The following is a 56,396-nucleotide window of genomic DNA, read 5'->3' on the forward strand; positions in this document are numbered from 1 at the left end:
TGTTTCGAGGACTCCCGTCCCACCACCCACGCGTATCCCACCTATCCGGTCCACGACACGATGTTCTACTGTGTGGCCAACATGCCCGGGGCGGTGCCGCGCACCTCTACCTACGCGCTGACCAATGCCACCCTGCCCTATGTGAAAGCGATAACGCAGGACGGGTTGGACGCGGCCGCCCGCAGATTGCCGGAGCTGTTGCCCGGCATCAACACCCGGGACGGCCGCATTGTCTCCGAGCCGGTACGGCTGGCCCACCCGCAGCTGGCCTGACCCCGGCTACGCCACGGCGTATTTGGCCGGCAACCGTCCGGACTCCACCAGCCACCGGACAGTGTCCCGGATCGTTTCGTCAAAGGGCCGGGCGTGCACATCGAACTCGTCGCTGGCTGCCGACGTATCGAACTCCGTGCCGCGGCGGAGGATGTCGATACTCTCCGCATAGGCCGGCAGCGTCCACCGTCCGGGCAGCCGGCGCTGGAGCAGTCCCATGGGCTGCAGCATCGCCAACATCATCGAGGCCGGTACCGTCACGAACGGATACCTGCGCCCCGTCACCCGCTCGAGCGCGCCGAAGATCATCTTGCCGTCCACGAAGTGGCCGGGAACCACATAGCGCCGCGGTTCGCGGCTCTTGTTGACGACGGCGGCAACCAGCGCCGCGACGTCGCGCACGTCTGTGTAGTGGGTACGGCCGGAGGGCCAGGTTGGCAGCCGTCCGGCCGTCACCCAGCGGAAGCGATGGATCGGTGCCGCCCTTCCGGACCAGAACGGCATAGGTGGAAATGTGCACCACCGGTGAAAGCTGGGCCCGGACAGCCTCGCCCAGGACGTTCTCCGCCGCCTCTACATTGGTCCGCTGGATCTCGGCGGACCGCCGCGGATCCAGCGAATAGATGGCTGCCGCATGAACGACGGCGTCACATCCGTTAACGGCGTCCCTCACCGCCTGTGGATCCAACACATCGCCCACGACGACGTCCTGCTGGGCGGCAGCAACGACGTCGGCGCCAAAGGGTGCCAGCGAGGCCTGCGTTTTGTCCTGGTCACGCACCAGCAGCCGCACAGTATGCCCCGTCTGAACCAACGCCGACACAATATGGCAGCCGACGAAACCCGTGCCACCGGTCACCAGGACTCTCATGCCCCAAGCATGGACCCCTTGCACACGCCTGCATAGACGCCGTCGGACTTGGAAATTCCCCGCGCGCCCAAAGACGTATCTGGAAACCGCCTGGAAAGCACGAAGCGGGCCCGGAAATGTCCGGGCCCGCCGTGTTGCCGTATGGCTGTATCTGCCGTACAGCAGTGCTGCCGTCCGGCTAGTGGTCGACTGCCTTTTCGGCGCCGACGCCGGTCAGTGAACGGACTTCCATTTCCGCCTGCTTGGCCGGATCCTCGACGCGCTTGTCGAGGACCGTGCCCAGCCAGCCGAGGAAGAACGCCAGCGGGATCGAGATGATGCCCGGGTTCTTCAGCGGGAACCAGGCGAAGTCCGCACCCGGGATCATCGAGGTCTCCGTGCCGGAAACCACCGGGGAGAACGCGATCAGGAACAGCGCAGCGGCCAGACCGCCGTACATGGACCAGATGGCGCCTTGGGTGGAGAACTTCTTCCAGAACAGCGAGTAGATGATGGTCGGCAGGTTCGCCGAAGCCGCCACCGCGAAGGCCAGCGCCACCAGGAAGGCGATGTTCTGGCCCTGGGCGCCGATGCCACCCAGAATGGAGAGGACACCGATGACCACCACGGTGCGGCGGGCAACCTTCACCTCGCCGTCGGCGTCCACCTGGCCCTTGCGGACCACGTTGGCGTAGATATCGTGCGCAAAGGAGGCCGCGGCTGTGATGGTCAGGCCGGCCACCACGGCCAGGATGGTCGCGAACGCCACGGCGGAGATCAGTCCCAGCAGCAGCGGGCCGCCGAGCTCGAACGCCAGCAGCGGTGCAGCGGAGTTTACGCCGCCGGGAGCGGCCTCGATGACATCCGGTCCGATCAGCGCGCCGGCACCGTAGCCGAGCACCAGGGTGAACAGGTAGAAGGCGCCGATCAGCCAGATTGCCCAGACCACGGACTTGCGGGCCTCCTTGGCGGTCGGAACGGTGTAGAAGCGCATCAGCACGTGCGGCAGCCCAGCGGTGCCGAGGACCAGTGCCAGGGCCAGCGAGATGAAGTCGAACTTGGAGGTTTCGCTGGCACCGTACTGCATTCCCGGATTCAGGATGTCAGTGGTTCCGGCCGTCGCGGCGGCATCGCCGAGCAGAGCCGAGAGGTTGAAGCCGTACATCGCCAGCACCCAGATAGTCATCACGAACGCACCGGCGATCAGCAGGCAGGCCTTGATGATCTGCACCCAGGTGGTGCCCTTCATGCCGCCCACCAGTACGTACAGGATCATCAGCGCACCGACCACCACGATGACGATGGACTGGCCGAGCCTGTCGTCGATGCCCAGCAGCAGCGAGACGAGTCCGCCCGCGCCGGCCATCTGTGCCAGCAGGTAGAAGAAGCAGACCGCCAGCGTCGTCGTTGCCGCGGCGATGCGGACCGGACGCTGCTTCAGCCGGAAGGAGAGCACGTCCGCCATGGTGAACTTGCCCGTGTTGCGCAGCAGTTCCGCTACCAGGAGCAGGGCTACCAGCCAGGCGACCAGGAAACCGATGGAGTACATGAAGCCGTCATAGCCGTTGATGGCGATCGCCCCGCAGATCCCTAGGAAGGAGGCAGCGGAGAGGTAGTCGCCGGCAATCGCGGTGCCGTTCTGTCCGCCGGTGAAGGAGCGGCCGGCCGCGTAGTAGTCGGCGGCGGTCTTGTTGTTGCGGCTGGCCCGCAGCACGATCACCATGGTGATCGCCACGAAGAGGCCGAAAATGGTGATGTTCAGCCAGGGCTCGCCGACCTGCGTCTCGGCCTGCGTGGTGGTGGTCAAGGGAAGCATCAGTTCTTTTCTCCTGCCTGGGGCTTGACGGCCGCGGACTCAAGCTCGCTGCGCATCTCGGCCGCGATCGGATCCAGCTTCTTGTTGGCGAAGCTGACGTACCACATGGTGATCGCGAAGGTGCTGACGAACTGCAGCAGTCCCAGGATCAAGCCGATGTTGATGTTGCCGATCACCTTGGTGGACATGAAGTCGTGCGCGTAATCCGCCAACAGGACGTAGGCGAAGTACCACAGCAGGAATGCAATGGCCATGGGGAACACGAAGCTGCGGTGCCGGCGCCGCAGCTCCTGGAACTTGGGTTCCTGCTGGACTTTCTCGAAGTCCACGGCTGCCGTGAAATCGGCCTCCGGGGTGGGATTTTGTCCCATGTCTCCTCCTCTTGGGAATTTTTGTGACTGCAATCACTCTCTTATGTGATTCAGTACATGTCTTCATGCCGGGCGGGAGCGATCGGTGAACGGCAACCGGCCTGCGGTGAACGGCGGCCCGCTGCGACGAACAGCATGCGACGAGGGAACTTCCCTGCGCCGGCGCGGCAGCGGCCGCGCGCTTTCCGGCGTCCTACGGTTCAACCAACGACGGCGGCGCCCGGGTGACGCCATCACGAGAGTTATCGTTGAGGAATGTTCAGCACGGCCGTCGACATCGCGCTCATTGTGGCCATCGCGGCCGTCACGGTGGCGGTCATCGCACTGATCGGCTTCAAGCTCGCCCGCTCCAGCCGGGATCTGGGGTCCGAGGCCGAGCTGGCCACGTACACCACCTTGCACACCGCCGGCCTGGCGGCGCCGTTCCTGCGCACCGGGCTCTCCCCCGCCGGCGCCGGCAAGGCCGCCCGCTACCTGCGCGAAATGCTCGGCAGCAACGATCTGGTCATCACGGACGAGTCCTCGATGCTGGCGTGGGACGGCGCCCACGGACCGCGGGAAGAAGAGGCCATGGCGCTGGCGCGCAAGGTGCTGGACAGCGGCCGGACCCAAGTCTTCCGTAAGCCCAGGCTCGCCGTTCCAGGCGCGGATCTGCGCGAAAACCCCGTGACGGAGGCCGTCTTCTCCCCCATACAGGTGCAGGACCGGGTGGTGGGGACGGTCGGTGCCTACACGGAGCATGTCGGGGCATCGCTGGTCCGGGCCGCGAATGAGGTAGCCGGCTGGGTAGCCACGCAGATCGAGCTGGCGGAACTGGACGCCTCGCGCACCTTGCTGATGGAGGCCGAAGTCCGGGCCTTGCGCGCGCAGATCAGCCCACACTTCATCTACAACTCGCTCAACGCCATTGCGTCGTACATCCTCACCGACCCGGTGCGCGCCCGCGAACTGGTCATCGAGTTCGCCGACTTCACCCGCTACTCGTTCCGGCGCCACGGCGACTTCACCACCGTGGCTGAGGAACTGACATCCATCGACCGCTATCTGCTGCTGGAACGGGCGCGTTTCGGCGACCGTCTCAAGGTCAGCCTGCAGATCGGCCCCGAAGTGCTCAGCACGGTAATTCCTTTCCTGTCCCTCCAGCCGCTGGTGGAGAACGCGGTCCGGCACGGCCTGGAGGCGAAGGAGGGCACCGGCCACATCACCATTACCGCCCACGACGCCGGCGCCTACGCCGTCGTCACTATCGAGGACGACGGCGTGGGGATGGATCCTGAGCATCTGCGGCAGGTGCTCGCCGGGCATACCGAGGGCGATCACGTGGGCCTGCGCAACGTGGACTCCCGGCTGCGGCAGGTGTACGGGGACGAACATGGCCTGGTGGTGGAAACCGCTCCCGGCCAAGGCACCCTGATCACTATGCGCGTGCCCAAGTTCCAGCCGGACAACGTCGTCTAGTCGGAAGACAATCCCTTCCAGGCGGTGACAGTCCGGTCCAGGCGGCGCCGTGCAAGCGGGGCATGAGTGCGTGACGCAATAGACTGTCATGCATGGTCAACGTTGTCATCGCGGATGATGAATTCCCTGCCGTCGAGGCCCTTGCCTACCTGCTGTCCCGGGATCCGAGGATAGAAAACATCTACAAGGCCATGAGCGGTGCCGAGGCATTGCGGGCACTGGAAAACCACGATGTTGACGCGCTGTTCCTGGACATCCACATGCCAGCACTTTCCGGGCTGGACATTGCCCGTGTCATCTCGCGCTTCAGCCGGCCGCCCGCCGTCGTATTTGTGACCGCCGACGAGGACCAGGCGCTGCAGGCGTTCGAACTGGCCGCGGTGGACTACCTGCTCAAGCCGGTCCGGCCGGAGCGGCTGGCCGAGTCCGTACGCCGGATCTGCGAGCTGATCGAAGATGGCGACACCAAACCCGAGGTCATTACGGTGGACCAGGGCGGCATTACCAAGATGATCAGGCGCGACGAGATCAAGTATGTACAGGCCCAGGGTGACTACGCCCGGCTGCACACGGCCGAAGCCAGCTACCTGATCCGGGTTCCGCTGAACGATCTCGAGCAGCAATGGGAGGACGCCGGCTACTTGCGCATCCACCGCTCGTATCTGGTGGCCATGAACCAGGTACAGCAGGTGCGCCTCACGGCCGGCAAAGCATCCGTGCTGATCAACGGCGCCGAACTGCCGGTAAGCCGGCGGCATCTGCCGGCCGTGCGGGACAAGCTCGAAGCCAACCGGGTCAGGCCGCGCGGATGACCGGACAGCCCGAACGGCCCAAGGATCAACCGGACCGGTCCGCACCGCTGGAAGGCGTCCGTGAACCGCGCGCGGACCGTCCCGAGCGTGTGCGGGTGACGGCGCCGCGGTCCAAAGCACCGCTGGCGCCGGGCCGCTACAGCGTTTCGCGTGAGCTGGCTGAGCAGTCCGAGGTCGGCGAAATCTTCATCCGGTCGCTGATCCGCTCCCAGCTGCGGCTGGCGCTGGTGGTCGCCGGCGGATTCGGCGTGATCCTGGCCGGAGTGCCGGTGCTGATGGTCCTCTTTCCGCGCATCAACGACATCACGCTGTTCACCGTCCCGCTGCCCTGGCTGCTGCTGGGCGTGGGCATCTACCCGGTCATCCTGGTCAGCGCAGCGCTCTACAACCGCGCCGCGGCCAGGAACGAGCGCCGCTTCCGCCAACTGGTGGACGATGACCGCCTTGCCCGCCCGGTTTGGCCGGGCTCGCCGGGAGGGGCTGAATGAGCCCGGCGGTCGGTCTTGCCGCGCTGGCCGCGGTCTGCGCGGCAACCGTGCTCATCGGCGTCTATGGGCTGCGGATCTCGCGCACCACCGGGGACTTCTACGTTGCCTCGCGCACGGTGCGGCCGTGGTGGAACGCCTCGGCGATCGGCGGCGAATACCTCTCGGCTGCCAGTTTCCTGGGCGTGGCCGGGCTGATCCTGGTCTCGGGCATCGATGCCCTGTGGTTCCCCATCGGCTACACCGCCGGCTACCTGATGCTGCTGCTCTTTGTCGCGGCCCCGCTGCGCCGGTCCGGGGCCTACACCATTCCGGATTTTGCCGCCGCCCGGCTGGATTCGCGCCCGGCCCGCACCGTCACCAGCCTGCTGGTGGTTATCGTCGGCTGGCTCTACATCGTCCCGCAGCTCCACGGCGCCGCGCTGACCGTACGGATCACTACCGGCCTGCCCGGCTGGGTGGGCGCCGCCGCCGTCGTTGTTGTGGTGGTGCTTTCGGTGGTGACCGGCGGGATGCGCTCGATCACCTTTGTGCAGGCCTTCCAGTACTGGTTGAAACTAACCGCGCTGGCCGTGCCGGTGATCTTTGTGCTGCTGGCCCTCGGGAGCGCTTCGCAACCGATTACCGACGGCGGCGCGGTCTTCCACAGCGACCTCGATGTCTCCGACGAGGCGTCGCTGTACCGCAACATCTCGCTGATCACCGCGCTGCTGTTCGGCACGCTGGGCCTGCCGCACGTGCTGGTGCGTTTCTATACCAACCCGGACGGCCCCAGCGCCCGGCGCACCACGGTCATTGTGCTGGGGCTGCTCTCGCTGTTCTACATTTTCCCCACGCTGTACGGCGTGCTTGGCCGGATCTACACGCCGGATCTGGCCACCGGCAGCCAGGCGGATGCGACGGTCCTGCTGCTGCCGGCCCGGATTTTCGACGGCGCCGCCGGGGACCTGCTCTCGGCCCTGGTCATTGCCGGCGCATTTGCCGCGTTCCTGTCCACCACGTCGGGCCTGGTGGTGTCGCTGGCCGGCGTGGTCAGCCAGGACCTGTTCCGGGGCAGCGTCCGCGGTTTCCGCTGGGCCGCCGCACTCTCCGCCGTCGTGCCGTTGGGGGTAGCGCTGGCCACGGACTCGCTGGCGCTGGCCGGGAGTGTGGGCACGGTGTTCGCCTTCACCGCTTCCACTATCTGTCCGTTGCTGCTGCTGGGCATCTGGTGGCGCGGGCTGACCGATGCCGGAGCCATCGCCGGCATGGTCACCGGGGCGGTGCTGTGCGGGGCGGCGGTCATGCTCGCCGCGTTCGCCGGGAGTGCGTTGGGCCGGTTCGAGGAACTGCTCGCCCAGCCGGCGGCCTGGAGCGTGCCGGTGGCGTTCATGGTCACCATTGCAGTGTCGAAGCTGACGGCGTCGCGCCGACCCCTGACCGTGGCGCGGGTGATGGCGCGGCTGCACTCGCCCGAACACCATCACCCGGCGCCGCGCACGGTGGGGCGTTGATGCACGTGGGACATTAACGCACGCGCTTTACGTTAGTCAGTCGATAGCGGCCATGAGTTCGACAACGCGGTCCAGGAACGCATCCACCTGGGTTTCCTCGTAGCCGTCCGGGCCCTTGGCCTCGCGGAACACCGAACGGCGGACAATGTCGACGCTCAGCGGCTGGTCGTTTTCAAAGTAGGCCAGCAGTTCGGAGCACAGCGCGTCCACGTCCTGCACGTTGTAGCTGGTGGCATTGCGCTTGGCGGGACGGCGGAACCGGTCCCCGGGCTCGCGGTGGAGCCGGGCGCGGAGCACCGCCGAAACGCGGCCGATCTGGGCCAGCCAGGCCTGCTCTCCCTCGGCGGCGATCAACGCGTCGCGCTCACGCTGGGCGAAGACATCCTCCAGACGGTCCAACGCGGAGTCGACCGCACGCGGGTCATAACCGCCGCGGGCAGGTTCAAAAGTCATCGCGCGCACGTCGCGGCTGGTGATCTGCCCGCTGTCCGGGTCGTTGGCGTTGTAGTACTCCCGGGCGCGGGCCAGGAACTGGTCCACCTGGCGGACGTTGTAGCCTTGCTCGCGGCGCCCCACGCGCTCGAAGGGTGCGCTGCCCCGGCCAGCCTCATTCTTTTGTCGCACCATCGTCGTCGATGCTTCCCTCTTCAGTAGTGACATCTGCTGTGCCAAACTCCCCAATACCTGTGCCCGGCGTGCCCGCCGGAACGCGTTCTTGAATTATTTATGCGGATGCCCGCTTAGATCGCCCCAGGCGCCAGCAGCACGGCGAGCACATAGGCCACCGGCGCGGCGAAAACGATCGAGTCGAGCCGGTCCATGACGCCGCCGTGGCCGGGCAAGATGTTGCTCATGTCCTTGATGCCGAGCTCGCGTTTGACCATGGATTCGGCCAGATCTCCTGCGCTGGAAGCGGCGACGGTGGCAATAGCCAGCACCAGCCCGAACCACCACTGCAGGTCAAGGATGAACACCGAGCAGAGAATCCCAACAACGACGGCGCCGCCCACCGATCCGGCGAAACCCTCCCAGGATTTCTTCGGGCTGATCTTCGGAGCCATCGGATGCTTGCCGAACAGTACTCCCACCAGATAACCAAAGGTGTCGTTGGAGACAACCAGCAAGAGCATGGTCATCACTTTCAACGCGCCGTTGTCCTCGTCCAGCAGCAGCACAGCAAAACTGATGAACAGCGGTACCCAGCAGAGGACGAACACTCCGCTCATGATGCTGCGCACGGCATCCTGCGCCCGGTCCAGGCATTTGTAGACCATGACCGCAACCGCCGTCGCCACCAGCGCGAATGCCAGCGCTTCCGGGCCCCCGTAGTAGGCGGCGAGCGGCATGGCGAAGGCGCCGGCATACAGCGGCACCTGCGGCACGAAGATGCTCTTGACCGTCAGTGCACGGGAAACTTCCCAGACCCCGATCAGCGCGAAAACCGATACCAGCACCACAAACGCGTCGGGCAGGAAGAAGAGTCCCACCAGGACCGCCACGAGGAGCGCCAGGCCGACGATGATGGCGGCGGGAAGGTTGCGCCCTGCCCGTGAAGGCGTGGCCGCGGCCCGCAGCGCCCGTCGTCCTGGTCCGGCCTTCTGAGACCCGGAACCAGCCTCAGGTGCCGGCGAACCGCCAGCCTGGGTGGAAGGCTGGTCGGTACCCATCAGACTTCGAGCAGCTCAGCTTCTTTGCGCTTGAGCAGCTCATCCACGTTGTCCGTGTGGGCCTTGGTCCGGGCGTCCAGTTCCTTTTCGGCGCGCGCTCCCTCATCTTCACCGATGTCGCCGTCCTTGACCTGCTTGGCGATGTTGTCCATCGCCTTGCGGCGGATATTGCGGATGGAGACCTTCGCGTCCTCGGCCTTGCCCCGGACAATCTTGACGTATTCCTTGCGGCGTTCCTGGGTCAGCTCCGGCAGCACCACGCGGATGACGTTGCCGTCATTGGCCGGGTTGGCTCCGACGTCCGAATCGCGCAGGGCCTTCTCAATGTCGTTCAGCGCCGACTTGTCGAACGGCGTGATGAGCAGGGTGCGTGCTTCCGGGTTCTGGAACGAAGCCAGCTGCTGCAGCGGGGTCGGAGAACCGTAGTAGTTGACGGTGACCTTCGAAAACAATGCCGGGTTCGCGCGGCCGGTACGGATCGTAGCGAAGTCTTCCTTCGCCACTTCCACCGCCTTATCCATCTTCTCGGCAGCCTCTAGCATTGTTTCTTCGATCACGGCGTCTCCTTAGACAATTATGTCCGCCTTCATGGCGGCAAGGACTCTGTTATCCATCCTAGGCTATCCGGAACCGCTGACGGGCAGGCGCTCCGGGTTGTGCGCGGGTGCGCCTAGGCCGACACGAAGGTCCCGATCTTCTCGCCCAGGATGGCGCGGCTGACATTGCCCTCGCCTTCCATCCCGAAGACCACCATGGCCAGCTTGTTGTCCTTGCACAGGCTGAAGGCCGTCTGGTCCATGACACGGATATTGCGGCGCATTGCGTCGTCGTAAGTCAGGCTGTCCAGCTTTTCGGCCGCCGGATCCTTCTTCGGGTCCGCCGTGTAAACCCCGTCTACCCCGTTCTTGGCCATGAGTACGACGTCGGCATGGACTTCCAGCGCACGCTGGGCAGCAACGGTGTCAGTGGAGAAATACGGCAGGCCGGCGCCGGCGCCAAAGATGACCACGCGGCCCTTTTCCATGTGGCGGATGGCGCGGCGGGGAATATACGCCTCGGCAACCTGGCCCATGGTGATGGCACTCTGGACACGCGTGTCCACGCCGGCCTGTTCGAGGAAGTCTTGCAGCGCGAGGCAGTTCATGACGGTGCCCAGCATTCCCATGTAATCGGCGCGGGAGCGGTCCATTCCGGACTGCGAGAGCTCCGCGCCCCGGAAGAAGTTACCGCCGCCGACCACGATCGCAACCTCGACCTGTCCCACAGTTGCCGCGATCTGCTTGGCAATTCCGCGGACGGTGTCCGGATCGACGCCGAGTTTACCCCCGCCGAAAACTTCGCCGGAGAGCTTGAGCAGAACGCGGCGCCGCTTGGGCTCCACCTCGGCGGAATGGGTTTCGGTTGCGTGCTGGGGTTCCATCGTGCCTCCCGGGCGTGCTGTCGGTCCTGGGAAAAAGGACCTGTAGGGCTGAACTGGACTAAAGTCTATGATTCTGGGCAGGAAAAAGGGGCGGCCACCTGTGGGTGACCACCCCCTCCTTGCTACACGGTGCTGCGCCGCGGACGGCGCATGCCATTATTTGCTAAGCGCGATGCTATCAGGCGCCTACGCGGAACCGGGCGAAACCGGATGCGTTTGCACCGGCCTGCTCGAGGACCTTGCCAACGTTGACCTTCGGGTCCTTGGCGAACGGCTGGTCAAGCAGCACGATCTCCTTGAAGAAGCCGTTAAGGCGGCCTTCAACGATCTTCGGCAGCGCAGCCTCAGGCTTGTTCTCGGCGCGAGCGGTCTCGTCGGCGATCCGGCGCTCGTTCTCGACCGTCTCAGCCGGAACTTCTTCGCGGACCAGGTAGGTCGGCGAGAAGGCAGCAATGTGCACGGCCACGTCGTGCGCGGCCTCGACAGCAGCCTCACCCACGGCGTCAACAGCGAACAGCACGCCGACCTGGGCGGGCAGGTCCTTGGACGTCTTGTGGAGGTAGGCGTCAACGGTCTTGCCTTCGAGGCGTGCCAGACGGCGGACAACAATCTTCTCGCCGAGGATTGCGCCCTCTTCGACGACAACCTCGCTCAGCGGCTTGCCCTCGACGTCGGTGGCCAGCAGTGCGTCCAGTTCGGCAGCGCCGGACTCGACGGCAACCGAGAGAACCTTGTCGGCCAGTTCGATGAACTTGGCGGACTTGGCAACGAAGTCGGTTTCGCAGTTGACCTCGACCATGACACCGACGGTTCCGTCGATGACCTTGGCGGCAACCAGGCCCTCGGCGGTGGAGCGGCCTTCACGCTTGGTAGCGCCCTTCAGGCCCTTGATGCGGATGAGCTCCATGGCCTTGTCGGCGTCGCCGTTGGCCTCGTCGAGAGCCTTCTTGACATCCATCATGCCAGCGCCGGTGCGCTCGCGCAGAGCCTTAATATCAGCAGCGGTGTAATTCGCCATTTGGACTCCAGTCCCTCCGTAATAAGTAGTTGTGTATTCCGCCAGTGCGGCCGGCCGAAACTCGGCCGGCCGCACCAGCAGACATCCTCCGCAGGTGGCTAGGTCACCTGCGGCTGAAGATCAGATTTACTTGTCGGTCTCTGCAGCCGGAGCTTCAGCAGCCTCGGCCGGAGCAGCTTCCGCGGCAGGAGCCTCTTCGGCCGGGGCCTCGGCGGCGGGTGCCTCTTCGGTCTTGGCTTCAGCGGCCGGAGCCTCGGAGTTACCTTCGAGCAGCTCGCGCTCCCACTCGGCCATCGGCTCGACGGGTGCCTCGGTGTTGCCGGCAGCCTTGTTCTGGCGGGCGATCAGGCCCTCGGCAACGGCGTCGGCGACAACGCGGGTCAGCAGGTTGACGGAGCGGATGGCGTCGTCGTTGCCCGGAATCGGGAAGTCGACCTCGTCCGGATCGCAGTTGGTGTCGAGGATGGCAACAACCGGGATGTTCAGCTTCTGCGCCTCGTCAACAGCGAGGTGCTCCTTCTTGGTGTCCACGATCCAGACCACGGACGGAGCCTTGGTCAGGTTGCGGATACCGCCGAGGGTGGTTTCCAGCTTGTTCTTCTCGCGCTGCAGCAGCAGGAGTTCCTTCTTGGTGCGGCCGGAGCTGGCAACATCCTCGAAGTTGATCTCTTCGAGTTCCTTCAGACGCTGGATCCGGCGGGAAACGGTCTGGAAGTTGGTCAGCATACCGCCGAGCCAGCGCTGGTTCACGTACGGCTGGCCAACACGGGTGGCCTGCTCGGCGATTGCTTCCTGAGCCTGCTTCTTGGTACCGACGAAGAGCACGGTGCCGCCGTGGGCGACAGTGGCCTTGACGAACTCGTAGGCGCGGTCGATGTAGGACAGCGACTGCTGCAAGTCAATGATGTAGATGCCGTTGCGCTCGGTGAAGATGAAGCGCTTCATCTTCGGGTTCCAACGACGGGTCTGGTGACCAAAGTGAACGCCGCTGTCGAGCAGCTGGCGCATGGTAACGACTGGCATGTCGTCACTCCTTCCGGCAGGATTCCCGGCTTAAGCGCGGGTAGATTCTGCCAATAGACGGTTATTAGCTCGGCGCCCGGGTTCGGGCGAAGCTCCTGGCTTCCGTCAGTCCTGTTCGCGAACGGGACGTAAGTCCGGACCGGCTTTACCGGACCGCCTGGACATACCCCTGCCGTAGAAGACTCTGCGGCGGGAAACGGAAACGCGTAGTCAGTTCCCCCACCATGTGTCCCGGTCGTAAATTCCAAATGGATAAACGGGACCAAGACATGACTCATGGAGGCAGAAAACTGCTTTGCCTAGTGTACTACACGTCGGGGGCCGCACTTCGCCGCTCTTCCTCCCCCGAAACCTGTACTTCGGCCGGCCGTTCCACCCTTCCTGCACAACTGCCGCACCCGGCGGCTGGGCGCACATCCGGCGCCGGGACCCTCGCGCCGCTGCATCACAACGCGCAGCATCGACCCTATGGAAATGCCCGGCACCCATGAACAGTCCCCCCGAAGGACCCAGCTGCCCTTCTCGCACATTCTTCGGCTGGCGTGGGCAGCCGCCGTCGTTCTCCTGCTGACTGCAGCCAACGTCCCATCGCCCGGCACACCGCCCTCCACGGGCGCGGCCGGAAGCTACGCCCCGATATGGAACTGGCCGGCGGATCCGAAGCCTGCCGTACTGGCGGGATTTGATCCCCCGCCGGAGCCCTGGTCGCGCGGGCACCGAGGGGTTGACCTGAAGACCCACGACGGCGCTTCGGTACTCGCTCCGCAGGACGGTACTGTCAGCTTCGTCGGCTGGGTTGTGGACCGCCCCGTCATCACCATCGACCACGGCAACGGACTGCGCAGCAGCTTTGAACCTGTCTCCAGCGAATTGAAGAAGGGCGATCCGGTGGACAAGGGCGCCGAGCTGGGGACCGTGGACGGGGCATCGCACTGCCCGCCCGGCTGCCTGCACTGGGGTGTGCGGCAGGGGGAGGAATACATCAACCCGCTGCAGTTCGTTATGGACATGCGGCCCTCGGTCCTGCTCCCCCGGCCCATGGACTGAAGCCATGCGCCTACGGAGAGGGCGACTATACGAAGGCGGCGATGCCCGTGATGGCCCGACCGGTAACCAGCGAGTTGATCTCCTGGGTTCCCTCGTAGGAGTAGATAGCCTCGGCATCGGCGAAGATCTTGGCCATTTCGTAGTCGGTGACAATGCCGTTGCCGCCGAGGATGCCGCGGCCGAGCGCCACAGATTCACGCATGCGGGCCGTAGTGAACGCCTTCGCAAGTGCAGACTGTTCGTCCTTCGCGGCCCCCGCATCCTCCAACTGGGCCAGGCGCACCATCATGCCCATGGACGCCACCGTGTTGCCCAGAATCTGGACGAGCTGTTCCTGCACCAATTGGAAGGAGGCCAGCGGTTTGCCGAACTGGTGCCGCTCGACCGCATAGCGGCGTGCAACGTCGAAGGCGGCCATTTGCTGCCCAACCGCCTGCCACGCCACAGCCAGCCGGGTCACCTTCAGCACCTTGTTGGTGTCCTTGAAGCTGTTGGCGCCCTTCAGGTGGAATTCATCGGGCACCACCACGTTGTCGAGAATAATGTCCGCGTTCTGCACCGTGCGCAAGCTGATCTTGTTCTCGATCTTCGTGGCTTGGTAGCCCTTCAGCGTGGTGTCCACCAGGAATCCCTTGACCTGGTTGTCCGCCACATCCCGGGCATAGATCACCACCCAGTCGGCGAACGTGGCATTGCCGATCCAGCGCTTGGCGCCGTTGAGGATCCAGCTTCCCCCGTCCCGGATGGCGGTGGTGCGCGTGCCGCCGGCAACGTCCGAACCACCGAGCGGTTCGGTCAGCCCGAAAGCCCCGATCTTCTTCAAGGAATAGATGTCGGGAAGCCACGCATCCTGCTGTTCCTGCGAGGCCAGAGCCTCGACGGACCCGGTGAACAGCCCGTCATGGACTCCCATGAAGGTGGCGATGGAGGTATCCGCACGAGTGAATTCCGCATGCAGCAGCCCCGCCAGCAGGTTCGAATATCCTTGCCTGCGGACAGGGCTGACGACGTCGAGCTCGGCCAGCTTCGGGATGATTTCCATGGGGAACTCTCCCCGGTTCCAATAGTCCACTGCGATCGGCCGGACTTCCTTTGCCAGCCAGTCCCGGACTTCATGCAGCCGGGCGCGCTCCGGGGCGGAGAGAACCTCCTCGAAGGCATAGAAGTCCCCATTGGCATAAGGGAGATTGTTCGGATCAACGGCAGTCTGGCCCATGGGTGCGTCCTTTGCTGACGGATTCAGGATGCGACAACACATCCCGGTCATTATGTTACTCGCCAGTAACATAACCTATTCGTCAGACGCGGGGCAACCTTGGCCCGGTGGAACCCGTTCAGCAACAAGGGGCATCCCCGACAACTGGGGAACAGGGATAACGTCGGGCACGACAAAGGCCCCGGCCGGATCCCGACTCGGATCCGGCCGGAGCCTCTTGCCCAGCACCGCTGGGTCTTGCTGTAGGGCGACTGGGACTTGAACCCAGGACCAAAGGATTATGAGTCCTCTGCTCTGACCTGCTGAGCTACCGCCCCGTGACTGCCTCGCGATCAGCTGCGAGCAGTTTCGACGTAGCCATCCTAATGGCTATGCGCGGCCCCGCGCACCTTGAGACGCGCGGCACCGTCAGCTCGGCAAGAAGTCGTCCACCGATCCGCCGCGGTACAGCTTCTCGAAGGTGTCCATGGTCTCGTCGATGGCGTGTTTGGCCGCCTTGTCGTGGCTGGCCTCGCCCATGGCCTGGATGTCTTCCGGTGACTGCTTCAGCACCTGGTCCAGTTTGGCGGCCAGGTCGACCGGATCCCGCGGGGTGAAGAGGTAACCATTTACGCCGTCGTCGACCAAGTGCGGCAGGGCCATGGCATTGGCCAGGACCACCGGCTTGCTCGCGGACATGGCCTCCAGCGAGACCAGCGACTGCAGCTCGGCCGTACCCGGCTGGCAGAAGACGGTCGCCCGAAGGTACGCCAGCCGCAGTTCGTCGTCGTCGACGTGGCCCAGGAACTTCACCCGCCCAACCATACCGAGCTCGGCCACCTTAGCGTCAAGCATGGGCCGCACTTCGCCCTCGCCGACAATTTCCAGGTGGACGTTAAGATCAGGGTCCGTCAGTGAGATCGCTTCGATCAGCACGTCCACGTGCTTCTCCTGGGCCAGCCGCCCCGCAAAAAGCACCGTGGGATGGTCAGGTTTCTCAACGACTTCGCCCGGCGCCAGTTCGTAATGAGCCGAGTCAATGCCATTGGAGAGCGGAAGCACTTTGTGCAGGAAGGCGTGCTCCTTCATCGCCTTCGCGGCCAACGGCGTTGGAGTAGTAACAACAGCTGCCTTACCCATGATCTTGCCCATGTCGCGCCAGGAATTCTTGGCCACGATGTCAAGGAACCACTGCGGGAACGGCAGGAACGGCTCGAGGTTTTCTGGCATGAAATGGTTCGTAGCGATGGCCCGGATTCCGCGGCGTACCGCTTCGGCCATCGTGGCCTGGCCGATCATGTAGTGGCACTGGATGTGGACCACATCGGGCTGGACCTCGTCGAAGATCCGCTTCATGTCCCGTTTGATCTCCCAGGGGAAGCAGATGCGCCATAACTCGTGCGTGGGTACCGAATGCGAGCGAAGCCGGTGCACGGCCGCCTCAGGGCGCTTCTCCACATAGCTGATTCCCTGCTCCGGGCGCGCCGCGATCACATGCACGTCATGCCCTCGCTTGGACATGGCCTGGGCCAGCCGCAAGCCGAAGACAGCCGCTCCGTTAACGTCCGGCAGATAGGTGTCGGCGGCGATCAAGATCTTGAGCGGCCTCGGTCCCTTGTTCTCACTCACCTGGCGCAGAACTCCCTGGTCGGTTGTGACGATGCTGTTCATATGATCTGTTCGTACCTAAGGCTTCCTGGTTGCGGCGGTCTGGGCCCGCCGTCGTGCTTCTTCTCGTTTTTGCAGTACGTCCGGATGATGTCTTGAAAGGGCAATGACCCCCACAATAGCAACCAAACCCGCACCAATCATGGCAATCGCGATGACGGGTTCGACGTCGGGTTTCAGCTCCCCCAGCAGGAAAATGCCGATGGCTATACCCACAAGTGGGTCGATGACGGTTAGTCCGGCGATCACCAGGTCCGGAGGTCCGCTGGAGTACGCGCTCTGGACAAACCACGCTCCCAGGCCCGCAGTGGCAATGATCGCGATGATGCTGTAGACCGGCACGTTGGCCAGGAAGCGCCCGTTGGGATCGAACAGGTGCAAGCCGATGATGCGTACCAGGACCGCGACAAACCCGAAGAGCATCCCGGCGCCAACGATATATGCGAAGGCGTTGAGCCGGTGCCGCAACATCAGTTCCAGCGAGAGGAAAACCGCAACAACGACGGCGAGCAGCAGCACCGTCGAGAGCTCTTCCGCCGCCGTGACCCGGTGGCTTTCGCCGGTGACATTAACCGCCAGCAGCACGAAACCGGCGCTGCCCGTCACGCAGGCGGTGATCGCCACGATGGTCATCCGGTTCAGCCGGATCCCCTGGTCCTTCGAATTCACGATAGTTGTGATGACCAGGGCTATGGCACCGATTGGCTGGACGACGGTGAGCGGAGCGCTGACCAGAGCGAAGACATTCAGGCCCATGCCAACTGCCAGCAGCAGCAGCCCAACAACCCAGCGCGGATTCCGCAGCAGGCGCAGCAGTCCGCTGGCACTCAGCGAAAGCCCGCCGGTGTTCGCCTGCACCGCACTTGCCTGGCGCTGCGTTCCGAAGGCCAGGAAGAATGCGCCTACCAGCGCGCAAAGGATCGCTAGCCAGACCATGCGGTCCTGACTGCCGTTGTCCCGGGTGCACTAGGTTTCCCGCCTGCCGGCGGACCGTCAACCATTCGTGTGCCCGTTGACCGCGGAGCCGGCGGGATTGTCCGGCTGTTGCCCCCGTCTGGCGAGGTGTTTCCGCCAAACCCCGCGCATATATCCCCACCACGCCAGCAGATGTCCCACGCAGCCGAGGACGAGGATTGTGTAGGCGACTGCCGCCAGCCAGTCCTCGCCGGGTTCGAGGGCCTTATGCAGTAGCAGCAGCGGAGTTCCGACCAACAGCAGGGCCGTCCGGATCTTGCCGATGTTGGTCACCGGCAGGTTTGGATTGCCGTGGAAAAGAGTGAGCGAGAACGCCAGCAGGATCCCGTCCGGGATGACGATGGCCAGCAGCAGCCAGAGGGGCGCGATGCCGGCGACAACGAACGTGATGGCTACGATAATCAGCGCCAGGCGGTCCGCGACCGGATCCAGCCATTTTCCTATCGAGGACACCTGGTTCAAGCGGCGGGCCAGGTAGCCGTCAATCCAGTCCGTTGAGCCGAGGATCACCAGCACGATGGTGGCCGCTGCGTAATCCTCCAGCATGATGTACCGGATAAAGAGCGGGACGGCGAGGAAGCGAAGGACAGTGATGATGTTCGGTACCGTCCAGAAGGTTTGCAGTTCCCGGTATTCGTAGTTGTCCCGGGCACCGGCACCAATCAGCTTCATTACCCCTCCCCTCTTCGCTGATGCGCCTCCGGCCGGAACGGCGGGGGCGCTGATATGCAGTTATGCAGCCTGCGATGTACGGTCCAACCGCAGGCCGTCGGTTACTGACGCAGCAGTTTGCGCAGCAACACGAAGAACGCGGTCAGAGACGCAGCCAGTGCAGCCAGCGGCTTCCAGCGGTCCTGCAGGTCATCCTGAAGACCTGACGCGGAACCGGCTCCCGTAGCGGATGTGCGGGTATGCGAGCCCGAAGCCGATCCCCTGACCGCCGCCATGCGGGTCTCGGCCGCTTCACGGGCCTTGGCGGCGGCCTCGCTGGCATTGGCCTTGATCCTTTCGCTCTGCGGCTTGGGATCAAGCTTCTCGCCCAGTCCATCGCGGATCCGCGCGAGGTGTTCGCGGCGCTCCCCGGAGCGGTTACGCAGTTCCTCGATGGAAGGAGCGGGCTCCTTGGGTGTCTTATCTTCCTCAGCCTGCTCCGGCTTTTCCTGCTTCACCGGCTTCTGATCCAGCGTGGCAGGATCGAAGCTGCGGCCCTCCTTCAGCACGCCAATGTCGTACTTGATGCCACGCAGGGCATGCTCGGGCAGCAGCGGCATGGTCTTCTTCAGCCGCAGGGCACCGATCAGGCCCACGATGGCGGCCAGGACGAGGAACAGCAGGGCCACGAGCAGAGCCGCCAGCCAAGGTTCCATAACTTCGCCGAGCCCCATAATCCCGGCCACGAGCAAGGCAATAACCATGAAGGCAACGAACACGAGAGCGACAGCAAGAAGGGCTGCGGCTACACCAACCTTGACGCCTTTGCCCTTAAGCTCGGCAGCAGCCAGGGAAAGCTCATCGCTGATCTGGCGAGGTACCAATCTCCCGGCCATTTTGACCAGTGACACCAGGGAGGATCTGCTTCCAGCAGTAGTGGTCCTGGTGTTGTCAACGCGAGTCATGGGCTCTGCCTCCATTGCTAGTTTGGTAGTGCTCGAGTGTCCACAGTCTAAAATTATCATTCTGCCTGAATTCAACCCCTCAACCATGAGGACGACATTCAAACGCGAAGATCTTCGGCAATTGCAATGCTTCCGAGACAGTAAACGCTTACGCTCCGGTACTTCCAACACTATGCTGACAGCCAGCCATTGACACCATCAGCACAGGTCGGAGCCCGATATGAGCGAAGTGTTGCATTTCCCCAAGGGCTTTCTCTGGGGAGCCGCCACCGCGGCCTACCAGGTGGAGGGCGCCGCTCGCGAAGACGGCCGGGGCGATTCGATCTGGGACACGTTCTGCCGGCTTCCCGGCGCCGTCGTCGACGGACACACCGGAGACGAAGCCTGCGACCACTACCATCGCTACCGGGAGGATGTCGCACTGATGCGGTCGCTGAATCTGGGCTCCTACCGGTTCTCGACCTCTTGGTCCCGCATCCAGCCCGATGGCCGGAAGTCCAATACCGCCGGCCTGGACTTCTACTCCCGCCTCGTCGATGAACTGCATGCTGCGCAGATCAAACCATGGCTGACGCTCTATCACTGGGATCTGCCGCAGGCGCTCGAAGACGACGGCGGTTGGGCCAACCGGGATACCGCCTACCGCTTCGCCGAGTATGCGCTGGCCGTCCACGAGGTGCTCGGCGACCGCGTGGATGTGTGGACCACGCTGAACGAGCCGTGGTGCTCGGCGTTCCTCGGCTATGGTTCCGGGGTGCACGCACCGGGACGCCAGTCCCGTCCGGACGCCCTTGCTGCCATGCACCATTTGCTGCTGGGACACGGCCTTGCCGTGACGGAGTTGCGGCAACGGGCGCCCAAGGCCAAGCTCGGCCTCACACTCAACTTCACGGTGGTCGATCCTGTCGATCCCCGTGACCCAACGGATCTGGATGCGGCGCGGCGCATCGACGGCCAGTTCAATCGGGCCTTCCTGGACCCGGTGTTCCACGGCGCCTATCCGGCGGACTTCCTCACGGACGTCGCCAAATACGGACTCGAAGAACACATCTTGCCCGGAGACATGAACACAATCAGTTCGCCCATAGACACGCTAGGAGTGAATTACTATCACGGTGAAGCAGTAACCGGCCATCCCCGGGCGGACGCAGGGAATGCACATGCCGCGCCAGTGGAACGTCCTCTTGCGCCGCCCTACCCTGCAGCTGACCAGGTTTCCGTGGTTCCGCGGGGGCTGCCGACGACGGCGATGGGCTGGGAGGTACAGCCGGAGGGTCTGTACCGTCTGCTGACACGGTTGCAGGAGGACTACAGCGGTCCAGCAGGTACGGCGCTCTACATCACGGAAAACGGAGCAGCCTATGACGATGCAGTCGGCCCCGACGGTGCCGTGGAGGATCCGGACCGGCTCGAATTCATCCGTGCGCATCTGGTCCAGTGCCACAAGGCGATCAGCGCGGGAGTAGACCTACGCGGCTACTTCGGCTGGTCATTCATGGACAACTTCGAGTGGGCCTGGGGATATCACAAGCGTTTCGGCCTCGTGCGGGTGGACTACGCAACCTTCGAGCGGACGGTCAAAGCCAGCGGCTCCTGGTTTGCCAATGTGGCCGGCACCAACAGCGTGCGCGCGGGCGCTTAGGAGAACCAATCGGCTGATAGTCCCCGAACCGGCGGCCGCCGGAAACGGGCAATAAAAAATCCCCGTCCTGGTAACAGGACGGGGATTCTTTATGGTGGCTCCCCCGACTGGACTCGAACCAGTAACCCTTCGATTAACAGTCGAATGCTCTGCCAATTGAGCTACGGGGGAAAGCGGCAGATACAACCTTACAAGGCTTTTTCCCGGAAGTGAAATCCTGAACTTTTCGAGTTCCTGACGTAAAAAACGTCGGTTCAGAACACCATTTTCGGAAGCTTTGCGGCTCCATCAAGGCCTCAATGAGTTTACGTAAACCTGACCGGAAATGCCAAATCGGCGTTCGCTATTCCGAGCGCAGCGCCCGGCGCTGCATTTCGAGCTCCATCAATTCCCGGTTCAGCTGCTGGAACAGCTCCGGATCCGCCGACGGGTCCATCCGCTGGAGCTGGCCCATTTTTTCGGCTTTAAGCTGGGTGATCTGCAGGTCGAACAGCCGGTTCAGGATGCCTTTGCAGTACGACTTCAGCGCATCATCGTTGTGCGCCGGCAAGGGCGTGACCGCCAACTCGGACACAAGCGAGCGAAGTTCCTCGGGAACTTCCTGTCTGACGCTTTCCACCCATTGCGACGGCGTAGCCCCGGCAAACCCGGCAGCCCGCACCGCATCATGCACCAAAGCATGGGCGGGAGTGCGGAACCTCACTTCGGTGAAGCTCTGCCATTGTCCGGCGTCCAGCAGACCAGGCTGTTGGAGCGCGACTTCGAGCGCCTCCCGCTCCATGCGCGCCACAGGATCCCTAGGGTCGGGACGAGTGAAGGCAGGAGCGGGCACAGGATTATCGGAACCTGCCCCTTGTTGCCTGGATTCGTAGGGATCTGCCGGATACTGCCGCCCTTCCGGCTGACGCTGGGAAAACTGCCCCGAGCGTCCACGCTGGCCCGGGTACCGGTCCTGGCCCGCTTTCCCCTGCTGGCCCGATCCGCCCTGCTCGGTCTGCTGCGCCGCGCCCGGTCTTGCCTGGCCGTTGCCGGCGTCGGTGGGTTCCTGTTGCTGCTCCCGTAGGCGCTTGGCTGCGCCCGAGACAGCACGCAGCACCTCGTCCACTTCCATACCGAGCCAACCCGCCAGTTCACGGGAGTAGGCAGGCCGCATCGCGGAGTCGCGGATCTGTGCCACCACCGGTGCCGACGACCGCAGCGCCTGGACGCGGCCTTCAACCGTGTTCAGGTCGAACTTCTTCAGGGTCGCCTTGATGGCGAATTCGAACAGCGGTCGCCGGGATCCGATCAGATCCCTGACCGCCGCCTCACCCCTGTTAAGCCTCAAGTCGCAGGGATCGGCCCCGTTCGGTTCCACCGCCACAAAGGTCTGGGCGATAAATCGCTGGTCCTCGTCGAAGGCCCGCAGAGCAGCTTTCTGGCCGGCGGCATCACCATCGAAGGTGAAGATCACCTCACCGCCCGTGCCGTCGTCGGAAAGCAGCCGCCGGGCGATCTTGATGTGGTCCGTGCCGAAGGCGGTACCGCAGGTGGCAACCGCGGTACCGATGCCGGCCAGGTGGCAGGCCATGACATCCGTGTACCCTTCCACGACGACAAGCTGGCGGTTCCTTGCAATGTCCCGCTTGGCGAGGTCGATCCCGTACAGCACCTGGGATTTCTTGTAGAGGGTGGTTTCCGGCGTATTCAGGTACTTCGGTCCCTGGTCGTCCTCGAAGAGTTTGCGTGCACCGAACCCGACGGTATCCCCTGCAATATCCCGGATAGGCCAGATCAGGCGGCCGCGGAAACGATCGTAGATGCCCCTGTTGCCCTCGGAGAACATACCGGTCAGCTTCAGCTCATCCTGGGTGAAGCCCCGACCGGTGAGATGTTTGAGCAGCGAATCCCAGCCCTGCGGGGCGTACCCGACGCCGAAGTGGTCTGCGGCCGCCTGGTCGAAGCCTCGTCCGGACAGGAACTGCCGTCCGGTGGCACCGCCAGGTGTCAGCAGCTGCTCCCGGAAGAACTCCGCCGCGATCTTGTGGGCATCCAGCAGCCGCTGCCGCTTGCCGACGTCTTCACGGCGCGGCCCGGTGCCGCCATCTTCATAACGCAGGGTGAAGTTGATCCGGTGGGCCAGTTTCTCCACCGTCTCGCTGAACGTGCTGTGGTCCATCTTCTGGACGAAGGAAATTACGTCGCCACCCTCTCCGCAACCGAAGCAGTGGTAGCTGCCTACCTGCGGGCGGACATGGAACGAGGGTGAGCGCTCGTCGTGGAACGGGCAGAGGCCCTTGAACGAACCGATGCCAGCGGATTTGAGCGTGACGTATCCGTCAACAATTTCCTTGATGTCTGTACGCTGGCGGACCTCATCGATGTCTTCACGTTTTATCAGTCCGGCCATGCAACCAGTTTAGGCAATCGCTCCAAATCGTCCGGCGCCCCCGCTGCCGCATGTGCACAGCCACACCGCCGCCGCCGGGTGTGCAGGGATGGCGCACACCCGGGCAGGACGAGTTCACGAGGAGATGGGAAAGTGCGCAGCTGCGCGACCCTCCCGAGGAGTATCAGAGCAGGGTCCGGTGCGAGCCCATCAGGCGTTCATGCAGTGCGATTGCCGATACATCCGTCAACGACGCAATCTGGTCGATGACCACCCGAAGCCGGGCGCCGTCGTCGTTAGCTGCGTGCCAGTCGGCGACGAAGGGCTGCTCGAGATGCTGCGCGCCGGTTGCGTGGAGTTCGTGCACCAGGTCCGTGAGGATTTCCTGCTGGCGCTCGTAGATGGGCTGGCGCAGGTCCGTGGTCATGACGAACGTGGTGGCCAGGCCCTTCATGACGGCGATCTCCATGACCGTTTCCTGCGGGACGACCAGTTCCGCAGCATATCTGGTCAGCGAGTCCGGACCGTAGATGGAGCGGGTGGCTTCCAGCGCGCTGGAGCAGAAGCGGCCGATCAGCTGGCTGGTCATGTCCTTCAGCGCGGCCATCGCCCTGCGGCTGCCGTCCGCTTCCGGCACCCACACGCCGGAGGCCTGCAGGCGCGAAAGTGCGGCGTCGACCTCCGCCGGGTCGCTGTGCGGCAGATACCACTGCTGGGTGTAGCCGATGACGCGGCTGCGATGGTCCGGATTTTCCATCCACTTCAGCTGCACGCGCCCTGCCACGATGGCGTCCTCGACGTCGTGCACGGAGTAGGAAATATCGTCGGCCAGATCCATGACCTGCGCCTCGATGCAGGAGCGCCGCTCCGGCGCACCCTCCCGCAGCCAGTTGAAGACCGGCAGGTCGTCCTCGTACGCACCGAACTTGCTGGTGCGCTTGCCGTGGATGACCGGCGCGTCCGCCACCGACCACGGGTACTTGCAGGCCGCATCGAGGCTGGCGCGGGTCAGGTTCAGCCCCGCGGGGGAACCGTCCGCATGCAGAACCTTCGGCTCCAGCCGGGTCAGCAGGCGCAGCGTCTGGGCGTTGCCCTCGAACCCGCCGATGGCGTGGGCCGCGGCGTTGAGCGCGGTCTCCCCGTTGTGTCCGAAGGGCGGGTGCCCGAGGTCGTGCGCCAGGCAGGCGGCATCCACCACGTCAGGGTCGCAACCCAGGGTGCGGCCGAGTTCGCGGCCGACCTGCGCGACCTCCAGGCTGTGCGTCAGCCGGGTGCGGACGAAGTCATCCGTGTCCGGGGAGACCACCTGGGTTTTCGCCCCCAGCCGGCGCAGTGCCGAAGAGTGCAGCACGCGGGCACGGTCGCGCTCGAAATGGGTGCGGTAGGTGCTCTTGGCGGGTTCGGCGACCCAGCGTTCCTGGTCCGTTTCCGTGTAGCCGGGCATCAGCGGCGCCGGAGTAATGACGGTGTTCTCAGCCACCGGAAACATCCAATTCGGCAGCCGAGATATCCGCCTGCTGGGCGTCGTTGAGCAGCCGTGATTCCAGCCACTTCTCCGGCAGGGCGGTGCGCTTAGGCGAGCCTGCGCGGCCGCGCGGCCCCTCGGCGTCGGCACCCGGATACGGGGCGCTGATGTCCAGAGTGTCCAGCAGCTCGCGCAGTACCTCAAGCGTGGGAACGGTGGCCAGTTTGGCGCGCAGTTCGCCGCCAACCATGTAGCCCTTGAAGTACCAAGCCATGTGCTTGCGGATGTCCCGCAGGGCCTTGCCCTCATCGCCGAAGGTTTCGATCAGCAGCTGCGCGTGGCGGTAGACGCTTTCAGCAACCTCTTTCAGGCCCGGACGGTAACGCCGGTCGCTGCCCTCAAATGCGGCCTGCAGATCGCCGAAGAGCCATGGCCTGCCCTGGCAACCGCGGCCGACGACGATGCCGTCCACCCCGGTTTCGCGGACCATGCGGATGGCGTCCTCGGCGCTCCAGATATCGCCGTTGCCCAGCACCGGAATGTCAGGCAGTGCTTCGCGGAGGTTGGCAATGGCGGACCAGTCCGCCTTGCCCGAGTAGAACTGGGAGGCGGTACGGCCATGGAGCGCGACGGCGGCCACCCCAGCGTCGCGCGCAATCCGGCCGGCGTCCAGGTATGTCAGATGGTCGTCGTCGATCCCCTTGCGCATTTTGATTGTCAGCGGGATGTTGCCCTTGGACGCTTCCTTCACCGCAGTCTGCACAATCCCGGTGAACAGGTCCAGCTTCCACGGCAGGGCCGAGCCGCCGCCCTTGCGGGTTACCTTAGGCACTGGGCAGCCGAAATTGAGGTCGATGTGGTCCGCGCGGTCCTCTTCGACCAGCAGCCGCACAGCGGCGCCAACGGTCTGGGGGTCCACGCCGTACAGCTGAACGGAGCGGACCTTCTCGTCCTCGTCGTGCGAAATAATGCGCATCGACTCCGGACTGCGCTCGACTAGCGCGCGGGAGGTCACCATTTCCGATACGTAGAGTCCGCCGCCGTACTCGCGGCAGAGCCGGCGGAATGCCTTATTGGTGATCCCGGCCATGGGCGCCAGGATCACGGGAGCATCAACGGTCAGGGGCCCGAGCTTGAGCGGAGGCAGCTCCAAGCGGGTGTCCGACGTGGGTACAGCGGTAACAGTCACTCACCTATTCTCTCAAAACCACGCAAATCTGCCGAACCACTGTGGATAATGCCCAGCGCCAGCGGAAACCTGGTGATTGCGCGGCGCGATGGCAGGCAGGAGCAACACTCTTCCCGGCGCGCTGCTCAGCCCTCTTCCGCGCGCCGCCGTCCGCGCCGGGTGGGCAGCTCAGGTTGAGTAGGAAGTTCGTGCTGACTGGGCAGCTCAGGCTGAGTAGGCAGCCCGTGCTGAGGGTGTGGCACATGCCCAGGTGAGCTGCCGCCGTCGTTGGTTAGATGAGCGCGCTCGGCGGCCTGTCCACGGTCTATACCCGCGACGGCGAGGGCCTCTCCCCCGGCTACTCCCACAGTGACCTCCTCGGTACGGCGGATGCCGGTGGCCTTGACCACCAGCACGGCGATCAGGGTGGTCACCGGGATCGCCAGCACCAACCCGATGGAACCGACCAGGGTGCGGACGATTTCCTCCGCAAGCTCGCCGCTGGTCAGCGTGTCGAACAGCGGACGCTCATAGAGCGAGACCAGGATCAGCACCGGCAGCGCGGCTCCGGCATAGGCAAACGCGATGGTGTAGACGGTGGAGGCAATGTGGTCGCGGCCAACGCGCATGGCACCTGTAAACAGCCGCTTTGCCGATGCTCCCGGCGCCAGCTCGTACATCTCCCAGACGGCGGAGGACTGCGTGATGGTGACGTCATTCAGCACGCCGAGCCCGGAGATGATCAGTCCGCACATGATGATGCCCGAGAGCGACATCTGTCCGCCCATGTTGACCAGCTGATAAGTGTCCTCGTCCCCCACGCCGGTCAGATAGGCAGCGTCCGTGGCCCAGGCCGACATCACCGCCGTAATGCCCAGCCCGAACAGCGTGCCCAGCAGCGCGGTGGAAGTCCGGGCGGAGAAACCATGCGCGAAATACAGCACGCCCACCATGATCACAATCGAGCCGATCAGTCCCAGCAGGAGCGGCGGTTTGCCCTCCACCAGCCCGGGCAGGATGAACTGAGCCATCACGATGAACCCGCCGACCAGCCCGAGCATCGCCCGGAAGCCGCGCCAGCGGGCAACCGAAACAACGACGACGGCGTACAGCACGGCCAGCAGCACAATCGGAATGCTGCGGACAAAGTCCACGAAAATGAAGGTGCCGGGCTGGTCCGGCATGATCTCGCTCAGGTTCAGGTAGCGGATCTTGTCCCCCGCCTCTACCCCGCGGGACTGGGCGATCTCCGGCGTCACCTCTACCTGCAGCGGCGAGCCGCCCGCCTCGGGCTGGGTGTAGGCGACCATGCATTCCTGCGCTTCCGCCCCCGCCTCAACGGCTGCAGCCGAGGACGGGCAGGTTTCGATCGCCACGCGCTGCACGGTTCCGACGTCGAAAGTCACGCCTGGCGCAGTGGCGTACGGATCAGTGACGGCAACGCCGGTACTGTCACCTGACGGCCAGAGCGCGATCATGCCGATCAACGTCAAGACGGTAATCGGCAGCAGGATCGCGGCGAGCAGGAGGTTGGCCTTGCGCCGGGCAGCCAGTGTTTCGGCACTCGGCGGCCCTTGATCCTCGGTTGCATGGGAGTGGGAGTGGCCCAAGGAAATCCTTCGCGCGGGAGGGTGGATACTGCTGGATGGCGCGGCGCTCCAGTGGTGGCGCGACCGTGCAGCTGTGGAGGGTCAGTCGCTGACGATGGATGTTACCGGGCCGAGTTGCTGTGCCGTGCCGGCCGCGAGCAGCGGTTCCAGCACGGCCACCACGGCCGTCATGGACTCATCCACTTCCAACTGCACCGGGTACTGGTGCACCAGCATCGCAAGCAGTTGACGGACGGCCTGCTGGGCCGTCTCCGGTTCCAGCGCCGTGTCGTAGCCGAGCAGCACGTCTGCCGGAGCGTCCGTCCGCTCCTGCGTGTAGCTGACGGCGAAAGCACTGATGGTTCCGCCCTTATCCCGGGGCGCGCTGCGCAGCACCACGGCACCGGAGGCACCGGTCGCGTCGCTGAGCAGCATCTGCTGGGCGCGCCCGAGCGTCATATCCGCCCGGTCCCAGACATGCACGGAGTTGTAGAAGTCCGTCACCGCCGTCGTCAATTCCACAGATCCAGTGGCTGCTTCTTCCAGCTGCGGACCGTCCGCTTCGGTCAGGTCCGGAAGCGGCAACGCACCCGGCTGCACGACGATCACCCGCGAGGTCTGGATAGGCGTCAGCCCGGAAGCCTGTGCGAAACCGGCACCGCTGCTCTCCGGCTCAACCTTGGCGCGCAACCGCGTAATGCCCGACGGCGATTGCTCGGCTTCCTTGCGCAGCATGCCCAGGAGGGTGCTCGCCAAACCGGCACGGCGGTGGTCCCGCGCCACCTCGACGTAAGTCCACAACCGCTCCGGATGCAGGCTCGTTTCATAGACCACACCGGCAGCGACGGCGATACCTTGGTCCTCGGCAACTATGCAGCGGGACCACGGCTGATCCGACGACGGACGCAGCACCCCGCGGAAGTGCTGGACCTGCGTGGTTTCCGGGTCGCCCCAGATTTCCAGCAGGGCCAGATCATCCCCGTCGCGCCATTCACGGTAGTTCAGCTCTGCCATGGTTACTCCTAGCGAAATTGCTTGAGGTAGGTGCCGGTTCGCCGGCACCTACCGGGTGAAGCTCAGCGCGGGTAGGTTACGCGCCGATAAGTCGTGCGGCCAGGTAACCTTCGACCTTGTCCAGGCTTACCCGCTCCTGCGCCATCGAGTCGCGTTCGCGGATGGTCACCGCGTGGTCCTCAAGGGTGTCGAAATCAACCGTGATGCAGAACGGCGTACCGATTTCGTCCTGGCGGCGGTAGCGGCGGCCGATTGCGCCGGCGTCGTCGAAATCGATGTTCCAGGTGCGGCGCAACTGGGCCCCGAGATCCTTGGCCTTCGGCGACAGGTCCTCGTTGCGGCTCAGCGGCAGCACAGCGGCCTTGATCGGGGCCAGCCGCGGATCCAGCTTGAGTACTGTGCGCTTGTCCACGCCGCCCTTGGCGTTGGGAGCCTCGTCTTCGGCGAACGCGTCCACAAGGAATGCCATGAATGAACGAGTGAGTCCGGCAGCCGGTTCGATGACGTACGGGGTGTAGCGCTCGTTGGTCGCCTGGTTGAAGTAGCTGAGGTCAGTACCGGAGTGCTTCGTGTGGGTGGAGAGGTCGAAGTCCGTCCGGTTGGCAATGCCTTCGAGCTCGCCCCACTCCGATCCCTGGAAGCCGAAGCGGTACTCGACATCAGTGGTGCCCTTGGAGTAGTGGCTCAGCTTGTCCAACGGGTGCTCGAACAGACGCAGGTTGTCCGGGTCGATACCCAGGTCCACGTACCACTGCAGACGGTTTTCGATCCAGTACTTATGCCATTCTTCATCCGTGCCCGGCTCGACGAAGAACTCCATCTCCATCTGCTCGAACTCACGCGTGCGGAAAATGAAGTTACCCGGAGTGATCTCGTTACGGAAGCTCTTGCCGATCTGGCCGATGCCGAACGGCGGCTTCTTCCGCGAAGTGGTCAGCACATTGTTGAAGTTCACGAAGATGCCCTGCGCGGTTTCCGGGCGCAGGTAATGCAGCCCCTCTTCGCTGGCGACCGGGCCGAGGAAGGTCTTGAGCAGACCGGAGAATTCTTGAGGTTCGGTCCATTCACCCTTCGTGCCGCAGTTGGCGCAGGCGATATCCTTCAAACTATTTTCGGGCGCGCGGCCCTTCTTCTCTTCGAATTCTTCTTCAAGGTGGTCCGCGCGGTAACGCTTGTGGCAGCTCAGGCACTCAACCAGCGGGTCGCTGAAGACGTCCACGTGGCCGGACGCTTCCCATACCTGGCGGGGCAGGATTACCGAGGAATCCAAGCCGACGACATCGTCGCGGCCGCGGACAACGGACTGCCACCACTGGCGCTTGATGTTTTCCTTGAGCTCGACGCCGAGAGGCCCGTAGTCCCATGCCGAGCGGGATCCACCGTAGATCTCACCGGCCTGGAACACGAAGCCGCGGCGCTTGGCCAGCGAGATGATCGGATCAAGCTTGGATTTGGCTGCTGCCATCAGGTGGTTCTCCAGTCTCTACAGGGCCGCTGGGTGCGGTCCGGCTTGGTTCGGGCGCAGATCGAAATGAGCCTGCATTTGCAGGTAGTCAGGACGGTCTTTGCGCACAGGTCAGTGCGTAGCGAAGCTACAAGGTTAGCCTACCCAAGTCCTGCCGACTCCCCCGACACCGTCTCCGTGACATGACGTGGTTGTGATGAAAAACGGCTTGCTGAAACCGGATGCTCGTTCAACAGGCACCGTGAATAGAGTATTCAGCACAAACGCACGCCAGCCGCTGCACCATTGGTCAGAATGGTGGTTCTTTTTCTTCGTCGGGTGGTTCCGGTGGTGGTGGTTTTTTGCGTTTGAGGCGGCGGCGGAAGTCGTCGGGCAGCGCGTCCAGGACCCGGTCGGTGAAGGACGGCGGTCCGGCGCCGGTATCGCCGGGTCTAGTGGTGTAGGTCTGGTTCCCCGGCGTGGTGGTAATGAATTCGCCGGGCCTGGTCTGGGTGACTTTCCAGCCGGCGAGCGATTTAAGCCGGTGGTCCGACCCGCAGCGCGGACCAAGGTTGCCGAAATCCGTCCGGCCGTGCCCGCCGTTCGCATGGTAATCGATGGTGTGGTCCAGGTCGCAGTCCTTCGCCGGGACATGGCAGCCCGGCGCCGTGCACGTCGTGTCGCGGTGCCGGACCGCGCGGGCCAGATCCGCCGGCGGCCGGTACACCGTTTTGCCGTAGGACAGGGTGGTCCCGGTCTCGGGATGCGTCAGGATCCGGTAGAACGACGCGGCGCCCTCGCAGAGTTTCCGGGCGGCGTCGGCGGGGATCGGCCCGTACCCGTCGAGGGTGGCCGGTTCCTCGTCCAGGCCCATCAGCGTGAACACCGGCACGGTCAGCGCGACCTCGGGCCGGATCCCGGCCGCCGGCCCGGCCTCCATCCCCGCGTGCAGCAGCAAATCGATGAACACGTCCGCGCGCAGCTGCCCCACCGTGCGGGTCTCCGCCCCGGTTTGCAGGCCCCGCGCCGCTTGGGTGAGCCGGTCGTACGCGGCGCATGCTTCCTCGGCGGGCAGGTACGCGCCCAGGAACGCCATCCCGTCATCCGCCGGCTCCAGGTGCACGCTCCGGCACTTTTCCTGCCGTTCGCGGCGGACGGTGATGGTTTCCGGATTCAGTTTCTCGCGCTGCTTCCGCGCCGCGTACTGCAGCTCGCCCGGCGTTTTGTCCGGCGCCTCGCCCAGCAGGGCCTGCTCGAAGCCGGGTTTCGCGCCGTCGGGGAGGGTGTCGCCCTGCCGGGTGATCACCCCGGCGTGTTCCAGGTCCAGGTCCCCGGCGGTGAGCGCGGCCAGCGTGCCCGGGTAGTGTTCGCACAGCTCCTGCGCGGTCTCGTACCGGCCGCGGGCCTGCTTCTCCGTGATCCGGTACAGGCAGGCCAGTTCCCTGACCACGGACTGCTCGGCCAGCTCTTCCAGCCCGGCCCGGCCCGGCGACGGTGTGCCCGGTTCCGGCGGCGGCAGCTCCTCGATGGCGGTCTGCCCGATCCGGTGGGTCAGGCGCACCAGGCCCGCGTCCAGCCACGCCGCCAGCCGCCGCCCCGCGGCCAGCTGCTCCACCGCCGACCGGTAATCCAGTCCCTCATACCCCGGCACTCCGGCATCGGCATCGGCATCGGCATCGGCAACCAGAACGGTACCCGCAGTGTCGGCCGCGCCAGCGGCGGCAGTACCGGCAGTGTTCACGGCGTTGCTGCTGCCGTTGCCGGCGGTGGCGGCCTTAGCCTCGGCCGCATCACCGGTGTTGCTGGCGCTGGTGGTGTTGGCGGTGTTGTTGGCGGTGGCGTGGAAGAGTTTGAACCAGTCGGCCGGGGTGCCGGCGGTGATCCGGCGGAGGCGTTCGTCGTAATACTCCCCGTGCGTTTCGGTGAACAGGTCCCCGGGCAGCCCCTCAAGGTCTTCGGCGGGACCCCAGCTGGCGGGGAACGGGCCGGACGGCGGCCAACTGGCCCAGGCTTCCTCGCGCTCCCACGCGGCGAAGTCATCGAGGCCGGCGCTGGCACCCAGATGCTCCGGCTCCCCGATCCGGGCGGGGATCTCCTGCCCGGCCAGCGGGTCCTCGCCGTAGGACTCCAGCGTCGGCGGGTCCAGGACCGGGCCGCGGGCCTCGGCGTAAATCTCCTCCATGTAACCGGCCATCGTCGCGTGCTTGGGCGGTTTGCCGGCCGCAATGTATTCGCGGGCGTGGGCCAGGCCGCGTTTGCGGTCCTGCGCAGCATGCAGGTCCAGGCGCTCCAACGCCTTCCGCAGCGCTTCCTGCCGCTGCGCGGCGGTCGTGGGCCGGCCCTGCTGAATGCAGCGCAGCGAAAACCCGTGCTCCGCAAGCCCCTGCGCCCCGGACTCCTGCCCGGGGGCCGGGGAACCGGAAACCGGTGCCGAACGCTCTTCCGGTGCCATGACTTCAGTCCATCATCCGGCTGTGACAAACAAGAGGGAAAAACACCACGTCTTCCGGCTTCCACAAAAGTTCTTCAAAAATCTTTTCCGCAGCAGTTTTACCGAGCCCCGAAGGAAGCACACCGGGGCGCAACACACGGGGGCGGACCACGCCGGCGCGGACCAAGCGGCGAGGCTGAAGCTCGGCCGCGCGTATCCTGCGCAGTGCGGACGAAAACTCTTGTGTTGCCATGACTCCAGTCCATCATCCGGCTGTGACAGTTCAGAGGCTTATTCACAGCGTCTGACGGGTTCCACCGATATTCTTCAAAATTCTTTCCGCCGCCGAAAACAGCACCGTCGAGGTGGCCGGCGGGATTAGGGCCGGATGCCGGGGAAGCTTTCGATATTCTCTTGGCCGGTAATGCGCCGGGCAACGCTCTCCATGGTCACGGGTTCGCTGTCGATGCCAGCATGTTCCCTGGCATCCGAACGGCTGTCTAAGGGGCCGGCCAACTGCCGCGACCAGATCGCCTGGACCCGAGCATCCGCCCCGCCGAACATTTCACGCAGCACGGGATCCGCTTCCACGTTTTCCTGCAGCCCGAGCAGCGGTGCGTCCTCTTCGTCCTCCAGTGCGTGGTGGACCAGATACAGAAGGGACTTGTTATAGAAGGTGATGTTCAGCAACTTGCACTCGTCATCCAGCGCCCTCTGTTTACCCAGGGCGAAAGTAGACAAGGCATGGATGCCGTTGCCGATGCGCGGCACAATGTCCCGTTTGAACTCCTCGATCAGGATGGCCGGGTCGAGGAAAATAAAGGACTCAAACGCCGGCACGCCTTCCTCAAACGCCGCACGCAGGAAATACGAGTGGAAGATGGCCCCGGCGCTATGACCGACGGCGTGCAACGTGACCGCGCCAGGGTTCTGCCGGAGGAACTCCGCCAGCTTCCGCGCCACATATCGCGCTCCGCCCTCATCGACGCCGATGCCGACTTCGACGACATCAGGACCGGCACCGCTGGCGGCAGCATCGGCGGCGTCGGTGCCAGAACCGGCATCGCCTGCCGCAGCATCGCCGTCGTAAGCAATAGGACTTGGGCCATCGGCGCGATCGACGGACCGGGCTGCGCTGGCTTTGAGGTCGGCCCAGACTGATTGGCCTCCGGCATGCCTGGCGATCCACTCGACGAACTTGTCGGCGGCCTCTTCGATGGGCACGGCCGGCCGCAGCCGATCGATGCCATTCCGGATCCTGGTGCCGAGGGCTTCAAGCAGACCGGTTTCCCAGACGAAATAGAGCGGGTAGACGCAGTTGGCCAGCCACCAGGGAACATGATGTGCCGCGGCTGCGAGGCCGGTCCGCTCTGGCACCAGACCGCCATGGGCCCAGAACATCAACGGCACCGGGCTGCCGGGATGCTCGGCGATGAACCGGGGCAGGTGGACCTCGAAAATCCGGTCCACCTCCTCAGCCGTGGTCGAGGCCAGGCCGCCGGCAGTCAACCGCCCGTTCCGCAGGTTCACCAGATGGGGGCCCAAGGACATGAAACCGTCGTCCGACGTCGTCATCGGTTCCTCTCTCCTGCTCCAACGAGGGCTTTGCGGCGCAACGGATTAAACGCCGTCCGCGGCCACGGCAGCGTGGCGAGCACCATCGCCACGAGAGTCAGCAGCGTACCCAGCACCGTCGCCGTCGTAATAATGGTGCCGGGCGCGGGATACACCACATCCAGCAACAGGGAGCCGAGCACCTGTCCGGCAATCATGCCCAGGCCGGTCAGCAGCACGCCCAGGGAGCGGACTAGCACGGCAGCGAGGGCAAGGAAGAGGCAGCCGATCGGGCCGCCAAGGTAGTACCACCATTCGTCCGGCAGGGGATTTCCGACGCCGGCGACCGCCACTTTCACGAACCAGGCGGCGACCAGCAGCACCATGCCGACGGTGAGGTTGACCAGCGTGGCGGGCAGCGGCGAGCCGAAATGCAGCGTCTGGGTGCCGTTGAAAGCCTGTTGGAAACTCTGCATGAATCCGGCTGCCAAGGGCAGCAGCACCGGGATCAGCCATTCGCTGAGGTCGGAACCGGCTGAAAACTTCGGCGAAACGGCCCAGGCCACCGCGGCCACGGTCAGCAGCGCGCTGAGCACCCGCATGATCGTGACCGGTTTCTTGCCGGCAGGGCCCAGACCAAGCCGGTCCACCAGCAGTCCGCTCAGGGACTGCCCGGTCACGGCGGCAACGGTGAAGAGGGCGACGCCGATCAACGAGATGGTTATCCCCTGGCTCACCACCAGAAAGGCGCCGCTGAGGCCTGCCAGCAGGTACCAGCGGGGAAACTTTTTCTGCTGTATTGCCGGTGCGATGCGCCGCACTCCGGCGCGGCCGCTTGGCACCAGCAAACAGATCAGGATCATCAGGATCAACCCGGTGCCGAAGCTCACGGCCGCGGTTGCGAGTCCGTCGTTAAGCACTTCCCCGAGCGCCCCGTTGATTCGGCCCTGCACAGGCATGCAGAGGCCCGTCACCACGGCCAGCGGCAGGCCTAGCGCAAGCGGCATTCTGGGAACGTGGGACACGGTTTCACCCTATGTCAGGGGCACCGCCGCGACGGGCACAACGCACCCGCCCCACCGCAATGTGGCGAGCACCATGGCCGCTGCGTCAGGCAGAATGTACCTATGGCCTCTGATGACATCAATGACATTTCCATCCGCGACGACATGATCCGACTGGGACAGCTGCTCAAGCTGGCGAACCTCGCCGAGGACGGGAACGAGGCCAAGGAGTTCGTCGAGCACGGCATGGTGCAGGTCAACGGGGAGATCGAAACCCGCCGCGGCCGCCAGCTGCACGCCGGGGACACGGTCACCGTCAACGGCGAGACCGTCCGCGTGGTTCACGAGTAGGCCGGCCGGGCCTGTGCCGGCGTCGCTGTTAAGCCAAGCGCCGCCGTCGTTCTTCGGCAGCAGCGCAGGAGCGCTGGATAACCAATAACGACGACGGCGGCACGGGCTTGCGTGCGAGGTTTTACTTCGCGTTGAGCACCTTGTAGGTCAGGAATTCCTTCACGTGGGCGAGTTCCTGCGCGTTGATGCCGTGGCCGATATTGGCATAGAGCACCTTGGTCAGGTCGACGTGCTCGTTGAGCCACGCATGGCTGTACTCGATCTTGTCCGGCGTGATGACCTGGTCCTCCTGGTCGCGGCCCCAGAACACTGCGGGCCTAAGCGACTTGACCGCCTTGTCGTTGAAGAACGGGTCGCCGTCGGCGGGGACCACGAAGCCGGAGAGGCCGATGACTGCGGCGATTTCCTCGGGGCGGTGGCGCATGATGGACGTCGCAACGGCCATGCCCATGGAGAACCCGAGGACGGAGACGCTGCTGTGCTGGTCCTTGACGGTGTCCAGCCAGGACCATACATCAGCGGCGGCCTTGGTGACCTTGTCCACAGAGAAATCCGGCTCGTGCATCAGCGGGAACCAGGAAAAACCCGGGCCCAGGGCGACGGGGGCGCGGACGGCGGCAACGGTGAAGTCTTCGGGCAGCCCCGAAACCAAGCCCATCAGGTCCTCTTCGTTGGAGAGGTAGCCATGGAAGAGCACCAGCAAGGGAGTGCCGGCCCGCTCGGCTTCAGGCTTGGACCAGACGACGACGGGCTTATAAGTAGTTTCGGTCATACTGCCATTCTGACACACCGATAGTTGAAGCTTCAAGTTGCGCGCTTGGGTCTTTGCCATTGAACGGCCGCTGGAGCAGGATGAACTTGTGAGTAACTTGCCTGAGGCAGCTTCGCAATCGCTCGACAGCGCCCGCCATCCTTGGAGCCGCTTTGTTGCCATCGGAGACTCGTTCACGGAGGGAATCGGCGATCCGGATCAGGACAGCCCCGGCGGTAACCGCGGCTGGGCCGACCGCGTCGCCGAGGAGTTGGCACGGAACCACCCGGATTTTGCCTACGCCAATCTCGCCATCCGCGGGCGGCTGCTGCAGCAGATCATCGACGAACAGGTCGGCCCGGCCGTTGAGCTCGCACCGGACCTGATCAGTTTCTGCGCGGGCGGAAACGACGTGATCCGACCCGGTTCGGATCCCGACGCCCTCGCCGAAAAGATCGACGTTGCCATCGGAACGCTGGCGGCAACGGGGGCAACCATTGTCCTGTTCACTGCACCGGATTTCGGCGATACACGCCTAATCGGCGGCGTCCGCGCCAGGGCGGCCATCTACAACGAGAACCTCCGCACCGTGGCCACCCGGCATGATGCGGTCATCGCCGACATGTGGGCGCTGCGGGAGCTGAAGGATTCACGGATGTGGGCGCCGGACCGGCTGCATTTCTCGCCGCTGGGCCACCACACCATCGCCGCCATGGTGCTGGACGCGTTGAATGTGGAGCACAGCCTGCAACCCGAAATCCCCAAGCCGCTCCCGCCGAAGAACTGGCGCACCGCCCGCGCCGAGGATCTGGTCTGGGCCCGCCAGCATCTGTTCCCCTGGGTCCTGCGGCGCCTGCGCCACCAGTCGCTGGGCGACGGGATCTCCCCCAAGCGCCCGACCGCCGGTCCGATGTTTGGCCCGGGCATGCCGCCCGGCGCGGCTGGGTAAGGGCCGGCTGGTCAACGTGGGTTCCGCTGGCAACGCGCGTGCCGCCCGGGAGAAGTCCGGTGCAGGCGGGCTCCACGGCGCGTCTGCTGTGGCTTCCGGGATTGTCCGGCACCGGCTGCTCGCGCAGCACCTGTGGGGAGACGGAGCGTACGACGCCGAGGCCTCCTTACGCTCATTGCTCGCTGTGCAGGCACAGGAGTACGCCTATGCGCGGTGGTCATTGGCGCAACGGTGCCAAGGGCCGGCCCGGGACAGCGCGGCAGGCGTGGATGCCGCTATTGCAGCGGGCACCATACTGCGGACCCATGTGCTCCGGCCGACCTGGCATTTTGTCCTCGCGGAGGACCTGCGCTGGCTGATGACCTTATCCGGCCCGCGGCTCAGGGCCGGCAATAAGACGCGGGACCGGCAGCTGGGGCTCGATCCAGAGACCGTTGGCCGCAGCAACGACATCCTTGGCGCGGCCGTAGCCGGCGGCCGGCACCTGACCCGCGACGAGTTGGCCGCCGAACTCGAACGGGCGGGTCTGCTGGAGGATACCGGCGAGCGTCTCAACGGGGCGCCCCTACGCGGCCAGCGCCTCGGGCATATGGTCTTCCATGCCGAAATGGACCAAGTGCTCGTCAGCGGCGTACCACGGATCAGCGACAGCGGTACGGTACGCCAGACCTATGCCCTGTTCGACGAACGGGTGCCTGCCCTGCCAGCAGATTTCGACCGCGACCAGGCACTGGCGGAACTGACCCGCCGCTACTTTTCCAGCCGCGGACCCGCCACGGTCAAAGACTGCGCTCTGTGGTCCGGTCTGACCCAAGCCGACGTCCGGCGGGGACTGATCGTGCTCGCTGCGGACCGCGCAGAAAGCATAGAGGAGAGCGACCGTTCCCGGCTGCACTCGTTCACTGCCGATGACCACGAATTCGTTCTCGCCTCCGGCTCCACGCACTCTGCATCAGACGGCGCCTCCGCCGCTTCAGAGAACGGTCTGGCGCCGCCCAGCGCTGCGCCGGCCGCCCCTCGAATCGACTTGATCCAGTGCTACGACGAATACGTCATGGGCTACACGCCGACCAGACATTATTTGGGCGGAACGGCTCCTGCCTCGGTGGCCAGCAGGCATCCCAGTCACGTCGTCCTGCTGGATGGGCGCATGATCGGAAATTGGCAGCACGCGCTGAAGCCTGAGTCCGCCGTCGTAAGTATCTCGCTGCATCGGGCGCTGACAAGGCCCGAGGAACGCGCCCTGGATACCGCCGTCGCCCGCTATGAGACTTTCCTGGGCCGCGCGGTCACGGTGGACCTGCTCGGTTCCTGACGCGTAAAGGCCAAGGGCGGGCCGGAAGGAAGGTCTGCTGGATAGACTGCCGGAACCGTCGGAACTCCACAGCAAAAGCATGTTGACCGATGCCCAGTACGACCTGGCGCTGCAGGAAGCTCTGCGCGATTACCCAGTCCGGCCTCCCGGCATGTAGTCCAGCGACGCCGCAAAAACCGGCGTTGGATCAGCTGCGGAACGCCGCGCGGTATGGATTAGCTGCGATGCTAGGCGGTACGGATCAGCTGCGCGGGAAGAACCGGGCAACCAGCTCATTGTGCAGCTGGTGGATGTCCGTCAGGAATCCGTCGTGGCCGGTGGGCACCTCGATCATGTGCACCTTGGGCGGCGTGGGCAGCGCTTCGGCCAGCTGGCGCGACTGCTCCGGGAAGTACAGCCGGTCGGAATCCACCGCCGCGATGAAGAAATCCGTTTCGACGTCGGCCAAGGCCTGCTGCACCGAGCTGCGGCCGCGCGCAACGTCGTGGCTCATCAGGGCTTCGGTCATCAGGATGTAGCTGTTCGCATCGAACCGGCCCGCCAGCTTGCTGGCCTGGTGGTCCAGGTAGCTTTCCACGGCATACCGCCCGCGCGCTGCCGGGTTAGCGCTGCCGAAGGGCTGCTCGGTCCCCTGGGCGTTGCGGCCGAAGCGGTACTCGAATTCAGGCTCGGACCGGTAGTTGATGTGCGCGATCCTGCGGGCGATGCCGAGGCCGGCGTCGGGCGCGGGCCCTTCGTAGTAGTCGCCGCCGTTAAAGTTCGGGTCCAGCCGGATGGCCAGCACCTGCGCCTGGGCGAAGGCGATCTGCTCCGCGGTGCTCGCCGCACCGCAGGCAATCACCGCACAGCGGGCGGTCCGCTCCGGGTAGGTAGCGGCCCATTCCAGCGCGCGGGCTCCGCCCATGGAGCCGCCGAGAACAGCATGCCAGCACTGGATTCCCAGCTGGTCGGCCAGCCGCGCCTCGGCGTGGACCGAATCGCGGATGGTCACCAGCGGAAAACGCGAGCCCCAGGGCTTGCCGTCAGGCGCCGGTGAGGACGGGCCGGTGGAGCCGTAGCAGCCGCCGACCATATTGGCCGCCACCACGAAGTACTCGTTGGTGTCGATCGTGGCGCCGGGCCCCACCAGGGGATCCCACCAGCCCGCCTCATCCGTATCTCCGCGAGCCACATGGGTGCTGCCGGTCAGGGCATGCGCAATGAACACGGCGTTGGAGGCATCCTCGTTGAGGGTGCCCCAGGTTTCGTAGCCCAGAACGACCTCGGGCAGAAAACCGCCCGTTTCCAGCTCGAGGGCGCCGATGGACGCGTAACGCAACATGCCGTCCGCCGCCGTGTCCAGCAGTTCCTGTGGTTGCAGAGTTGTCAATGCTATGCCTGTGATTCCTTCATGATGCCGCGTTCAGGCGGCACCCTTGGATGCGCGGAAACCGGCTTCGAGGTCCGCAAGAATATCGTCGATGTGCTCGATGCCAACGGCCAGCCGGACCAGGCCCGGCGTGACACCGGCGGCTGCCTGCGCCTCCGGAGACAGCTGGGCGTGCGTGGTCGACGCCGGGTGGATCACCAGAGAGCGGACGTCGCCGACATTGGCCACATGGGAGTGCAGTTCCAGTCCGTCGACAAAGCGCTTGCCGGCCTCGAGCCCACCGGCAATTTCGAACGCAATGATGGCGCCAGTGCCCTTGGGGCCGTACTTGCGGCCACGCTCGTACCATGGGCTGGAAGGCAGGCCGGCGTACGCAACGGACGTAACGGCGTCGTGCTTTTCAAGCCATTCGGCCACCTTCTGCGCATTCTCCACGTGGCGCTCCACCCGCAGGCTCAGTGTCTCCAGACCCTGGGCGATCAGGAACGCGTTGAAGGGCGCGGCCGAGGAACCAAGGTCACGCAGCAGCTGGACGCGCGCTTTGAGGATGTAGGCCAGATTCGCGCCGAGCGCGCCGCCGACGCCGAGGTCGCGGGCAAAGACCAGGCCGTTGTAGCTCTCGTCCGGGGTGTTGAAACCGGGGAACTTCTCCGGATCTTTGGCGAAGTCGAAGTTACCCGAATCCACGATCACGCCGGCGATGGCGCTGCCGTGGCCGCCGAGATACTTGGTGGCCGAATGCACCACGATGTCGGCGCCCCACTCGATCGGGCGGATCAGGTACGGGGTGGCCAGCGTGTTGTCCACGATCAACGGCACGCCTGCTTCGTGAGCGATGGCGCTGATGCCTTCGACGTCGAGCACGTCCTGGCGCGGGTTGGACACGGCCTCGCCGAAGAACGCCTTGGTGTTCGGCTTGACGGCCGCGCGCCACTGGTCCAGGTTGTCCGGATCCTCGACGAAGGTCACCTCGATGGCGAACTTCTTCAAGGTGTTCTTGAGCAGGTTGTACGTGCCGCCATAGAGGCTCGGGCTGGCGACGACGTGGTCACCCGCCTCGGCAACGTTCAGGATGGAGAACGTGGACGCCGCCTGGCCGGAGGACAGCAGCAGTGCGCCGACGCCGCCTTCCAGGTTCGCGATCCGGTTCTCCACGGCCTCCGTGGTCGGGTTGCCGATCCGGGTATAGATGGGGGCCAGTTCGGCCAGCGCGAAACGGTTGGCCGCGCTTTCGGCACTCGGGAAGACGAACGACGTCGTCTGGTAGATGGGCAGGGCACGCGCGCCTGTTGCGGTGTCAGGCTCCTGGCCTACATGGATCTGGCGGGTTTCGAATGACCAGTCGTTTGACATGTGGAACTCCCTCTTGTCTCAAAGGGGTCTGCCCGGGAACCGGATTCCGGCATTTTTCCTCGGGTGACCCGCGCTTGCGTCCCGCCTGCTGGCGGGAGCCTGGTCCTCACCCGGGGCACCCCACCGCGGTTGGAGGGTTGCCGGCCAGCTAGCCGGGGCTTGTTGCTGGCACTCATGACCTGTATCTAGGTTCGGCGACGGGCACTTTTTCAGCAAGTATGTGACGGCGTGTGAATGTCAGTTAGGACACCCTTAGTCGAGAGGCACATCACAAAATGCCAAAATGAGGCATGCGTTTCGATCATGTCTCATATGCCTGTGAACCCGATGGCCTGGCGGCTACAACCGAACGGATTTCGGCAGCCCTGGGTATCGAAGCCGTCAAGGGCGGCGTCCATCCCCGCTTTGGAACCCGCAACATGATTTTCCCCCTGACGGACCATCATTATCTTGAGGTCGTCGAGGTGCTGAACCATCCGGCGTCGGACAAGGCGCCGTTCGGCCAGGCCGTGCGTGCCCGCTCCGAAGCAGGCGGCGGCTGGATGGGCTGGTGCGTTGAGGTTGACGATCTGGCTCCGTTCGAGGAGCGCTTGGGACGCCATGCCGTACCGGGCGGCCGCAAGTTCCCGGATGGCCGCGAACTGACCTGGCAGCAGATCGGCATCAAGGGCCTCATCGCGGACCCGCAGGTTCCGTACATGCTGCGCTGGGACGACGGCACCGAAGAACTGCACCCGTCGAAGGCCTACCCTGCAACGGCGAAGCTGATCGGATTGACCATCGGCGGCTCCTCCACCCGTGTCGCGGACTGGCTGGGAACACCGATCGATGCGCTCCTGGACGACGTCAAGGTTGCCTGGACGGCGCCGAACGGCACCCCGGGCATCATGTCCGTACGGTTCGAGACCGACAAGGGCGTCGTCGAACTCTAACCGCTCCTTTCGGAGATTTTCGCTCCGCTTTGGTATTGGCTCGACTGAGCGAGTATCCAAAGCGGAGCGTTTCTTTTGCCGGACCCAGGGGAAGACGCCGCGGCGGGAGAAGTTATTGGCCGATGCCGATGGCGGAGCCGAAGAGGGCGTAGCCAACGAACCCTGCGATGTCGAGCAGGGCATGGGCTATGACCAGGGGCATCACGCGTTTGGTGCGGGTGTAGGCATAGCCAAAGACAAGGCCCATCAGGAAGTTGCCGATGCCGGGCCCGATCCCCTGGTACAGGTGGTAGCTGCCGCGGATTACAGCGCTGGTGAAAATGATGGTCCAGGTGCCCCAGCCCAGCTTGGCCAGCCGGTTGAAGAGGTAGCCGACCACAACGACTTCCTCCAGCACCGAGTGGCGCAAGGCGGACAGAATCAGGACCGGGACAGTCCACCAGTACTCGTCCAGCGCTGCCGGGACTATCGCCGTCGTAATGCCTAGGGCCCGTCCGCCCGCATACACGCCCAACGTGCCCGCGCCGATCAGCAGTGCCAGTCCGAAGCCCAGTCCAAAGTCCACGCCGGGCCGGGCGAAGGTAAACCCGATCTTCCGGAAGGCCTCGCGGGCTCGTTCACCCGGGGTTGCCAGCAGGAACAGCACCAGCGCCACAGGGATCAGGGCAAAGAAGATTGCCAGCAGTTGGTAGAGCAGGTCGAACAGCTCCCGCTCGTTCAGGACCGGGTTCAGCGCCGTGGTCTGCGATCCCAGTGGCGCCCGCGTCATCTTTTCCAGCAGGTTCACAATGGCGTAGACGGCGGACTGGCCCAGGGAGAGCCCCAGAACGATCAGCACTTCAGCCCGGTAGTAACGGCGGGTGCGGGGCGCGGTATCGGTGGCTGCGGTCTGGCTCTGCATGGGTCTATCTTGCCAACTCCTGCTGGGAGCGCGCTCAACAAGGACGGATTGGCGCAATCCCGCGGTCTGGCTCTGGACGCCGGGGAACCTGCGTGCGAAGGTCAAAAAGACAAATAAACAGCCAAAGGACAGGGAGGCCCGGCGTGCTCAATCTGGAACCAGCCGCGCGGCAGGTGGCGGAAATTGTCAAGGGCATCGGGGACGGTCAGTTGGCCGGGCCAACGCCCTGCGAGTACTACAGCGTTGGGGACCTGCTCGATCACTTCATGGGCCTGACCGTCGCCTTCAGGGACGCGGCGACCAAAGCGTCGATGGAGCCGGGATATGACTCTGTGCCGCCCGACGCCCCGGATAATCGCCCCTCGGCCGCGAACCTGGACCCGGATTGGCGGAACCTTCTCCCCCAGCGCCTGGATGACCTGGCTGCTGCCTGGCACCATCCGTCTGCCTGGCAAGGTATGGCACAAGCCGGCGGCGTGACCATGCCGGCCGAGCTCATGGGCCTGGTGGCCACCAACGAGCTGGTGGTGCACGGCTGGGATCTGGCCGCTGCCACGGGCCAGACGTTCGACGCCGACACAGCCAACCTGCAGGCGGCCTACGAATTTGCCGAACTCTCCGCCAAGGACGGAGAAGATCGCGAGGGCTTGTTCGGCCCGGTCATCGAGATTCCCGCCGATGCGCCGCTGCTGGACCGTTTGCTGGGGCTGACCGGACGAAATCCCGGCTGGACCGCGAAGTAGCAGACAAGCAAGTCACCAGCGAAAGTCAGCGCACTTTCACGCCCGCGCGCCAGACCGCGGCAGTCAGCGGCATGCCGGGCCGGTAAGCCAGATGCGTGGCGGAGGGCGCGTTGAGCAGATGCAGGTCGGCCCGGTGTCCGACGGCGATCGAGCCCACCGCCCGCTGTCCATCGACGTCGGTGCCAACGTGCTTGCCCAGGGCAAGGGCGCCCGCATTCGTCGCCGCCCGGACTGCTTCATGGACGCTCAGTCCCATCTGCAGGACGGCCGTGGTCACGCAGTAGTTCATCGAGCTTGTGTAGGACGTGCCCGGGTTGCAGTTGGAGGCAAGGGCAATTTCGACGCCGGCATCCAACAGCTGCCGTCCCGGCGCCAAGGGCTGCCTCGTCGAGAGATCGCAGGCCGGCAGGCACGTGGCCACGGTGCCGCGCTCCCCTGTCCCGGCCACGCGGTCCCAACCGGACCAGCTGTCCGCCAGTGCTTTGACGTCGGTGTCCGCCAGATAATTGACATGGTCAACGCTGGCGGCGCCGAACTCGACGGCGAGCTGGACGCCCGGCCCCTCGCCCAGCTGGTTGCCGTGCACGCGGAGTCCGAGCCCGGCGTCGCGGCACGCGGCCAGCACGCGACGTGACTGCTCCTCGTTGAAGGCGCCGCGCTCGCAGAACACGTCAGCCCACTGCACATATGGCCGCACCGCCTCAAGCATCTCGCCGCAGACCAGCTCGGTGTAGGCATCCGCGTCCATTCCGTGCGGGACCAGATGGGCGCCCAGATACGTCACCTGGTCCGCCACCGTGGAGGCGATGCGCGCTGACCGCGCCTCGTGCTCCACATCCAGCCCGTAGCCGGTCTTCGTCTCCAAATAGGTTGTTCCGCCGGCGACCGCCTCGGCGATGCGTCCCATCAGCAACCGGGTCAGGTCGAAGTCGTCGGCAGCACGGGTGGCCCCGGTGGTCACCGCGATCCCGCCGGCCGCATAGCTCTCCCCCGCCATCCGTGCCTCGAATTCAGCGGTGCGGTCCCCGGCGAACACCAGGTGGGTGTGCGAATCAACCCAGCCCGGCAGCACCGCCCGGCCTTCGGCGTCGTACATTTCATCTGTTTGCGGCGCCTGGCCGGCGGGTCCGATCCAGCTGATCCGTTCACCCTCAATAACGACGGCGGCATCGCGGAGCACTGAACCGGCCTCGCGAGCCGGATCCTGGGTCATGAGTTCGCCGATGTTGGTGATCAGGGTGGACTGCGTAGTGGTCATCTTTGGAGAGCTCCCTTGGCTGCGGTGTCGCCGGTTCCTGCGGCGTCGACGTCGGTGATGGCTGCCGCGAGCAGCCGGGCGGGATCGCCCAGCGTCGCGTGGATGCCTTGGCGGGCGGCAAGGCGGCCGCCGATGACGACGGTCCTGACGTCCTGCGCGGTGGCGGAAAGCGCCAACTGGTCCGGCTGCGAGCCGATGGTGCGCAGGCTGCCGGGGTCCACCGCCATCAAATCGCAGTACTTCCCCCGTTCGAACCCGGGTAGCCTTCTACCCTGCGAGCGGGCGCCGGCATTCGAGGCCGCTTCGTGCAAGGCCTCGGGCGGGAACCAGCCGCGCTGCCCGGAGCGCAGCCGTTCGCCGTGTTCGAGTGCGCGCATTTCCAGCCAGGGATCGACGACGGCGTGCTGGTCCGTGCCGAGCGCGATGCGCGCTCCTGCGTCGCGCAGGGCTGCGGCCGGACCGATGCCGTCCGCCAGGTCCGCCTCGGTGGTCGGGCACATCACCACGGTGGCATGGGCGGCGCCGAGCATGGCGATGTCCTGCTCCGTCAGGTGGGTGGCGTGGACGGCCGAAAGCCGGCGGGTGAGCAGGCCGCTCCGGCGCAGCAGCGCCGTGGGCGTCAGCCCGGTGGCCTGCAAGCAGGCTTCGTTTTCGGCCGGCTGTTCGGACAGGTGGATGTGCAGCGGAATCTGCGGCGGCAGCTTCTCGGCAATGACCGGCAGCACGTCGGCGGGCACCCCGCGCACCGAATGCAGGGCGGCACCAACAGTGACCTGGTCCGGACTGAATTCCCGTGAGATAGCTTCGCGCAGGGACTCCAGCCGCGACAACCACGCGTGGACATCCGGATCGCCGAAGCGCAGCTGTTCCGGCGAGAGCTCCTGCCCGATGCCGCCGGCGAGGTAGCAGGTGTCCAGCAGCGTCAGCCTGATCCTGGCGTTGACCGCTGCCCTGGCCAAGGCAAGCTCCATGGCATGCGGACCGTCTGCTCCGTTCGGGGATGCGCTGCCGGCGCTTCCCGGGCTCGCGCCACTGCCGTACGGCGTGCCGTCCGGGCGATGGTGGACGTAGTGGAATTCGGCCACGCTGGTCCAGCCCGTCACCACCATTTCGGCAAAGACGGCTGTGGCCAGCTGCTCATACAGCGCCGGAGTCAGCGCCCCTGCCGCGCGGTACATCTGCTCCCGCCAGGTCCAGAAACTGCCCACACCCATGTCATGCGTGCGGCCGCGCAGGACCCGGTGGAAGGCATGCGAGTGGGCGTTGGAAGCAGCCGGAAAGGCCACGCCGGAGACGGGCAGGTCCGAAGCCTTCCGCTCCGCGCCCAGCTCCAGCCGAGTGACGATTCCGGCCTCGTCCACTTCGACGCGCACACCCGGCACCACACCGCGTCCGCGGATCCAGGCGGCTTCGCACCAGACGCTCACAGCAGCCCCTCCAATACATCGGCCAGCGCACCCGCGCCCGCGTCGGCGTCGTCGTCCTCAACGTGTTCTTCCGGCGAGTGGGAGATGCCGGTCGGGTTGCGCACGAAGATCATGCCGGAGGGCACATAGCCGGCCAGCACGCCGGCGTCGTGGCCGGCACCCGTGGCGAGCACGGGTGCCCCGGGCAGCGCATTTTCGAGCTGCCGCTGCAGCGCCGGGTCGAAGTGGACCGTGCCGGAATAGGACTCCTCGGTCAGCGTCACCGAGCAGCCTTCGAACGCCGCGATCTTCTGCGCCTTGCCGTGGATCGCCTCCACGAGCGCGGCGGTCACGGCGTCTTCCGGATGCCGGACATCGAGCCATAGCTGGACCCGCGAGGCGATGACGTTGGTGCCGCCGGGGATCGGTTCCAGCCGCCCCACCGTGGCGCGGGCGTCCGGCTGTGCGGCGGCCGATTTCTGCACGGCAATGATGATCTGCGCTGCCGCCACCATGGGATCCGCCCGGTCCTGCATCAGGGTGGTTCCGGCGTGGTTGCCCTGGCCGCTGACGGTTAGCTTCCACCGGCCGTGGCCCAGGATGGAACTGCCGACGGCCATCGCAGGCCCCTCCTCGCCGAGGCCGCGGCCCTGCTCGACATGCAATTCGACGAAGTCGCCGATCCGCGCCAGCGCTTCCTCGTCCCGCCCGAAGTGCTCCGGGTCCAGCCCGTTCCCTTGCGACACATCCGCAAAGGTATTGCCGTCCGCGTCGCGCAGGTTCCGGGCCTTGTCCGGATCGATGGCGCCGGTCAGCAGCCGCGAGCCGAGGCAGGCCACTCCGAAGCGTGAGCCCTCCTCCTCGGGGAAGACCGTGATGGCGAGGGACCGGTTGGGTTGGACCCCGCGCTGCCGCAGGACGTCGACGGCGGCAAGTGCCGAGGCCACGCCGAGCGGCCCGTCGAACGCGCCACCGCCGGGGACCGAGTCCAGGTGGCTGCCGGTGACCAGCGCACCCTTTTCCGGCGCACCCCACCAGGCCCAGATGATGCCGTTGCGGTCCGTCTCCACTTCCAGCCCGCGCCGGCCGGCCTGCTCGACGAACCAGCCGCGCAGGTCGAGCTCCGCCGTCGAATACACCGGACGCGAGTATCCGCCGCGGGCAGTATCACGGCCGACGTCGCTGATTGACTCGAGCAGCTGGGAAACGGTTTCCAAAGAGGACCTCCGGATGGGGACGGGCGGACAGGACAAGACGGGGGCGGGTGGGACGGGGCAGGATCAGGACTCGTTCATCGGTACCCGCACCCCGCGCTCGGCAGCAACCTCAATGGCCCGATCGTAACCCGCATCCACGTGCCGGATCACTCCCATGCCCGGATCGTTCGTCAGCAGGCGTTCCAGCTTCTGCGCCGCCAGTTCGGTGCCGTCGGCCACGGAAACCTGGCCGGCGTGGATGGAGCGGCCGATGCCGACGCCGCCGCCGTGGTGGATGGACACCCAGGTGGCGCCGGAGGACGTGTTGACCAGGGCGTTTAGCAGCGGCCAGTCGGCAATCGCGTCCGAACCATCGGCCATGGATTCGGTTTCCCGATAGGGGGAGGCCACGGAACCGGAGTCCAAGTGGTCGCGGCCAATCACGATCGGCGCCGAAACCTTGCCCTCGGCCACCAGCCGGTTGAACAGCAGCCCGGCCTTCTGGCGCTCGCCGTAGCCCAGCCAGCAGATCCGTGCCGGCAGACCCTCGAACTCGACGTGCTCCTGTGCGGCGTCAATCCAGCGGTGCAGGTGCTCGTTCTCGGGGAAGAGCTCCTTGATCGCCTCGTCGGTGACGCGGATGTCCTCCGGATCACCGGACAGGGCCACCCAGCGGAACGGGCCGAGCCCTTCACAGAACAAGGGACGGATGTAGGCCGGAACGAAGCCGGGGAACTCGAACGCGCGGTCGTAGCCGCCCAGCCGCGCCTCGTCGCGGATGGAGTTGCCGTAATCGAACACCTCGGCACCGGCGTCCTGGAACTCCACCATGGCCTGCACATGGCGGGCCATCGACTCCTGCGCCTTCTTGGTGAAGCCCACGGGATCCGCCTTGGCCTCGGCGTCCCACTGGTCCACGGAGTATTCCAGCGGCAGGTAGCTCAACGGGTCATGCGCCGAGGTCTGGTCGGTGACGATGTCCACGCTGATCTCGCCGGCCTGGTGCCGGCGCAGCAGCTCGGGGAACACCGCGGCGGCATTGCCCACGTAGCCCACGGACAGCGGACGCTTCTCCTGCTTGGCGCGCATGACCTTGGCCAACGCGGCGTCAAGATCCGTTTCCACTTCGTCCAGGTATCGCTTGCCGGCGCGGCGGCGCAGGCGTGTCTCGTCGACGTCGACAATCAGGCACGCGCCGCCGTTCAGGGTCACGGCCAGCGGCTGCGCACCGCCCATGCCGCCGCAGCCGCCGGTCAGGGTCAACGTTCCGGCCAGCGTGCCGTTGAACCGCTTGTCGGCGATGGCGGCAAAAGTTTCATAGGTGCCCTGCAGGATGCCCTGGGTGCCGATGTAGATCCAGGACCCGGCGGTCATCTGGCCGTACATCATCAGGCCCTCGGCCTCGAGCCGGCGGAACTCCGGCCAGTTGGCCCAGTCCCCCACCAGGTTCGAGTTGGCAATCAGCACCCGCGGCGCCCATTCATTGGTGCGGAAGACACCCACCGGTTTGCCGGACTGGACCAGCAGGGTTTCGTCCTTCTCCAGGGTGGCCAGCGTGCGCACAATCGCGTCGTAAGCCTCCCAGGAGCGGGCCGCGCGGCCGGTGCCGCCGTAAACCACCAGGTCCTCGGGCCGCTCGGCGACCTCGGGATCCAGGTTGTTCATCAGCATCCGCAGCGGCGCTTCGGTCTGCCAGCTCTTGGCCGTCAGTTCGGTGCCGCGGGCGGCGCGGACAGTGCGGGAGGAATCATGTTGCGTGAAGGTCATTTCTGAAAGCTCTTTTCTCTGAGGGAAGCGGGCAGTTATCCGGCTGTCAGGTTAGGAAGTGCGGGGACTAACGACGACGGCGTCCCCGCCTGGGGCGGCAAAGACGCGGCCTGCTTCGGCAGCCAGCAGGGCGCCGAAGGTTTGAGCGGCTTCAGCGGTAGTGCGGTAGCTCGGCGCAACGATGCTCAGGGCCGCGACCACCTTGGAACCGGCCATCACTGGGGCGGCCACCGCGGTGATGTCGGGCTCGACGCCTTCGGCCACGACGGCGAAGGACCCGGGCGCCACCCTCCCCTGGAGGGCTTCCCCGGCGGCACTGCCGACCATGGGGAACGTGCGGCCCACCCAGTTGATGTGGCGCACGGTGTGCGTGCCTTCCTCGATGGCCAGGTACAGCCCGTCGGTGCTGCCGGCGGCCACGCTGAGGTAGGCGGATTCGCCCGTCCGGGCAACCAGTGAGCGCAAGGCATCCTGGCTGGTCGCGACCAGCGATTCGTGGCTCAAGGCCTGGACGCCCAGTTGGACCATGCGGAACCCGGGCCGGTACAGGCCGTCCTCGCGCTTGGCCGCGAAGCCGTTGGCCTCCAATGTCCTCAGCAGGCGAAGTGCCGTGCTCGCCGAAAGGTCTGCCGCCTTGGCCGCATCGGCGAGTTTGACGCCGTCGTTCTCGCAGACAACGCGCAGCAGACCCAGGGCGCGGTCGGCGGCGCGGGTTGTAGCGTCCGGCGCCGCAGCGGTCTCTGTAGTGGTGTCCACCATGGAGTGCCTTTCCGGTCGGGATCGTCATTTCACTGACGTTGCACTTAGTAAAACATCAATTTCATCTAGTGGCAATGCCCCTTTTCCGCCCGACCATTGACGGCAGCCGGATCGCTCTGTACCTTTTCCCTATCAGCCCATAAATTTTACTGTCTGAAATGGCCTTGCCATTCAGCGGCAGAACTGGAGAAACTCCCATGGAAAAGCTCTTCCGCGGATCCACCACCCAACGCCGTACGTTCATGACGGGCGCGTCCGCCGCCGCCCTCACGGGTCTTCTGGCGCTGACCGGCTGCGGATCAGGCAGCCCGTCAGCTCCCGAGGACGCCCCGAACTCCAACGGCGCTGCACCCCAGGAGGGACTGGACCAGGTGAGCGTGGGACTCATCCCCATCACCGACGTCGCCCCCATCTATCTGGGCATGCAGGAGGGCTACTTCGAGGACGAAGGCATCCAGCTCTCCGTCCAGCTCGCCCAGGGCGGCGCGGCGATTGTGCCGGCCGTGATGACCGGTGAATACCAGTTCGGCTATTCCAACGTCGTCTCGCTGCTGATCGCCCAGGACAAGACCTTGCCGGTGAAGGTGGTTTCCAACGGCTCGAGCTCCACCAACGTGCCGGGCGAGGACGTCACCGAAGTCGCCGCCATGCCCGACAGCGGCATTGAGTCCGCCTCGGACCTCGTGGGCAAGACGGTGGCAGTCAACGCCCTGAACAACTTCGCCGACGTGACCATCCGCAACTCCATCGAAGCAGCCGGCGGGGATCCGCAGGACGTGAACTTCGTCGAGATGCCGTATCCCAACATGCCCGCCGCGCTGGAGCGCGGGGACGTTGACGCGGCCTGGACCACCGAGCCGTTCCGCACGCAGATCCTGGAGGCCGGCGGCGAGATCGTGGCCAGCCCCATGACGGATCTAACCGAAAACTTCGATTCGGCCTTCTACTTCACCTCCGAGCAGACCCTGCAGGAAAACCCGGAGCTGGTGGAACGATTCCAACGCGCGCTGGAAAAGTCCTTCACCTTCGCAATGGAAAACGAGGACGAGGTCCGCACGATCATCCAGGACTACGCGAAGATCACGCCTGAACTGGCCGAGACCGTGGAAATGTCCAAGTGGTATCCCGAGATCAACATGGACGGACTGCAGAAACTGGGCACCGCAGCCCAGAAGTACGGAGTGCTGGAAAACGAACCGGACTATGATGCTCTGATCGTCAAGTAACCATATCCGCCCCGCCAGCCACGCCTCCCACCTTCGATGAAAGGCACCATGTCCCAGCTTCAGCCCGTCACCATCTCCACCGGCCCGCTCACGCCGGAGGAAGTCGTCGCCGTCGCGCGCCACGGTGCACCGATCGAGCTCAGCGCCGAGTCCCTGTCAGCCATGGCGGAGTCCCGCGCGGTGATCGACGCGCTGGTCACCGATGACAAACCGCACTACGGCGTTTCCACGGGCTTCGGCGCCCTTGCCACCAAGCAGATCCCCATCGAGCTGCGCACCCAGCTTCAGCGCAGCCTGATCCGCAGCCACGCCGCTTCCTCCGGCATCGAAGTGGACCGCGAGGTGGTCCGCGGCCTGATGCTCAACCGGCTCTCCACCATGGCTACCGGCCGCACGGGGGTCCGCCCGATGGTGGCGCAGGGCTATGCCGCCATGCTCAATGCCGGCATCACCCCCGTGGTCGGCGAGTACGGATCGCTCGGCTGCTCCGGGGATCTGGCGCCGCTGGCACACTGCGCGCTGGCGCTGATGGGCGAGGGCGAGGTACGGAACAACGACGGCGCGCTGGTGCCTGCCGCCGAGGCGCTGGCTGCCGCCGGGCTCGAGCCGGTGGAACTGCGGGAGAAGGAAGGCCTGGCGCTGATCAACGGCACGGACGGGATGCTGGGCATGCTCATTATGGCCTCGGCGGACCTGCACCTGCTGCTGAAGACCGCGGATCTGGCCGCCGCGATGAGCATCGAGGGCCTGCTGGGCACGGACTCGGTCCTAGCCGAGGACCTGCACGCGCTGCGCCCGCACCCCGGACAGATCGCCGCCGCGGCCAACATGCGACGGATCTTGGACGGGTCACCGCTGATCGCCGAGCAGAAGTCGTCGGACAATGGCGACGGCCACCGCTTCACCCGCGTGCAGGACGCCTACTCGCTACGCTGCGCCCCGCAGGTGCACGGTGCCGCCAGGGCCACGCTGTCGCATGTGGAATCCGTGGCCGGCTACGAGCTGTCCTCCGCCATCGACAACCCGGTGGTTACGCCGGACGGCCGGGTGGAGTCCAACGGGAACTTCCATGGCGCGCCGGTCGGCTACGCCCTGGACTTCCTCGCCATCGCCGTGGCCGACCTGGCCTCGATGAGCGAGCGGCGGACGGATCGGTTCCTGGACAAGGCCCGCAGCCACGGGCTCAACGCGTTCCTGGCCGACGATCCCGGCGTGGATTCCGGCCACATGATCGCGCAGTACACCCAGGCGGGCATCGTCTCCGAACTCAAGCGGCTGGCCAACCCGGCCTCGGTGGACTCCATCCCGTCCTCCGCGATGCAGGAGGACCACGTGTCCATGGGCTGGTCCGCCGGGCTGAAGCTGCGCCGGGCGCTGGATGGCCTGACGCGTGTGCTGGCCATCGAGCTGCTCACCAGCGCCCGGGCCCTGGACATGCGCGACGGCGGCCTGGACTCCTCCCGGAGCGCCCCGGCCGTCACCGCGGTCCGGCGCGAAATCCGCAAGGTGGTCGAAGGCCCCGGAACGGACCGCTACCTCTCCCCCGAGATCGAAGCGGTGCGCATCCTGGTGGACAGCGGCGTGCTGATCGAGGCCGTCCAGCAGGAGCTCGGGTCGGCGCTAAACTGATCGGAGTAATTTTGCCAGCCGGCGGGTGAGCCCGCCGCCGCCCGGTCTGGAGGGGGACGCGAGCATGGGCACGGACGATCCTGCCGCAGCGCAACAATCCGGCTCTCCAGCCGGCAGCCCTGCCAGTCCCAGCCGCCGGACGCTGTTCCGCCGCGCCGCCCCCATCATCGCGGTCGGTCTTGGTTCCGGCGCCCTCGGGGCGGGAGCGGCCCATGCCGCCGCCCGCCCGGGCAGCCCGCTGCCGGGGAGCCTGGGGCTGCCCTCCGACGAGGACATCGCCCGGCTGATCGCCGATCCCGAATCAGCCACCCACCGGGCGCTCGCCAACCTGCTTAACCCCGCCCAGCCGGCTGGCGGGCAGGGCATCCAGAGCACCGAGAATGTTGCCGGAGCTGCCGCGGGCAACGGCCGCACCGACCCGCGAAAGTCCGGCGCCGACGTCGTTCTCTTGCTGGGGCAATCCAACATGCAAGGTTCGGGGCTGCCCTATGATCCGGTTATCGACATCAGGCTGGAGGGCATTGACCAGTTCGCCGGCTCGGGGCCGCACGCCGGGACCGTGATTCCGGCCGCGGACGCGCTGTTCCACGTCACCCAGAACCTGCGCGACGGAGCGCCCACCATCGGCCCCGGAATGGAATTCGCCCGGCAGCTCTGGCTCAACCAAGCGGCGGACCGCAAGGTGCTGCTGGTGCCGGCGGCCCTCGGCGGCACCTCGATCACCGGCAACGCGGACTATTCCTGGGACCCGTACAACACCACAGCCTCCGTGAACCTGGCCCGCCGGGGACTGGACGCGTGCCTCCGCGCCCTCGCGCTCAACCCCTCGCACCGGCTGGCGGCCATCCTGTGGCACCAAGGCGAATCGGACGCGCTGCCCAAAGTGGGCCAGGACTGGTACCAGCGCAAGCTGCTGCAGATCATCGACCTGTACCGCGCAGAACTGGGCCCGGTCCCATTCCTCATTGGCGGCATGGTGCCCGAATGGATCGCCGCGGACAAGAAGATCCGCGGCCCGATCGACGCGGTGCACCGTTCCATTCCCTCCCACCGGCCGCAGACCGCTTTCGTCGAAGGACCCGCCGGCGCCAACGGTGCAAACGACGGCATCCATTTCAACGCTGCCGGCGCCCGCGAACTCGGCCTGCGTTACTACCGGACTTTCTCCGGCATGGCCGCCAGCTGACCACGCCGCGGAACGTCATCAGAGCGTACGACGGCGGGGGCTGAGCGCCGCAATGACCTCACGCCCTATCTGATCCTCAGGTGGTTGACGCCGGACCACCCGGGATCGAGTTCCGCACCGACGCCGGTCTGTCCCTCTTCCCATGCCGATGCGGCCGCTTCCAGGTCCCAGCCGGCGGAGGTGGTCGAATCCACGTAGAAGTGCAGGATCCGGCGGCCGTCCGTTGTTTCGGCCGCAACCAGCCGGCCGTTGCCGTTGAGCGCTTCGGCGAGCGCCTGTTCCATCGCCTGCAGCCGGCGCCCCGATTCCTCACCCGGGAGCCCGTCGTCGAGGATCTGGGCGTAGCCGACCTGCACGGCCACATGCTGGTCGAAGTCGGGCCAGAACGCCGGGACCAGCGGAACCTGCACAAAGGCGGTGATGGGGCGGTCCTCGACCGAGCGGCCGTGCAGCTCTTCCCAGATGGGCTCGCCGTGCCCGTCGAAAGCGCCGGCGCGCAATTGCTGCACGACGGCAGGCAGGTCACTCAGGGGGATGTCCCCCGGATGCGGCTGCAGCACCGGTTCGATGATGCCGATCCATGCGTTCACGTCCTGCTGGCCGATGGCATGGTCCAGCATGATGGCCACCGGGACTAGCCGCTTGTCTTCGGGGAGCCGGCCCAACTTCGGGTGGTAGACCGAGATGTCCGCCGAATACCGGTTGCGCATCAGGCCCACCCGGAAGTCCTCGCCCGCGAACTCCTCGCCGCCGACCCCCAGCGTCAGGTCCTCGAAGCGCGCGGCCGCCTGCCGGGCATCCGCGTACTCCCAGTGCCTGTCCGGTGCCGGAGCAGCCTTGAGCACCCGCCGGGCCAGCGCCGCGTGTTCCGGGCTGTCGGGGAAGATGACCAGTTCGTGTTCCGCCGTCGCTCCGGGACCGAGCTCCCAGGCGAGGCCCGGATCGATCCTCGCGATCCGCTGGCCCAGCTGTTTGACGTAGTTTTCGGCGTAGCCCGCTGCGCCCTGTGCGATGCGGCCGGCAGCGTCCGCTTCCCACCAGGCCCAGAACTCCCCCACAGCATCTACGTCCATGCTCCCTGTCCTACCCGCTTACTGCGTCCCGCGAGGCGACGAACGCGCGCACACAAGCTTCGACGTCTTCCGGGCTGTGGGCGGCGGAAAGCTGCACGCGGATCCGGGCGGCGCCCTGGGGGACCACCGGGTAGCTGAAGGCCGTCACGTAGACGCCGTGGGCCAGCATCTGGTCCGCCACTTTGCCTGCCAGCACGGCGTCGTGGAACATCACCGGGATGATCGCGTGTTCTCCGGCCAGCAGCTCGAACCCTTCATCGGCCATCCGGCGGCGGAAGAGGGCCGCGTTTTCCTGCAGCCGGGAGCGCAGTTCACCGGATTCGCGCACGAGCTCCAGCGCCCGGAGCGTGGCTGCGACGATGGCCGGGGCCACGGAATTGGAGAACAGGTAGGGCCTGGCACGCTGCCGGAGCATCGCCACGATCTCCGCGCGCCCCGAAACGTACCCGCCGGAGGCGCCGCCCAAGGCTTTGCCGAAGGTCCCGGTGTAGATGTCTACCCGGTCCGACACCCCGGCGTGTTCGGGCGTACCGGCGCCGGTGGCGCCCATGAACCCTACGGCGTGCGAGTCATCCACCATGACCAGCGCGTCGTACTGTTCGGCGAGCGCGCAGATGTCCTGGAGCGGGGCGAGGTAGCCGTCCATGGAGAAGACGCCGTCGGTGACGATGATCCGGCGACGTGCCCCGCCGCCGTCGTTCATTGCCGCGGTTTCCTGCAGCCTGGCTTCCAGCTCTGCCATGTCCCGGTTGGCGTAGCGGAACCTGGCCGCCTTGGACAGCCGGATGCCGTCGATGATGGACGCATGGTTCAGCGCGTCCGAAATGATGGCGTCCTCCGGCCCGAACAGGGACTCGAAGACGCCCCCGTTCGCGTCGAAGCAGGAGGAGAACAGGATGGTGTCCTGGGTACCGAGGAATTCGGAGACCCGGCGTTCAAGCTCCAGGTGCAGGTCCTGGGTGCCGCAGATGAAGCGCACGCTGGCCATGCCGAAGCCGCGCTCGTCCAGGGCTGACTTGGCCGCGGCGATCATGTCCGCGTGGTCGGCCAGGCCGAGGTAGTTGTTGGCGCAGAAGTTGAGCACCTGGCGGGCCGGGCCGTCCAGACTGCCGGCAGTGATGTGGCTGGACTGCGGGGAGCTGATCCGGCGTTCGGCTTTGAACAATCCGGCGGCGCGGATTTCGTCCAGTTCCGCGGCCAGCTGGTCCTTCAGGGCAGAGTACATGCAAAGCTCCTTAGATCCTTCTCCAGTCGAGGACAACCTTGCCGCCCATGCCATGGCGGGCGGTTTCGAAGCCCCGCTCCCACTTGGCGGCCGGCAGCACGTCCGTGATGACTCCCGAAATGGCCTCGTGCAGCACCGGGT

General features: G+C 65.5%; 51 protein-coding genes, 2 tRNA genes, 1 pseudogene and 1 riboswitch (2 of these 55 cut by a window edge). Of the genes and pseudogenes, 15 read left to right on the top strand and 39 right to left on the bottom strand.

Annotated features, from left to right (window positions below):
- Nucleotides 1-273, top strand: partial view of an alanine dehydrogenase gene (gene ald / locus AC5RWO_RS00540; RefSeq protein ID WP_498728596.1) — the 3' end only. 819 nt of this gene lie to the left of the window's left edge; only the last 273 of its 1,092 coding nucleotides appear in the window; its start codon lies beyond the left edge, outside the window; its stop codon occupies nt 271-273.
- A 6-nt stretch (nt 274-279) separates the two neighbouring features.
- Here the strand turns inward: ald and AC5RWO_RS00545 are convergent, their stop codons facing one another.
- The 4 genes and pseudogenes from AC5RWO_RS00545 to AC5RWO_RS00560 all read right to left on the bottom strand — a co-directional run bounded on the left by AC5RWO_RS00545 (nt 280) and on the right by AC5RWO_RS00560 (nt 3,310).
- On the bottom strand, nt 280-777 hold the full coding sequence (locus AC5RWO_RS00545; RefSeq protein WP_498729336.1) for a Rossmann-fold NAD(P)-binding domain-containing protein: 498 nt from the start codon (nt 775-777) through the stop codon (nt 280-282).
- Nucleotides 778-790: 13 nt separating this feature from the next.
- Nucleotides 791-1,144, bottom strand: a pseudogene (locus AC5RWO_RS00550) (NAD-dependent epimerase/dehydratase family protein); the annotation flags it as partial.
- Between the two features lie 178 nt (nt 1,145-1,322).
- Nucleotides 1,323-2,939, bottom strand: coding sequence for a monocarboxylic acid transporter (locus AC5RWO_RS00555; protein WP_498728597.1), 1,617 nt, complete (start codon nt 2,937-2,939; stop codon nt 1,323-1,325).
- On the bottom strand, nt 2,939-3,310 hold the full coding sequence (locus tag AC5RWO_RS00560; RefSeq protein WP_074702747.1) for a DUF485 domain-containing protein: 372 nt from the start codon (nt 3,308-3,310) through the stop codon (nt 2,939-2,941). The genes AC5RWO_RS00555 and AC5RWO_RS00560 overlap by 1 nt, the downstream gene beginning before the upstream one ends.
- Nucleotides 3,311-3,565: 255 nt before the next feature.
- Here AC5RWO_RS00560 and AC5RWO_RS00565 point away from each other — a divergent pair, with 255 nt between their 5' ends.
- From AC5RWO_RS00565 to AC5RWO_RS00580, 4 genes are all read left to right on the top strand, one after another.
- Entirely contained in the window at nt 3,566-4,768 is a 1,203-nt protein-coding gene (locus AC5RWO_RS00565; RefSeq protein WP_498728598.1) for a histidine kinase, read from the top strand.
- A 92-nt stretch (nt 4,769-4,860) separates the two neighbouring features.
- Nucleotides 4,861-5,580, top strand: a complete 720-nt coding sequence (locus tag AC5RWO_RS00570; protein ID WP_498728599.1) for a LytR/AlgR family response regulator transcription factor — start codon at nt 4,861-4,863, stop codon at nt 5,578-5,580.
- The gene (locus AC5RWO_RS00575) at nt 5,577-6,068 is read left to right on the top strand and encodes a hypothetical protein (RefSeq protein ID WP_498728600.1); all 492 of its coding nucleotides are present in this window, start codon (nt 5,577-5,579) and stop codon (nt 6,066-6,068) included. The genes AC5RWO_RS00570 and AC5RWO_RS00575 overlap by 4 nt, the downstream gene beginning before the upstream one ends.
- Nucleotides 6,065-7,558, top strand: a complete 1,494-nt coding sequence (locus AC5RWO_RS00580) for a sodium/solute symporter (RefSeq protein ID WP_498728601.1) — start codon at nt 6,065-6,067, stop codon at nt 7,556-7,558. Before AC5RWO_RS00575 ends, AC5RWO_RS00580 begins: the two co-directional genes overlap by 4 nt.
- 36 nt (nt 7,559-7,594) lie before the next feature.
- On the opposite strand, the gene AC5RWO_RS00585 is transcribed toward AC5RWO_RS00580, so the two are convergent.
- The 6 genes from AC5RWO_RS00585 to rpsB form a co-directional block, all read right to left on the bottom strand.
- The gene (locus AC5RWO_RS00585; RefSeq protein ID WP_498729303.1) at nt 7,595-8,185 is read right to left on the bottom strand and encodes a DivIVA domain-containing protein; all 591 of its coding nucleotides are present in this window, start codon (nt 8,183-8,185) and stop codon (nt 7,595-7,597) included.
- A 113-nt stretch (nt 8,186-8,298) separates the two neighbouring features.
- The gene (locus tag AC5RWO_RS00590) at nt 8,299-9,225 is read right to left on the bottom strand and encodes a phosphatidate cytidylyltransferase (protein ID WP_498728602.1); all 927 of its coding nucleotides are present in this window, start codon (nt 9,223-9,225) and stop codon (nt 8,299-8,301) included.
- Nucleotides 9,225-9,782 carry a ribosome recycling factor gene (gene frr, locus AC5RWO_RS00595; protein WP_074702753.1) on the bottom strand — a complete coding sequence of 186 codons (558 nt, stop codon included), beginning with the start codon at nt 9,780-9,782 and terminating at the stop codon, nt 9,225-9,227. Before frr ends, AC5RWO_RS00590 begins: the two co-directional genes overlap by 1 nt.
- 113 nt (nt 9,783-9,895) lie before the next feature.
- Nucleotides 9,896-10,645, bottom strand: coding sequence for a UMP kinase (gene pyrH, locus AC5RWO_RS00600; RefSeq protein ID WP_498728603.1), 750 nt, complete (start codon nt 10,643-10,645; stop codon nt 9,896-9,898).
- 178 nt (nt 10,646-10,823) lie between these two features.
- Nucleotides 10,824-11,663 carry a translation elongation factor Ts gene (gene tsf, locus AC5RWO_RS00605; protein WP_498728604.1) on the bottom strand — a complete coding sequence of 280 codons (840 nt, stop codon included), beginning with the start codon at nt 11,661-11,663 and terminating at the stop codon, nt 10,824-10,826.
- A gap of 126 nt (nt 11,664-11,789) precedes the next feature.
- Nucleotides 11,790-12,686: a 30S ribosomal protein S2 gene (gene rpsB / locus AC5RWO_RS00610; RefSeq protein WP_498728605.1), complete on the bottom strand. Its 897-nt coding sequence runs from the start codon at nt 12,684-12,686 to the stop codon at nt 11,790-11,792.
- A gap of 474 nt (nt 12,687-13,160) precedes the next feature.
- Between rpsB and AC5RWO_RS00615 the strand changes: the two genes are divergently transcribed.
- Nucleotides 13,161-13,733, top strand: a complete 573-nt coding sequence (locus AC5RWO_RS00615; protein WP_498728606.1) for a M23 family metallopeptidase — start codon at nt 13,161-13,163, stop codon at nt 13,731-13,733.
- 25 nt (nt 13,734-13,758) lie between these two features.
- Here AC5RWO_RS00615 and AC5RWO_RS00620 read toward each other — a convergent pair whose 3' ends face one another.
- The 6 genes from AC5RWO_RS00620 to AC5RWO_RS00645 all read right to left on the bottom strand — a co-directional run bounded on the left by AC5RWO_RS00620 (nt 13,759) and on the right by AC5RWO_RS00645 (nt 19,187).
- Nucleotides 13,759-14,949: an acyl-CoA dehydrogenase family protein gene (locus AC5RWO_RS00620; protein ID WP_498728607.1), complete on the bottom strand. Its 1,191-nt coding sequence runs from the start codon at nt 14,947-14,949 to the stop codon at nt 13,759-13,761.
- Nucleotides 14,950-15,192: 243 nt separating this feature from the next.
- A tRNA-Ile gene (locus AC5RWO_RS00625) sits at nt 15,193-15,266 on the bottom strand.
- A gap of 91 nt (nt 15,267-15,357) precedes the next feature.
- Complete coding sequence (locus tag AC5RWO_RS00630; protein WP_498728608.1) at nt 15,358-16,557, bottom strand: glycosyltransferase; 1,200 nt, start codon at nt 16,555-16,557, stop codon at nt 15,358-15,360.
- Nucleotides 16,558-16,614: 57 nt separating this feature from the next.
- A complete protein-coding gene (locus AC5RWO_RS00635; RefSeq protein ID WP_498728609.1) occupies nt 16,615-17,532 on the bottom strand; it encodes a DMT family transporter in 918 nt (305 codons plus the stop codon).
- Between the two features lie 57 nt (nt 17,533-17,589).
- Nucleotides 17,590-18,243, bottom strand: coding sequence for a CDP-alcohol phosphatidyltransferase family protein (locus AC5RWO_RS00640; protein ID WP_498728610.1), 654 nt, complete (start codon nt 18,241-18,243; stop codon nt 17,590-17,592).
- Nucleotides 18,244-18,344: 101 nt separating this feature from the next.
- Nucleotides 18,345-19,187 carry a phage holin family protein gene (locus AC5RWO_RS00645; protein ID WP_498728611.1) on the bottom strand — a complete coding sequence of 281 codons (843 nt, stop codon included), beginning with the start codon at nt 19,185-19,187 and terminating at the stop codon, nt 18,345-18,347.
- Nucleotides 19,188-19,407: 220 nt separating this feature from the next.
- Between AC5RWO_RS00645 and AC5RWO_RS00650 the strand changes: the two genes are divergently transcribed.
- A complete protein-coding gene (locus AC5RWO_RS00650; protein ID WP_498728612.1) occupies nt 19,408-20,829 on the top strand; it encodes a GH1 family beta-glucosidase in 1,422 nt (473 codons plus the stop codon).
- Nucleotides 20,830-20,924: 95 nt separating this feature from the next.
- On the opposite strand, the gene AC5RWO_RS00655 is transcribed toward AC5RWO_RS00650, so the two are convergent.
- From AC5RWO_RS00655 to AC5RWO_RS00705, 11 genes are all read right to left on the bottom strand, one after another.
- A tRNA-Asn gene (locus AC5RWO_RS00655) sits at nt 20,925-21,000 on the bottom strand.
- Between the two features lie 172 nt (nt 21,001-21,172).
- Entirely contained in the window at nt 21,173-23,218 is a 2,046-nt protein-coding gene (dnaG, locus tag AC5RWO_RS00660) for a DNA primase (protein WP_498728613.1), read from the bottom strand.
- Nucleotides 23,219-23,381: 163 nt separating this feature from the next.
- The gene (locus AC5RWO_RS00665; protein ID WP_498728614.1) at nt 23,382-24,686 is read right to left on the bottom strand and encodes a deoxyguanosinetriphosphate triphosphohydrolase; all 1,305 of its coding nucleotides are present in this window, start codon (nt 24,684-24,686) and stop codon (nt 23,382-23,384) included.
- Nucleotides 24,670-25,851: a tRNA dihydrouridine synthase DusB gene (gene dusB, locus AC5RWO_RS00670; protein ID WP_498728615.1), complete on the bottom strand. Its 1,182-nt coding sequence runs from the start codon at nt 25,849-25,851 to the stop codon at nt 24,670-24,672. The genes AC5RWO_RS00665 and dusB overlap by 17 nt, the downstream gene beginning before the upstream one ends.
- Before the next feature lie 125 nt (nt 25,852-25,976).
- Complete coding sequence (locus tag AC5RWO_RS00675) at nt 25,977-27,440, bottom strand: YibE/F family protein (protein ID WP_498728616.1); 1,464 nt, start codon at nt 27,438-27,440, stop codon at nt 25,977-25,979.
- An 81-nt stretch (nt 27,441-27,521) separates the two neighbouring features.
- On the bottom strand, nt 27,522-28,433 hold the full coding sequence (locus AC5RWO_RS00680) for a GNAT family N-acetyltransferase (protein ID WP_498728617.1): 912 nt from the start codon (nt 28,431-28,433) through the stop codon (nt 27,522-27,524).
- A gap of 76 nt (nt 28,434-28,509) precedes the next feature.
- A complete protein-coding gene (locus AC5RWO_RS00685; protein ID WP_498728618.1) occupies nt 28,510-29,898 on the bottom strand; it encodes a glycine--tRNA ligase in 1,389 nt (462 codons plus the stop codon).
- 289 nt (nt 29,899-30,187) lie between these two features.
- A complete protein-coding gene (locus tag AC5RWO_RS00690) occupies nt 30,188-32,329 on the bottom strand; it encodes an HNH endonuclease signature motif containing protein (protein WP_498728619.1) in 2,142 nt (713 codons plus the stop codon).
- Nucleotides 32,330-32,333: 4 nt separating this feature from the next.
- Nucleotides 32,334-32,561: a hypothetical protein gene (locus AC5RWO_RS00695; RefSeq protein WP_498728620.1), complete on the bottom strand. Its 228-nt coding sequence runs from the start codon at nt 32,559-32,561 to the stop codon at nt 32,334-32,336.
- Nucleotides 32,562-32,686: 125 nt separating this feature from the next.
- The gene (locus tag AC5RWO_RS00700; RefSeq protein ID WP_498728621.1) at nt 32,687-33,883 is read right to left on the bottom strand and encodes a hypothetical protein; all 1,197 of its coding nucleotides are present in this window, start codon (nt 33,881-33,883) and stop codon (nt 32,687-32,689) included.
- Nucleotides 33,880-34,887: a DMT family transporter gene (locus AC5RWO_RS00705; RefSeq protein ID WP_498728622.1), complete on the bottom strand. Its 1,008-nt coding sequence runs from the start codon at nt 34,885-34,887 to the stop codon at nt 33,880-33,882. The genes AC5RWO_RS00700 and AC5RWO_RS00705 overlap by 4 nt, the downstream gene beginning before the upstream one ends.
- A 102-nt stretch (nt 34,888-34,989) precedes the next feature.
- On the opposite strand from AC5RWO_RS00705, the gene AC5RWO_RS00710 reads away from it, so the two are divergent.
- Nucleotides 34,990-35,217 (top strand): RNA-binding S4 domain-containing protein, encoded by a 228-nt coding sequence (locus AC5RWO_RS00710; protein ID WP_169996527.1) that lies wholly within the window; start codon nt 34,990-34,992, stop codon nt 35,215-35,217.
- A gap of 121 nt (nt 35,218-35,338) precedes the next feature.
- Here AC5RWO_RS00710 and AC5RWO_RS00715 read toward each other — a convergent pair whose 3' ends face one another.
- Nucleotides 35,339-35,989, bottom strand: coding sequence for an alpha/beta hydrolase (locus tag AC5RWO_RS00715; RefSeq protein ID WP_498728623.1), 651 nt, complete (start codon nt 35,987-35,989; stop codon nt 35,339-35,341).
- An 88-nt stretch (nt 35,990-36,077) separates the two neighbouring features.
- On the opposite strand from AC5RWO_RS00715, the gene AC5RWO_RS00720 reads away from it, so the two are divergent.
- Nucleotides 36,078-36,917 carry an SGNH/GDSL hydrolase family protein gene (locus tag AC5RWO_RS00720; RefSeq protein WP_498728624.1) on the top strand — a complete coding sequence of 280 codons (840 nt, stop codon included), beginning with the start codon at nt 36,078-36,080 and terminating at the stop codon, nt 36,915-36,917.
- Nucleotides 36,883-38,232 (top strand): winged helix DNA-binding domain-containing protein, encoded by a 1,350-nt coding sequence (locus tag AC5RWO_RS00725; protein ID WP_498728625.1) that lies wholly within the window; start codon nt 36,883-36,885, stop codon nt 38,230-38,232. The genes AC5RWO_RS00720 and AC5RWO_RS00725 overlap by 35 nt, the downstream gene beginning before the upstream one ends.
- 241 nt (nt 38,233-38,473) lie before the next feature.
- Here AC5RWO_RS00725 and metX read toward each other — a convergent pair whose 3' ends face one another.
- Both metX and AC5RWO_RS00735 read right to left on the bottom strand, forming a co-directional pair.
- Complete coding sequence (gene metX, locus AC5RWO_RS00730) at nt 38,474-39,553, bottom strand: homoserine O-acetyltransferase MetX (protein WP_498729305.1); 1,080 nt, start codon at nt 39,551-39,553, stop codon at nt 38,474-38,476.
- Nucleotides 39,554-39,634: 81 nt separating this feature from the next.
- Nucleotides 39,635-40,954, bottom strand: coding sequence for a bifunctional o-acetylhomoserine/o-acetylserine sulfhydrylase (locus tag AC5RWO_RS00735; RefSeq protein WP_498634919.1), 1,320 nt, complete (start codon nt 40,952-40,954; stop codon nt 39,635-39,637).
- Between the two features lie 65 nt (nt 40,955-41,019).
- A riboswitch (SAM riboswitch) is annotated at nt 41,020-41,134 on the bottom strand.
- A gap of 110 nt (nt 41,135-41,244) precedes the next feature.
- On the opposite strand from AC5RWO_RS00735, the gene AC5RWO_RS00740 reads away from it, so the two are divergent.
- Nucleotides 41,245-41,886, top strand: coding sequence for a VOC family protein (locus AC5RWO_RS00740; protein WP_139006617.1), 642 nt, complete (start codon nt 41,245-41,247; stop codon nt 41,884-41,886).
- 112 nt (nt 41,887-41,998) lie between these two features.
- Here AC5RWO_RS00740 and AC5RWO_RS00745 read toward each other — a convergent pair whose 3' ends face one another.
- Nucleotides 41,999-42,787, bottom strand: coding sequence for a CPBP family intramembrane glutamic endopeptidase (locus AC5RWO_RS00745; RefSeq protein ID WP_498728626.1), 789 nt, complete (start codon nt 42,785-42,787; stop codon nt 41,999-42,001).
- 143 nt (nt 42,788-42,930) lie between these two features.
- Between AC5RWO_RS00745 and AC5RWO_RS00750 the strand changes: the two genes are divergently transcribed.
- Nucleotides 42,931-43,530: a TIGR03086 family metal-binding protein gene (locus AC5RWO_RS00750; RefSeq protein WP_498728627.1), complete on the top strand. Its 600-nt coding sequence runs from the start codon at nt 42,931-42,933 to the stop codon at nt 43,528-43,530.
- Between the two features lie 25 nt (nt 43,531-43,555).
- Here AC5RWO_RS00750 and hutI read toward each other — a convergent pair whose 3' ends face one another.
- The 5 genes from hutI to AC5RWO_RS00775 all read right to left on the bottom strand — a co-directional run bounded on the left by hutI (nt 43,556) and on the right by AC5RWO_RS00775 (nt 49,916).
- Nucleotides 43,556-44,788, bottom strand: a complete 1,233-nt coding sequence (gene hutI, locus AC5RWO_RS00755; protein WP_498728628.1) for an imidazolonepropionase — start codon at nt 44,786-44,788, stop codon at nt 43,556-43,558.
- A complete protein-coding gene (locus tag AC5RWO_RS00760; RefSeq protein ID WP_498728629.1) occupies nt 44,785-46,215 on the bottom strand; it encodes a formimidoylglutamate deiminase in 1,431 nt (476 codons plus the stop codon). Before AC5RWO_RS00760 ends, hutI begins: the two co-directional genes overlap by 4 nt.
- Nucleotides 46,212-47,411 (bottom strand): allantoate amidohydrolase, encoded by a 1,200-nt coding sequence (locus tag AC5RWO_RS00765; protein WP_498728630.1) that lies wholly within the window; start codon nt 47,409-47,411, stop codon nt 46,212-46,214. Before AC5RWO_RS00765 ends, AC5RWO_RS00760 begins: the two co-directional genes overlap by 4 nt.
- A gap of 63 nt (nt 47,412-47,474) precedes the next feature.
- Nucleotides 47,475-49,157 (bottom strand): urocanate hydratase, encoded by a 1,683-nt coding sequence (hutU, locus tag AC5RWO_RS00770; protein ID WP_498728631.1) that lies wholly within the window; start codon nt 49,155-49,157, stop codon nt 47,475-47,477.
- A gap of 51 nt (nt 49,158-49,208) precedes the next feature.
- On the bottom strand, nt 49,209-49,916 hold the full coding sequence (locus AC5RWO_RS00775; protein ID WP_498728632.1) for an IclR family transcriptional regulator: 708 nt from the start codon (nt 49,914-49,916) through the stop codon (nt 49,209-49,211).
- Between the two features lie 197 nt (nt 49,917-50,113).
- Between AC5RWO_RS00775 and AC5RWO_RS00780 the strand changes: the two genes are divergently transcribed.
- From AC5RWO_RS00780 to AC5RWO_RS00790, 3 genes are all read left to right on the top strand, one after another.
- Entirely contained in the window at nt 50,114-51,142 is a 1,029-nt protein-coding gene (locus AC5RWO_RS00780) for an ABC transporter substrate-binding protein (RefSeq protein ID WP_498728633.1), read from the top strand.
- Between the two features lie 48 nt (nt 51,143-51,190).
- Nucleotides 51,191-52,771: a histidine ammonia-lyase gene (gene hutH / locus AC5RWO_RS00785; RefSeq protein WP_498728634.1), complete on the top strand. Its 1,581-nt coding sequence runs from the start codon at nt 51,191-51,193 to the stop codon at nt 52,769-52,771.
- A gap of 64 nt (nt 52,772-52,835) precedes the next feature.
- Nucleotides 52,836-53,957 (top strand): sialate O-acetylesterase, encoded by a 1,122-nt coding sequence (locus AC5RWO_RS00790; protein WP_498728635.1) that lies wholly within the window; start codon nt 52,836-52,838, stop codon nt 53,955-53,957.
- A 65-nt stretch (nt 53,958-54,022) separates the two neighbouring features.
- Here AC5RWO_RS00790 and AC5RWO_RS00795 read toward each other — a convergent pair whose 3' ends face one another.
- The 3 genes in view from AC5RWO_RS00795 to tdh are tightly spaced (at most 10 nt apart) and all read right to left on the bottom strand, a layout consistent with a single transcriptional unit that may run on beyond the window.
- A complete protein-coding gene (locus AC5RWO_RS00795; RefSeq protein WP_498728636.1) occupies nt 54,023-55,030 on the bottom strand; it encodes a DUF695 domain-containing protein in 1,008 nt (335 codons plus the stop codon).
- Nucleotides 55,031-55,040: 10 nt separating this feature from the next.
- Nucleotides 55,041-56,255, bottom strand: coding sequence for a glycine C-acetyltransferase (locus AC5RWO_RS00800; RefSeq protein WP_498728637.1), 1,215 nt, complete (start codon nt 56,253-56,255; stop codon nt 55,041-55,043).
- Between the two features lie 10 nt (nt 56,256-56,265).
- Nucleotides 56,266-56,396, bottom strand: the end of a protein-coding gene (gene tdh / locus AC5RWO_RS00805; RefSeq protein ID WP_498728638.1) for an L-threonine 3-dehydrogenase. Its footprint extends 916 nt past the window's final position; the window shows 131 of its 1,047 coding nt (coding positions 917-1,047); the start codon falls outside the window, past its right edge; its stop codon occupies nt 56,266-56,268.

Source organism: Arthrobacter sp. B055-34 (genome assembly GCF_059090425.1).

Bases quoted from the DNA above. Each gene is read 5' to 3' on its own strand.
- AC5RWO_RS00545 (WP_498729336.1), bottom strand. From the start codon at position 777: ATGCCGTTCTGGTCCGGAAGGGCGGCACCGATCCATCGCTTCCGCTGG.
- AC5RWO_RS00555 (WP_498728597.1), bottom strand. From the start codon at position 2,939: ATGCTTCCCTTGACCACCACCACGCAGGCCGAGACGCAGGTCGGCGAG.
- AC5RWO_RS00560 (WP_074702747.1), bottom strand. From the start codon at position 3,310: ATGGGACAAAATCCCACCCCGGAGGCCGATTTCACGGCAGCCGTGGAC.
- AC5RWO_RS00565 (WP_498728598.1), top strand. From the start codon at position 3,566: ATGTTCAGCACGGCCGTCGACATCGCGCTCATTGTGGCCATCGCGGCC.
- AC5RWO_RS00570 (WP_498728599.1), top strand. From the start codon at position 4,861: ATGGTCAACGTTGTCATCGCGGATGATGAATTCCCTGCCGTCGAGGCC.
- AC5RWO_RS00575 (WP_498728600.1), top strand. From the start codon at position 5,577: ATGACCGGACAGCCCGAACGGCCCAAGGATCAACCGGACCGGTCCGCA.
- AC5RWO_RS00580 (WP_498728601.1), top strand. From the start codon at position 6,065: ATGAGCCCGGCGGTCGGTCTTGCCGCGCTGGCCGCGGTCTGCGCGGCA.
- AC5RWO_RS00585 (WP_498729303.1), bottom strand. From the start codon at position 8,185: ATGGTGCGACAAAAGAATGAGGCTGGCCGGGGCAGCGCACCCTTCGAG.
- AC5RWO_RS00590 (WP_498728602.1), bottom strand. From the start codon at position 9,225: ATGGGTACCGACCAGCCTTCCACCCAGGCTGGCGGTTCGCCGGCACCT.
- pyrH (WP_498728603.1), bottom strand. From the start codon at position 10,645: ATGGAACCCCAGCACGCAACCGAAACCCATTCCGCCGAGGTGGAGCCC.
- tsf (WP_498728604.1), bottom strand. From the start codon at position 11,663: ATGGCGAATTACACCGCTGCTGATATTAAGGCTCTGCGCGAGCGCACC.
- rpsB (WP_498728605.1), bottom strand. From the start codon at position 12,686: ATGCCAGTCGTTACCATGCGCCAGCTGCTCGACAGCGGCGTTCACTTT.
- AC5RWO_RS00615 (WP_498728606.1), top strand. From the start codon at position 13,161: ATGCCCGGCACCCATGAACAGTCCCCCCGAAGGACCCAGCTGCCCTTC.
- AC5RWO_RS00620 (WP_498728607.1), bottom strand. From the start codon at position 14,949: ATGGGCCAGACTGCCGTTGATCCGAACAATCTCCCTTATGCCAATGGG.
- AC5RWO_RS00635 (WP_498728609.1), bottom strand. From the start codon at position 17,532: ATGGTCTGGCTAGCGATCCTTTGCGCGCTGGTAGGCGCATTCTTCCTG.
- AC5RWO_RS00640 (WP_498728610.1), bottom strand. From the start codon at position 18,243: ATGAAGCTGATTGGTGCCGGTGCCCGGGACAACTACGAATACCGGGAA.
- AC5RWO_RS00645 (WP_498728611.1), bottom strand. From the start codon at position 19,187: ATGACTCGCGTTGACAACACCAGGACCACTACTGCTGGAAGCAGATCC.
- AC5RWO_RS00650 (WP_498728612.1), top strand. From the start codon at position 19,408: ATGAGCGAAGTGTTGCATTTCCCCAAGGGCTTTCTCTGGGGAGCCGCC.
- dnaG (WP_498728613.1), bottom strand. From the start codon at position 23,218: ATGGCCGGACTGATAAAACGTGAAGACATCGATGAGGTCCGCCAGCGT.
- AC5RWO_RS00665 (WP_498728614.1), bottom strand. From the start codon at position 24,686: ATGTTTCCGGTGGCTGAGAACACCGTCATTACTCCGGCGCCGCTGATG.
- AC5RWO_RS00680 (WP_498728617.1), bottom strand. From the start codon at position 28,433: ATGGCAGAGCTGAACTACCGTGAATGGCGCGACGGGGATGATCTGGCC.
- AC5RWO_RS00685 (WP_498728618.1), bottom strand. From the start codon at position 29,898: ATGGCAGCAGCCAAATCCAAGCTTGATCCGATCATCTCGCTGGCCAAG.
- AC5RWO_RS00690 (WP_498728619.1), bottom strand. From the start codon at position 32,329: ATGGCACCGGAAGAGCGTTCGGCACCGGTTTCCGGTTCCCCGGCCCCC.
- AC5RWO_RS00695 (WP_498728620.1), bottom strand. From the start codon at position 32,561: ATGGCAACACAAGAGTTTTCGTCCGCACTGCGCAGGATACGCGCGGCC.
- AC5RWO_RS00700 (WP_498728621.1), bottom strand. From the start codon at position 33,883: ATGACGACGTCGGACGACGGTTTCATGTCCTTGGGCCCCCATCTGGTG.
- AC5RWO_RS00710 (WP_169996527.1), top strand. From the start codon at position 34,990: ATGGCCTCTGATGACATCAATGACATTTCCATCCGCGACGACATGATC.
- AC5RWO_RS00715 (WP_498728623.1), bottom strand. From the start codon at position 35,989: ATGACCGAAACTACTTATAAGCCCGTCGTCGTCTGGTCCAAGCCTGAA.
- metX (WP_498729305.1), bottom strand. From the start codon at position 39,553: ATGTTGCGTTACGCGTCCATCGGCGCCCTCGAGCTGGAAACGGGCGGT.
- AC5RWO_RS00735 (WP_498634919.1), bottom strand. From the start codon at position 40,954: ATGTCAAACGACTGGTCATTCGAAACCCGCCAGATCCATGTAGGCCAG.
- AC5RWO_RS00740 (WP_139006617.1), top strand. From the start codon at position 41,245: ATGCGTTTCGATCATGTCTCATATGCCTGTGAACCCGATGGCCTGGCG.
- AC5RWO_RS00745 (WP_498728626.1), bottom strand. From the start codon at position 42,787: ATGCAGAGCCAGACCGCAGCCACCGATACCGCGCCCCGCACCCGCCGT.
- hutI (WP_498728628.1), bottom strand. From the start codon at position 44,788: ATGACCACTACGCAGTCCACCCTGATCACCAACATCGGCGAACTCATG.
- hutU (WP_498728631.1), bottom strand. From the start codon at position 49,157: ATGACCTTCACGCAACATGATTCCTCCCGCACTGTCCGCGCCGCCCGC.
- AC5RWO_RS00775 (WP_498728632.1), bottom strand. From the start codon at position 49,916: ATGGTGGACACCACTACAGAGACCGCTGCGGCGCCGGACGCTACAACC.
- AC5RWO_RS00780 (WP_498728633.1), top strand. From the start codon at position 50,114: ATGGAAAAGCTCTTCCGCGGATCCACCACCCAACGCCGTACGTTCATG.
- hutH (WP_498728634.1), top strand. From the start codon at position 51,191: ATGTCCCAGCTTCAGCCCGTCACCATCTCCACCGGCCCGCTCACGCCG.
- AC5RWO_RS00790 (WP_498728635.1), top strand. From the start codon at position 52,836: ATGGGCACGGACGATCCTGCCGCAGCGCAACAATCCGGCTCTCCAGCC.
- AC5RWO_RS00795 (WP_498728636.1), bottom strand. From the start codon at position 55,030: ATGGACGTAGATGCTGTGGGGGAGTTCTGGGCCTGGTGGGAAGCGGAC.
- AC5RWO_RS00800 (WP_498728637.1), bottom strand. From the start codon at position 56,255: ATGTACTCTGCCCTGAAGGACCAGCTGGCCGCGGAACTGGACGAAATC.